General features: G+C 45.0%; 51 protein-coding genes and 1 pseudogene (1 of these 52 cut by a window edge). 9 read left to right on the plus strand and 43 right to left on the minus strand.

The window, feature by feature from the left end; all coding sequences use genetic code 11:
- Positions 1-155: 155 nt before the first annotated feature.
- Together R8N46_RS15585 and R8N46_RS15590 are read right to left on the minus strand one after the other, a co-directional pair.
- Complete coding sequence (locus R8N46_RS15585; protein ID WP_054575082.1) at positions 156-1,424, minus strand: O-acetylhomoserine aminocarboxypropyltransferase/cysteine synthase family protein; 1,269 nt, start codon at positions 1,422-1,424, stop codon at positions 156-158.
- 117 nt (positions 1,425-1,541) lie between these two features.
- Complete coding sequence (locus R8N46_RS15590) at positions 1,542-2,453, minus strand: LysR substrate-binding domain-containing protein (RefSeq protein WP_104978830.1); 912 nt, start codon at positions 2,451-2,453, stop codon at positions 1,542-1,544.
- 106 nt (positions 2,454-2,559) lie between these two features.
- Between R8N46_RS15590 and R8N46_RS15595 the strand changes: the two genes are divergently transcribed.
- Both R8N46_RS15595 and R8N46_RS15600 read left to right on the plus strand, forming a co-directional pair.
- Positions 2,560-3,816: a D-amino acid dehydrogenase gene (locus R8N46_RS15595; RefSeq protein ID WP_115385753.1), complete on the plus strand. Its 1,257-nt coding sequence runs from the start codon at positions 2,560-2,562 to the stop codon at positions 3,814-3,816.
- A 307-nt stretch (positions 3,817-4,123) separates the two neighbouring features.
- Positions 4,124-5,671, plus strand: a complete 1,548-nt coding sequence (locus R8N46_RS15600) for an alanine/glycine:cation symporter family protein (protein ID WP_005381681.1) — start codon at positions 4,124-4,126, stop codon at positions 5,669-5,671.
- Between the two features lie 100 nt (positions 5,672-5,771).
- Here R8N46_RS15600 and R8N46_RS15605 read toward each other — a convergent pair whose 3' ends face one another.
- The 5 genes from R8N46_RS15605 to guaB all read right to left on the minus strand — a co-directional run bounded on the left by R8N46_RS15605 (position 5,772) and on the right by guaB (position 13,275).
- Positions 5,772-6,362, minus strand: a complete 591-nt coding sequence (locus tag R8N46_RS15605; RefSeq protein ID WP_005381682.1) for an acetate uptake transporter — start codon at positions 6,360-6,362, stop codon at positions 5,772-5,774.
- 182 nt (positions 6,363-6,544) lie between these two features.
- Entirely contained in the window at positions 6,545-8,248 is a 1,704-nt protein-coding gene (locus tag R8N46_RS15610; protein WP_213972472.1) for a chitinase, read from the minus strand.
- A gap of 212 nt (positions 8,249-8,460) precedes the next feature.
- On the minus strand, positions 8,461-9,990 hold the full coding sequence (locus R8N46_RS15615; RefSeq protein WP_318098476.1) for a Na+/H+ antiporter NhaC family protein: 1,530 nt from the start codon (positions 9,988-9,990) through the stop codon (positions 8,461-8,463).
- 165 nt (positions 9,991-10,155) lie between these two features.
- Positions 10,156-11,709, minus strand: coding sequence for a glutamine-hydrolyzing GMP synthase (guaA, locus tag R8N46_RS15620; protein ID WP_005381685.1), 1,554 nt, complete (start codon positions 11,707-11,709; stop codon positions 10,156-10,158).
- 99 nt (positions 11,710-11,808) lie between these two features.
- Positions 11,809-13,275 carry an IMP dehydrogenase gene (gene guaB / locus R8N46_RS15625; RefSeq protein ID WP_017633908.1) on the minus strand — a complete coding sequence of 489 codons (1,467 nt, stop codon included), beginning with the start codon at positions 13,273-13,275 and terminating at the stop codon, positions 11,809-11,811.
- A 231-nt stretch (positions 13,276-13,506) separates the two neighbouring features.
- Here guaB and xseA point away from each other — a divergent pair, with 231 nt between their 5' ends.
- Positions 13,507-14,838 (plus strand): exodeoxyribonuclease VII large subunit, encoded by a 1,332-nt coding sequence (xseA, locus tag R8N46_RS15630; RefSeq protein ID WP_042521180.1) that lies wholly within the window; start codon positions 13,507-13,509, stop codon positions 14,836-14,838.
- A gap of 13 nt (positions 14,839-14,851) precedes the next feature.
- Here xseA and R8N46_RS15635 read toward each other — a convergent pair whose 3' ends face one another.
- The 20 genes from R8N46_RS15635 to trmJ form a co-directional block, all read right to left on the minus strand.
- A complete protein-coding gene (locus R8N46_RS15635) occupies positions 14,852-15,076 on the minus strand; it encodes a zinc ribbon domain-containing protein (protein ID WP_012842112.1) in 225 nt (74 codons plus the stop codon).
- A gap of 309 nt (positions 15,077-15,385) precedes the next feature.
- A complete protein-coding gene (locus R8N46_RS15640) occupies positions 15,386-16,261 on the minus strand; it encodes a metal-dependent hydrolase (RefSeq protein WP_065275049.1) in 876 nt (291 codons plus the stop codon).
- 59 nt (positions 16,262-16,320) lie between these two features.
- A complete protein-coding gene (gene der, locus R8N46_RS15645; RefSeq protein ID WP_017820569.1) occupies positions 16,321-17,817 on the minus strand; it encodes a ribosome biogenesis GTPase Der in 1,497 nt (498 codons plus the stop codon).
- A 167-nt stretch (positions 17,818-17,984) separates the two neighbouring features.
- A complete protein-coding gene (gene bamB, locus R8N46_RS15650) occupies positions 17,985-19,145 on the minus strand; it encodes an outer membrane protein assembly factor BamB (RefSeq protein ID WP_213972471.1) in 1,161 nt (386 codons plus the stop codon).
- A gap of 12 nt (positions 19,146-19,157) precedes the next feature.
- On the minus strand, positions 19,158-19,772 hold the full coding sequence (locus R8N46_RS15655; protein WP_005381697.1) for a YfgM family protein: 615 nt from the start codon (positions 19,770-19,772) through the stop codon (positions 19,158-19,160).
- 126 nt (positions 19,773-19,898) lie between these two features.
- Positions 19,899-21,167 carry a histidine--tRNA ligase gene (gene hisS / locus R8N46_RS15660; protein WP_213972470.1) on the minus strand — a complete coding sequence of 423 codons (1,269 nt, stop codon included), beginning with the start codon at positions 21,165-21,167 and terminating at the stop codon, positions 19,899-19,901.
- A 26-nt stretch (positions 21,168-21,193) separates the two neighbouring features.
- A complete protein-coding gene (gene ispG, locus R8N46_RS15665) occupies positions 21,194-22,312 on the minus strand; it encodes a flavodoxin-dependent (E)-4-hydroxy-3-methylbut-2-enyl-diphosphate synthase (RefSeq protein WP_213972469.1) in 1,119 nt (372 codons plus the stop codon).
- A 6-nt stretch (positions 22,313-22,318) separates the two neighbouring features.
- Complete coding sequence (rodZ, locus tag R8N46_RS15670; RefSeq protein WP_136976155.1) at positions 22,319-23,269, minus strand: cytoskeleton protein RodZ; 951 nt, start codon at positions 23,267-23,269, stop codon at positions 22,319-22,321.
- A gap of 436 nt (positions 23,270-23,705) precedes the next feature.
- The gene (locus tag R8N46_RS15675) at positions 23,706-24,833 is read right to left on the minus strand and encodes a bifunctional tRNA (adenosine(37)-C2)-methyltransferase TrmG/ribosomal RNA large subunit methyltransferase RlmN (RefSeq protein WP_017633913.1); all 1,128 of its coding nucleotides are present in this window, start codon (positions 24,831-24,833) and stop codon (positions 23,706-23,708) included.
- A gap of 372 nt (positions 24,834-25,205) precedes the next feature.
- Positions 25,206-25,631, minus strand: a complete 426-nt coding sequence (ndk, locus tag R8N46_RS15680; RefSeq protein WP_005381702.1) for a nucleoside-diphosphate kinase — start codon at positions 25,629-25,631, stop codon at positions 25,206-25,208.
- Positions 25,632-25,726: 95 nt separating this feature from the next.
- Positions 25,727-27,025, minus strand: coding sequence for an aminopeptidase PepB (pepB, locus tag R8N46_RS15685; RefSeq protein ID WP_005381709.1), 1,299 nt, complete (start codon positions 27,023-27,025; stop codon positions 25,727-25,729).
- Positions 27,026-27,186: 161 nt separating this feature from the next.
- Complete coding sequence (gene iscX / locus R8N46_RS15690; RefSeq protein ID WP_005381711.1) at positions 27,187-27,381, minus strand: Fe-S cluster assembly protein IscX; 195 nt, start codon at positions 27,379-27,381, stop codon at positions 27,187-27,189.
- 44 nt (positions 27,382-27,425) lie between these two features.
- Positions 27,426-27,764: an ISC system 2Fe-2S type ferredoxin gene (gene fdx, locus R8N46_RS15695; RefSeq protein WP_005381713.1), complete on the minus strand. Its 339-nt coding sequence runs from the start codon at positions 27,762-27,764 to the stop codon at positions 27,426-27,428.
- Between the two features lie 13 nt (positions 27,765-27,777).
- On the minus strand, positions 27,778-29,631 hold the full coding sequence (gene hscA, locus R8N46_RS15700) for a Fe-S protein assembly chaperone HscA (RefSeq protein WP_017820567.1): 1,854 nt from the start codon (positions 29,629-29,631) through the stop codon (positions 27,778-27,780).
- A gap of 21 nt (positions 29,632-29,652) precedes the next feature.
- Complete coding sequence (gene hscB, locus R8N46_RS15705; protein ID WP_033905803.1) at positions 29,653-30,168, minus strand: co-chaperone HscB; 516 nt, start codon at positions 30,166-30,168, stop codon at positions 29,653-29,655.
- Positions 30,169-30,223: 55 nt separating this feature from the next.
- The gene (gene iscA, locus R8N46_RS15710; RefSeq protein ID WP_005381717.1) at positions 30,224-30,547 is read right to left on the minus strand and encodes an iron-sulfur cluster assembly protein IscA; all 324 of its coding nucleotides are present in this window, start codon (positions 30,545-30,547) and stop codon (positions 30,224-30,226) included.
- Between the two features lie 70 nt (positions 30,548-30,617).
- Complete coding sequence (gene iscU, locus R8N46_RS15715; RefSeq protein ID WP_005381718.1) at positions 30,618-31,001, minus strand: Fe-S cluster assembly scaffold IscU; 384 nt, start codon at positions 30,999-31,001, stop codon at positions 30,618-30,620.
- A 38-nt stretch (positions 31,002-31,039) separates the two neighbouring features.
- Positions 31,040-32,254, minus strand: coding sequence for an IscS subfamily cysteine desulfurase (locus R8N46_RS15720; RefSeq protein ID WP_005381719.1), 1,215 nt, complete (start codon positions 32,252-32,254; stop codon positions 31,040-31,042).
- Positions 32,255-32,282: 28 nt separating this feature from the next.
- Positions 32,283-32,789 carry a Fe-S cluster assembly transcriptional regulator IscR gene (gene iscR / locus R8N46_RS15725; RefSeq protein WP_005381720.1) on the minus strand — a complete coding sequence of 169 codons (507 nt, stop codon included), beginning with the start codon at positions 32,787-32,789 and terminating at the stop codon, positions 32,283-32,285.
- 125 nt (positions 32,790-32,914) lie between these two features.
- Positions 32,915-33,634 carry a tRNA (cytosine(32)/uridine(32)-2'-O)-methyltransferase TrmJ gene (trmJ, locus tag R8N46_RS15730; protein ID WP_017633919.1) on the minus strand — a complete coding sequence of 240 codons (720 nt, stop codon included), beginning with the start codon at positions 33,632-33,634 and terminating at the stop codon, positions 32,915-32,917.
- Positions 33,635-33,865: 231 nt separating this feature from the next.
- Here trmJ and suhB point away from each other — a divergent pair, with 231 nt between their 5' ends.
- Positions 33,866-34,669 (plus strand): inositol-1-monophosphatase, encoded by an 804-nt coding sequence (gene suhB, locus R8N46_RS15735; RefSeq protein WP_005381722.1) that lies wholly within the window; start codon positions 33,866-33,868, stop codon positions 34,667-34,669.
- 70 nt (positions 34,670-34,739) lie between these two features.
- Here the strand turns inward: suhB and R8N46_RS15740 are convergent, their stop codons facing one another.
- From R8N46_RS15740 to R8N46_RS15775, 8 genes are all read right to left on the minus strand, one after another.
- The gene (locus R8N46_RS15740) at positions 34,740-35,051 is read right to left on the minus strand and encodes a hypothetical protein (RefSeq protein ID WP_017633920.1); all 312 of its coding nucleotides are present in this window, start codon (positions 35,049-35,051) and stop codon (positions 34,740-34,742) included.
- A gap of 141 nt (positions 35,052-35,192) precedes the next feature.
- On the minus strand, positions 35,193-35,609 hold the full coding sequence (locus R8N46_RS15745; protein WP_017633921.1) for a hypothetical protein: 417 nt from the start codon (positions 35,607-35,609) through the stop codon (positions 35,193-35,195).
- A 164-nt stretch (positions 35,610-35,773) separates the two neighbouring features.
- Entirely contained in the window at positions 35,774-36,721 is a 948-nt protein-coding gene (secF, locus tag R8N46_RS15750) for a protein translocase subunit SecF (protein WP_005383689.1), read from the minus strand.
- Between the two features lie 14 nt (positions 36,722-36,735).
- Positions 36,736-38,592 carry a protein translocase subunit SecD gene (gene secD / locus R8N46_RS15755; protein WP_005381724.1) on the minus strand — a complete coding sequence of 619 codons (1,857 nt, stop codon included), beginning with the start codon at positions 38,590-38,592 and terminating at the stop codon, positions 36,736-36,738.
- A 21-nt stretch (positions 38,593-38,613) separates the two neighbouring features.
- The gene (yajC, locus tag R8N46_RS15760) at positions 38,614-38,943 is read right to left on the minus strand and encodes a preprotein translocase subunit YajC (protein ID WP_005381725.1); all 330 of its coding nucleotides are present in this window, start codon (positions 38,941-38,943) and stop codon (positions 38,614-38,616) included.
- 177 nt (positions 38,944-39,120) lie between these two features.
- Entirely contained in the window at positions 39,121-40,257 is a 1,137-nt protein-coding gene (tgt, locus tag R8N46_RS15765; RefSeq protein ID WP_005381727.1) for a tRNA guanosine(34) transglycosylase Tgt, read from the minus strand.
- A gap of 147 nt (positions 40,258-40,404) precedes the next feature.
- Entirely contained in the window at positions 40,405-41,457 is a 1,053-nt protein-coding gene (gene queA, locus R8N46_RS15770) for a tRNA preQ1(34) S-adenosylmethionine ribosyltransferase-isomerase QueA (protein ID WP_005381728.1), read from the minus strand.
- Between the two features lie 268 nt (positions 41,458-41,725).
- Entirely contained in the window at positions 41,726-42,892 is a 1,167-nt protein-coding gene (locus R8N46_RS15775; protein WP_318098477.1) for a trypsin-like serine protease, read from the minus strand.
- Between the two features lie 312 nt (positions 42,893-43,204).
- On the opposite strand from R8N46_RS15775, the gene R8N46_RS15780 reads away from it, so the two are divergent.
- Positions 43,205-43,654: a CBS domain-containing protein gene (locus R8N46_RS15780; RefSeq protein WP_017820562.1), complete on the plus strand. Its 450-nt coding sequence runs from the start codon at positions 43,205-43,207 to the stop codon at positions 43,652-43,654.
- A 123-nt stretch (positions 43,655-43,777) separates the two neighbouring features.
- On the opposite strand, the gene aceA is transcribed toward R8N46_RS15780, so the two are convergent.
- The 3 genes from aceA to R8N46_RS15795 form a co-directional block, all read right to left on the minus strand.
- A complete protein-coding gene (aceA, locus tag R8N46_RS15785; RefSeq protein WP_005381733.1) occupies positions 43,778-45,091 on the minus strand; it encodes an isocitrate lyase in 1,314 nt (437 codons plus the stop codon).
- A 121-nt stretch (positions 45,092-45,212) separates the two neighbouring features.
- Positions 45,213-46,841: a malate synthase A gene (aceB, locus tag R8N46_RS15790; protein WP_017820561.1), complete on the minus strand. Its 1,629-nt coding sequence runs from the start codon at positions 46,839-46,841 to the stop codon at positions 45,213-45,215.
- 606 nt (positions 46,842-47,447) lie between these two features.
- Positions 47,448-48,353, minus strand: a complete 906-nt coding sequence (locus R8N46_RS15795; protein ID WP_005383681.1) for a hydrogen peroxide-inducible genes activator — start codon at positions 48,351-48,353, stop codon at positions 47,448-47,450.
- 200 nt (positions 48,354-48,553) lie between these two features.
- Here R8N46_RS15795 and R8N46_RS15800 point away from each other — a divergent pair, with 200 nt between their 5' ends.
- The 3 genes from R8N46_RS15800 (at position 48,554) to ppk2 (ending at position 51,039) form a co-directional block, all read left to right on the plus strand.
- Complete coding sequence (locus R8N46_RS15800) at positions 48,554-49,165, plus strand: peroxiredoxin C (protein ID WP_005381738.1); 612 nt, start codon at positions 48,554-48,556, stop codon at positions 49,163-49,165.
- A 283-nt stretch (positions 49,166-49,448) separates the two neighbouring features.
- Positions 49,449-50,192: a copper homeostasis protein CutC gene (locus R8N46_RS15805; RefSeq protein WP_412034985.1), complete on the plus strand. Its 744-nt coding sequence runs from the start codon at positions 49,449-49,451 to the stop codon at positions 50,190-50,192.
- A gap of 70 nt (positions 50,193-50,262) precedes the next feature.
- Complete coding sequence (gene ppk2, locus R8N46_RS15810) at positions 50,263-51,039, plus strand: polyphosphate kinase 2 (protein ID WP_005381743.1); 777 nt, start codon at positions 50,263-50,265, stop codon at positions 51,037-51,039.
- A 62-nt stretch (positions 51,040-51,101) separates the two neighbouring features.
- Here ppk2 and phoU read toward each other — a convergent pair whose 3' ends face one another.
- The 5 genes and pseudogenes from phoU to R8N46_RS15830 form a co-directional block, all read right to left on the minus strand.
- Positions 51,102-51,800, minus strand: coding sequence for a phosphate signaling complex protein PhoU (phoU, locus tag R8N46_RS15815; protein ID WP_005381744.1), 699 nt, complete (start codon positions 51,798-51,800; stop codon positions 51,102-51,104).
- A gap of 30 nt (positions 51,801-51,830) precedes the next feature.
- Complete coding sequence (gene pstB, locus R8N46_RS15820; RefSeq protein ID WP_017820558.1) at positions 51,831-52,649, minus strand: phosphate ABC transporter ATP-binding protein PstB; 819 nt, start codon at positions 52,647-52,649, stop codon at positions 51,831-51,833.
- A gap of 2 nt (positions 52,650-52,651) precedes the next feature.
- On the minus strand, positions 52,652-53,965 hold the full coding sequence (gene pstA / locus R8N46_RS15825) for a phosphate ABC transporter permease PstA (protein WP_372081520.1): 1,314 nt from the start codon (positions 53,963-53,965) through the stop codon (positions 52,652-52,654).
- Between the two features lie 128 nt (positions 53,966-54,093).
- Positions 54,094-54,325, minus strand: a pseudogene (locus R8N46_RS25755) (phosphate ABC transporter, permease protein PstA); the annotation flags it as partial.
- 30 nt (positions 54,326-54,355) lie between these two features.
- On the minus strand, positions 54,356-56,560 hold the full coding sequence (locus tag R8N46_RS15830; RefSeq protein ID WP_017820556.1) for an ABC transporter permease subunit: 2,205 nt from the start codon (positions 56,558-56,560) through the stop codon (positions 54,356-54,358).
- A 207-nt stretch (positions 56,561-56,767) separates the two neighbouring features.
- Here R8N46_RS15830 and ppk1 point away from each other — a divergent pair, with 207 nt between their 5' ends.
- Positions 56,768-57,671 carry the 5' end (the start) of a polyphosphate kinase 1 gene (gene ppk1 / locus R8N46_RS15835; protein ID WP_005381748.1) on the plus strand. It continues 1,187 nt past the right edge of the window, so only the first 904 of its 2,091 coding nucleotides appear in the window; the start codon lies at positions 56,768-56,770; its stop codon lies beyond the right edge, outside the window.

Below are 57,671 nucleotides of genomic sequence, written 5' to 3' on the forward strand. Positions count from 1 at the left end.
ACGTGACAAGAGAATAAATCTCACCCTCTATGAGCTTTTGGAATGCCACAAACCAAAAACACCAAAACCCTTGATATTTAAACAATAAAATAAAAATAGGCCAGCTTTTTTAAAGGCTGGCCTATGGGTAACCCAAAGCTAAAAACAGAATCGTTTTACGAGTTTAGTGCCTGTTCTAAATCGGCTAGAATATCGTCAATATGTTCAATACCCACCGATAAACGAATCATCTCTGGAGACACACCAGCTTGTTTTTGTTCTGCTTCGCTCAATTGACGATGAGTCGTCGATGCAGGATGGCAAGCCAATGATTTTGCATCGCCAATGTTCACCAAACGCTTAAAGATTTTCAAAGCATCATAAAAACGCACACCAGCGTCATAACCATCTTTTAAACCAAACGACAAAATCGCAGAAGGCTTACCTTTCATGTATTTTTCGGCGAGATGGAAGTGTTCAGAACTTGGCAATCCGGCATAATTTACCCAACTGACTTTGTCATTCTGTTCCAAGAATTCAGCCACTTTGAGTGTGTTCTCGGTATGGCGCTCCATACGCAGCGGTAACGTTTCTAACCCTTGCATAAGCATAAATGCATTCATCGGTGATAATGCTGCTCCGGTATTACGCAGTGGTACGGTACGCGCACGCCCGATAAATGCCGCCTCACCAAACGCTTCGGTATACACCACGCCGTGGTAAGAAGGTTCTGGTTGGTTGAAAACAGGAAAGCGGTCTTTGTGCTGTGCCCAAGGGAATTTACCGGAATCCACAATCACGCCACCTAATGTGGTGCCATGCCCACCAACGTATTTAGTGAGAGAGTGAACTACGATATCCGCACCAAATTCGATGGGTTTGCAAAGCACTGGCGTCGCAACGGTGTTATCCACAATCACAGGTACGCCTTGTGCATGAGCAAGCTCCGCCACACGTTCTAAATCGATGATATTGCCCGCAGGGTTCCCAATGCTCTCGCAGTACACCGCTTTGGTATTTTCATCAATTAATTCGGCCAAACTTTCTGGCTTGTCATCTTTAGCAAACTTCACCTGAATACCTTGATTTGGGAGCATGTGCGCAAACAAGGTATAAGTACCGCCATAAAGTTGCGGCGTAGAAACGATGTTATCGCCCGCTTGCGCTAACGTCAGAATCGCATAGTTAATCGCTGCACTCCCCGCACTCACGACCAATCCAGCAATGCCGCCTTCTAACGCTGCCATGCGTTTTTCCAGCACGTCATTAGTCGGATTCATGATGCGAGTGTAGATATTCCCCGGCACTTCCAAGTTAAACAGATCAGCACCATGCTGCGCGTTGTCAAACTCGTACGCGACTGTTTGATAAATCGGCGTCGCGACAGATTTAGTGGTAGGGTCAGTTTCGTAACCAAAATGGATGGATAGCGTTTCGTCTTTCATGTTCTTCCCTGTCTTTCATCACTCAAATAGCGGCAAGCAAAGCACTTACCTTGCTTAAAACTTATATTGCCCAATTTTTCAACAAATAACGTAGGGATGAATCACAGAGATAAAACGCTAATTCAACTGTCCAAGTAACCAGTGACGAAACGTTTCTGTCGCATTCGTACGTGTGTTCATGATCAAGTAATACCCTGCATTGGCAGGAATCGGTTTGAATGGAGAAACCAAACGCTCTGTCGTCAATTCATCCTCAATCAGTGCCATTCGTGCCATCGCAATCCCAACGCCTGCTTCGGCTGCAGACATCGCCATATCCGTTCGATTAAAAAAGTGTCCGATATCGGTTTTAAAATCCAACCCCATCGCTGACGCCCAATATAGCCACTCATAGTCACGCGTCGCTTTTTCCCATGGCATCGCATCGTGTAGTAGCGTCGCCTCTTGCCATTGCTTCACTGGCATTGAGGTTTTTTGTTCACCAAACAATGTTTTTAGCCAGCCATGATCCTCAAGGTATTTTGGACTCATCACCGGCAGCAGATGCTCATCCAAAATCAGCTCCGCGTTAGCATTTCTATAAGGATGAAGACCATAGTCAATTGCGACGTCATAGTCTTTTATCTCACTATTTACCAGCGCACCTTCCGCAAAGATTTGTACTTGGATATCCGGATTATCATGATGGAAGCTTTCGAGCTTTGGGACTAACCATTTGAAAGCAAAAGAAGGCGTCAACTTCAAACGAATTTCATTGGTTTGTTTTTCTACTTTGAGCTCATCAAGCAATTTGCTCAGTTCCGAAAAGTGAAACTGCGTCGCTTGGTGTAACTGAGTGCCTTTTACGGTTAAACGAGTACCGCGAGAGTGGCGTTCAAATAAAGTAAAACCTAATAACGCTTCCAAATGAATAATTTGTTGGCTTATGGCACCAGTGGTGAGGTGTAAATGTCTTGCAGCACCAGTAAAGCTGTTGTACTCCGCGACTTGGCTAAATAGACACAAGCCACTTATCAGATTACTTTTCATCCTTGAGCCTATAGTTTTTCTAAACGCTGTGTGTAATTTATATCGATTGTTAACAAAAGGTAAAGAAAAGAAACTGAGCACTCTGATAAATGTGTGGAGTGCATCAATGGAAGTCATCGTATTAGGCAGCGGCGTTATCGGCTTAACCTCTGCTTGGTATTTATCTCAAGCAGGCTATCAAGTTACCGTCATTGACCGCCAACCAAGCAGTGCCATGGAAACGAGCTTCGCCAATGCCGGGCAGATCTCATATGGCTATTCTTCGCCTTGGGCTGCGCCTGGTGTTCCTGTTAAAGCCATTAAGTGGTTAATGGAGGAGCATGCTCCACTTAAAATCAAACCCACTCTGAATGCCGACATGATCCGCTGGGCGAGTAAAATGGTCGCGAACTGCACCCTACCTCGCTATCAAGTTAACAAGGCTCGCATGCTTTCGATCGCTAACCACAGCCGTATTTGCTTAGAACAGTTACGCCAAGAACACGCCATTAAGTATCAAGGACGTCAGTTTGGGACCTTGCAAGTATTCCGAACACATCAACAGCTGCAAGCTATTGAAAAGGACATGCAGCTCCTTGAACAAAGCGGAACCCGATTTAAGCTAATGGACGTCGAACAATGTATTGAACAAGAGCCAGGGCTTGCACTTGTGAAAGACAAACTGGTTGGTGGCTTGCATCTACCTGATGACGAAACGGGCGATTGCCATCAATTTTGCCAACAACTAACGGAGCTTGCTAAGGCACACGGTGTCCGATTTGAGTTCGATACTGAAGTAAGCAATTGGGTTACAGTAGGTAAAAAGATCATAGGTGTCCAAACGAACCGAGGACAATTTAAAGCAGACCAATATGTGGTGGCCTCTGGCAGCTACTCTACAGCGCTACTCAAGCAACTCGATATTGATATTCCGGTCTACCCTGTCAAAGGCTATTCACTCACCATCCCGATGGAAGATGAACACTTCTCTCCTCGATCTACTGTGATGGATGAAACCTATAAAGTCGCTATGACTCGATTTGATGACCGAATTCGCGTAGCTGGCACCGCAGAATTAGCAGGGTTTGATGCTTCCCTTCCACAAAAGCGCAAAAACACCATCGAAATGGTCATCCGTGATCTTTTTCCTCGTTGTGGTGACTTCAGCCAAGCTGAGTTTTGGAGCGGCTTTAGGCCAATGACGCCTGATGGCACACCAATTATCGGCGCGACTAAATACGATAACCTTTTTACTAACACCGGACACGGAACTCTGGGTTGGACGATGGCTTGTGGTTCAGGTCAATTGCTAGCAAGCGTAATGAAAGGTGAAAAAACAAAAGTGATGGATAATGCGGAGCTTAACCTTTGTCGTTACGCCTGAGGACATGACTGAACAAAAAACAGGCAGACACTTGCTCCACAAAATGCATAACCACTGGCATTTTTAACTCATCAAAATCGCAGCACATTTAAATGACAATGTGCTGCATAATTAATCATCAAGCAAATCTTCTACCTAAAAGGAGCAAATAAGCAACAAGAACCAAATTTTAACAACTACTCTCCATTCTGTGTTCATCATCACGCTACAAAGGATTTGTAGCTAAAAAAGTTAACAATTGCATTACATAAAGGGTAATGTATTGTGTGAAAAACAACCACAAACACAACTAACAGGGAAAATACTCATGCAGTCATTAGTTGATTTTCTGAATGGAATTATTTGGAGCCCGGTACTGATCTATTTGTGCCTTGGCGCAGGTTTGTTCTATTCAATCATGACGCGTTTTGTACAAATTCGTCACTTCTTTGAGATGTGGCGCTTATTACTTTCAGGGAAGAGTTCAACAAAAGGGATATCATCATTTCAGGCACTTGCCGTTTCACTGTCTGGCCGTGTAGGTACAGGTAACATTGCTGGTGTTGCTGCTGCTATCGGTTTCGGTGGCCCAGGCGCCGTATTCTGGATGTGGGTCGTAGCCTTCTTTGGCGCTGCAACCGCATACGCAGAATCAACACTTGCACAAATTTATAAAGAAGAAGACGAAGGCGAGTTCCGTGGTGGCCCTGCTTACTATATTGAGAAAGCAATGGGACAAAAATGGTACGCTTGGATCTTTGCTATCGCGACCATCTTTGCTTGTGGTGTTCTACTTCCTGGCGTTCAATCGAACAGTATCGGTAACGCAGTAGAAGCCGCATTTGGCTCAGGTGACATGATTGAAACCGCTATTGGTACCTTCAGTTTTGCTAAAATTTTCACTGGTACGGTTGTTTGTGTCATTTTGGCTTTCATCATTTTTGGTGGCGTAAAGCGTATCGCGAACTTTACCCAAGTCGTTGTGCCATTTATGGCGTTAGCTTACATCATTACTGCGTTTGTCATCATCCTTCTAAACATTGGTGAGGTTCCACGCATTTTCGGCATGATCATTGGTGACGCATTCACACCAATGGCAGGCGTTGGTGCAGCAATCGGCTGGGGTGTAAAACGTGGTGTCTACTCCAACGAAGCAGGTCAAGGTACTGGTCCTCACGCAGCAGCAGCAGCGAGTGTTGATCACCCAGCTCAGCAAGGTCTTGTTCAATCTTTCTCTATTTACATCGATACACTACTTGTGTGTTCAGCAACCGCGTTCATGATTCTTATCACTGGCGCGTACAACGTAAATGGTGCGATTGAAGGTACATTCCTGGTTCAAAACCTACCAGCGGATATTGGTGCAAATGGCCCTGTGTTTACACAGATGGCGATCGAAAGCGCACTACCTGGCGTGGGTAAACCATTCATCGCAATCGCTCTATTCTTCTTCGCGTTTACGACCATTCTGGCTTACTACTACATTGCAGAAACGAACATTGCTTACATTCGTCGTACGTTCAAAGTAAATGGACTGATGTTTATTCTGAAAGTCATCATTATTTCATCCGTGTTCTACGGAACCGTGAAAACCGCCAACTTAGCATGGGCGATGGGTGATGTAGGTGTAGGACTGATGGCGTGGCTAAACATCATCGGTATTTTGATCATCTTCTTTATGTCGAAGCCTGCACTCAAAGCATTGAACGACTACGAAGAGCAACAAAAACGTGGTGTGACCGATTTTACATTTAACCCTGTTGCACTGGGCATTAAAGGCGCAGATTACTGGGAAGATAAGTACCGACGTAAAACAGGTAAAGCACCAACGGCAGACAGCAATAGCGCAGAAACTGTTGAGCAACCATCAACATAGCGTTATCACATAAATAAGAAAAAGCAGTGGTCCGATTAAGGACATAAAAAAGGGGGATTAACCAATGGTTAATCCCCCTTTCTTCTTTATGAGTAACAGCTTAGGCGATAACCGCTTCAACTTTACGAGCGATTTTTGCTTTACCCACAGGTAACACTTCACGACCAAATTCGTTGTTCAGTACTTGCGCCATTGCGAAGTAAATTGCACTTGCGCCACAGAAGATACCCTCGAAGCCAGCGATAGCACCGATCACTTCGCTACCAGTGAAATCACGAGCAGCAAGCAAGAAGAACAGGATAGTTAGAGAACCAAATACCACTTGCTTCGCTGTTGGGTAACATAGAGAACCAATAAACATGAAACCAGTGAAGATGCCCCAAAGCGCTAGGTACCAACCCATAAAGCTTGCAGGGCTTGCAGGAAGACCCATGTGAGGCATTACGATTAGACCAACCAATGTTAGCCAAAATAGACCGTAAGAAGTAAACGCAGTTGTGCCGAATGTATCACCGCGTTTAAAGCACATGATGCCAACGATTACTTGGCTAAGGCCACCGTAAAAGATGCCCATCGCTAGGATCATAGAGTCAATTGGGAAAAATCCTGCATTATGAATATTGAGCAGAATAGTGGTCATACCGAAACCCATTAGACCTAGCGGTGCTGGGTTAGCCAGTTTTGTCGACATGTACAAATACCTTTTTTCAAAAATGTTGATAAAAAATGCGCGCGAATTTTAATGGGCTCCAGAACAAAAGAGAAAAGCTGTTATTGAAAACTTAGATTCCATAAATAAACCACTACATATATAAAAAAAGACCCTGCAAAAAAGCAGAGTCTTTATAGATAGTTAGGTTGTTTTTCACTCAATCACTGACAAGAAATCTCGTCCCAGAACCAGTTGCTTTGCGTTGGGCTTTCCCATACTCCAGGGCCATTTTTTGCGACAAAACATTTGTTTTGGTACGTCACTTTATCGCCGTTAGCGACTTGCGTTACACCCGGCTCCCACTGAATAAAATTGCCTGTAACTGGTGGTTCTGGCTCGGTTACTGGCGGCTCAGGTTCTGTGACGGGCGGCTCTGGCTCAGTCACCGGTGGTTCAGGTTCCGTTGTAGGCGGCTCCGTAGGAGTGCCTGAAACCAGCTTCCAAGGGTCTCTTTTCGTTGGCTCATTACCTTGTGACCACCATTTCGCTTCGTAAACAGCACCTTGGTAAGAAACTTGATCACCCGTGTTATATACTTTGCCAGAATCCCAAGCTGCCACACCACCTACAGGCGGATCGACCGGATCCACTGGGTCTAACTTGTCAACTACACGAACTTCTGGCCAACCCGCATGAGATTGGTAGAAGTTAGTTACACATTTCTCATAGTCACCCGCAACTAGCGCAGAGTAAGCCGTTTGGAAACCAACAAGTTCACATTCAAAAGAGTGGCCTCCCGGACGATCTGAGTAGTATTTCCAGTTCCCATCCCAGTTGGTGTACAACACGTCTGTCGCACCATTCAGATTTAAGCTGCCGTAAGGCGTCTGCTGCCAACAGGTATTGGTCTCATCGGCTTCAATTGGAATTTGATAATGAGCGGCAAGTCCTTCCCAATAGCGAATACGGTTAACAGGTTGACCTTTATCTTTGTTTTGCTCTCCACACTCAATACCACCATTGATCACGTTGATGGTGGTACCAAAGCCGTAACCAATGCCAGCATCAAGCTCACGCTGTGAAGGCACCCAAGTACGGTCAATCACATGTAGCATTGCAGGTTTCGGTGCTTGTGGGGTTAGGAAGAACCAGATAGCCGATGCCAAGTTCAGCCATGAATCCGCAACCAAGCCTGGATTTTTCAGCAATACAGATGCATCGCCATCAAACATCACTTCAGAGAACGCGCCATAGTTAAAATGGTAAGAAAGCTGTTTAGCACCACGTCCAAAATAACCTTGTCCTGGTTCACATGGCCAACGCTTATTTTGCCAGTCATTTTGACCACAACCTGTTGTGTAACCTTCTTGCCCTTCAGACCATCCCATTTCTCGCACATGAACCAAAGCTTGCTGCCACTCTTCCAACCCTAGCGGATTATCCGATACGTTATCAATCGAAATATGGCCACCGGTTTCTTGTGCAAAGTGAGCAAACGCTGTCACGATCGATTTTTTACAAATTGCATCCGAATCACGACCGTCTGTGTACTCACCACAGAATGCAGGGAACTTACCAATTGCACGTAGGAAACGCGTGTAAGTGTATTCAGGTGCCGCCATTTGAGTCAGGAAGTCCCACTCACTTTCGGGGAATACACGCTCTACACGCTTCACGTTTTCTGGGTTGGTTGTCGCCCCTGGTACAATCGCTTCAACCACTGAGTTCGGGCGTGTCTCTAATGCTTGTGACCAAATGGCATACATAGGATCAGAAGTTTTGCTTTGCTCTACGGCTTGAACGTCACCACGAGCAATAACATAACCATTCGGATTTTGCGGATCGGGCTGAATATTCATACTCGCATTCACTTGTGCTGCTAAGACACAACTCAATGCAAGAGGAAGATGTTTGAGTGCAAACATGTCTAGTCTCCGGATTTCAACAATACAATATACGAGGAATAACTAGACATATAGTGGATCATATATACGAAACACCGAGCCAAGTACGTTGATTCTGCGAGACAAAATGAATAAATAAGTCCTCACACACATTTTGTCACAAGAAAAATGTTACCTTGACTCAAAAGAAAAGCGGAGACCCTGTGAGCCTCCGCTTTGTGATGTTTCTCTCTTTATTGTTCTGCCGAAACCACCTCTAGCTTCGCGGTTGAGGTTGACTTTTGTTTAGACAGCACAAAATAAACCACACACTGAGAAATAATTGCGGCAAGCACAATCACTGGTGAGGCGTTGATTCCAGCTAAAAGAAAACACCCCAATGCGATCATTCCATTGAGTAATGCGTAAGGCAATTGTGTACGGAAGTGCTCATACTGTTCACACCCCGCTCCTGTCGACGACAAAATCGTAGTTTCAGAGATGGGAGAACAGTGATCGCCAAACAAGCCACCAGATAATACCGCACCAATACAAACCAACAGTGGTGCATCAATCGCGACGGCAGTTGGGATCACTAATGGCATCATGATGGCAAACGTCCCCCAAGATGATCCCGTAGCGAACGAGATAATACCGGCCAGTAAAAACGCAACCGCTGGCAATAACCAGTAAGGGAAACCGGCTTGAGCTTGTTCAGCAATGTATGCAGCTGCACCTAATTCTTTCCCAACCGAGCTAAGCGCCCAAGCCAATACCAGAATCACCGCCACTGACATCATGTTTGACATCCCTTTCAGATAAACCTGAATACCATCCGAAAGCTTTCTTACGCCATAAAACGCCATCAGCGCAATTAAAGTGAAGGCCGCGAAGAAATATGCAGAAGAAAGTGCAGCCCTAAACGTTGATCCTGCCACTTTTTGAAATGGAAAACCGTGTGGCACGAGGATGGTACATAGAACCACCAGCATAACGAGCAAAGGCGCCCATACAAAACTGGATTTTGCATTTTTATGCGTAAACACATTCATAGACTCCTGCACTTTCCCAAAGTCGGAGCCCTGCTCTGCTAGTTGTTCAGCCTTCGCCATCGGTCCGAAATCTAATTTGAAGAAAGAGACAATCGGCACAATCGCGATCGCAAGAAAGGCGTAAAACTGATACGGGATCGCACCAATGAAAGCATCCCAATCACTCATACTGACATTCAGGGCAGTAAACTCTTTTTGAATCAATCCCATGATGTAAACGCCCCATCCGATAAAAGGGATCAAGATTGCGACGGGAGAGGAAGTAGAGTCGATAATAAAAGCTAATTTTTGGCGTGATACTTTTAACTTATCAAATAAAGGGCGAAAAACAGGGCCAACAATCAGTGGTGTACCAAGGTCTGAGAAGAAAATAACCACACCACCGAACCATGCGGACAGTTGAGCTTGGCATTTACTCGCAACCCATTGAGTAACCTTTTTAGCAAACGCCACACCACCGCCAGATTTCTCCATCAAGGCAACAAAGCCACCAATAAAGACCAAGAGCAAAATGACGCCCGCATTGTAGCTGTCAGTTAATTGCGGCAGTAGATAGCTTTTCATCAGTGCACTAAACGAGTCTAGTGGCCCTTTTTCGACAAATGTCCCTTCGAGCATAGCGACACCACTCACCACACCCGCGAATAAACCAACAACGACATTTCTTGTGGTCAGCGCGAGGAAAAGAGTAATAAGGATGGGAATGAGAGAGGTAACGTCAGCCTGTTCCATAGCAATACCATTTATGATAATTAAACAATTAAAATGAATATATATTTAATTTAACCGCATGTATATATCTCTCACAAAAAAGTTGAGCCACCTCTTCACAAACTTGAAGTACAAAAAAACCAGCCCGAAGGCTGGTTCTTATAAACTCAACTGTCTAGAGGAAAATTATTCCCACTCGATAGTCGCTGGTGGCTTACCTGAAATGTCGTAAACAACACGAGAAATGCCATCAACTTCGTTGATAATACGGTTAGATACCTTACCTAGGAAGTCGTATGGTAGGTGTGCCCAATGAGCAGTCATGAAGTCGATAGTTTCTACCGCACGTAGAGACACAACCCAATCGTACTTACGGCCATCGCCCATTACACCAACAGAACGTACTGGTAGGAATACCGTGAACGCTTGAGATACTTTGTTGTATAGATCAGCTGCGTGAAGCTCTTCAATAAAGATAGCATCAGCACGGCGTAGCAAGTCACAGTACTCTTTCTTGATTTCACCAAGAACACGAACACCTAGACCTGGACCCGGGAATGGGTGGCGGTAAAGCATGTTGTAAGGCAGGCCTAATTCTAGACCAATCTTACGAACTTCATCTTTGAACAACTCACGTAGTGGCTCAACAAGACCCATTTCCATGTCATCTGGAAGACCGCCCACGTTGTGGTGCGATTTGATCACGTGCGCTTTACCAGTCTTAGATGCAGCTGACTCGATTACATCAGGATAAATCGTACCTTGAGCTAGCCATTTCGCGTTTTTCAGCTTCTTAGACTCTTCATCGAATACATCTACGAATACGTGACCGATAGTCTTACGCTTCTCTTCTGGGTCAGACTTGCCTTCAAGTGCTTTTAGGAAGCGTTCTTCAGCGTCAACTTTGATGATGTTCAAACCAAATTGGTCGCCGAACATATCCATTACTTGTTGACCTTCGTTTAGACGAAGTAGACCGTTATCAACAAATACACACGTTAGCTTGTCGCCGATTGCGCGATGAACCAGCATCGCAACTACCGATGAATCAACACCACCAGATAGACCTAGGATAACTTCGTCGTCACCCACTTGCTCTTTAATGCGAGCAACCGCGTCTTCGATGATAGATTCCGAAGTCCATAGACGCTCACAGCCACATACGCCAAGAACAAAGTTCTCAAGCATTTGTAGGCCACCTTTTGTGTGTGTCACTTCTGGGTGGAACTGAACACCGTAGTATTTCTTCTCTTCGTTCGCCATCGCAGCGTAAGGACAAGTGTCTGTCTCACCAACTTTTACGAAATCGGCTGGGATCTCTACTACTTTGTCGCCATGGCTCATCCAAACGTCTTGAGTTGCTTCAAGGTCTTTAAATAGAGCACATTCACCAGAAACTTTAACCTGAGCGTAGCCAAACTCACGTTCGTTAGAGCCCGCTACTTTGCCTCCTAGTTGTTCCGCCATAGTTTGCATGCCGTAACATACGCCAAGTAGAGGAACGCCAGAGTCAAACACATATTGAGGCGCGCGTGGAGAGTTCTCTTCCGTTACGCTTTCTGGACCGCCAGATAGGATAATGCCATCTGGGTTGAATTCGCGAATATCCGCTTCTTCTACATCCCAGCTCCATAGTTCACAGTAAACGCCGATTTCACGTACGCGGCGTGCTACTAATTGAGTGTACTGAGAACCGAAGTCCAAGATCAGAATACGTTGGTCATGGATATTTTTAGTCATTTTGAGCAGTCTTTTTAAGGCTAAGTGATTAAAACCGAGGCGAGTGTACTCGCCTCTTCTTAATGCTTCAAGGAAAAAGCAAACGTTTCCGTTGGGTAATTAGTTCCCTAGACGGTAGTTCGGCGCTTCCTTAGTAATTTGAACATCGTGTACATGAGACTCTTGCATACCTGCACCAGAGATACGTACAAATTCAGCTTTCGTACGCATATCTTCGATAGTTGCAGAACCAGTTAGACCCATGCTTGAACGTAGACCACCCATTTGTTGGTGTACGATCTCTTTTAGACGGCCTTTGTATGCGATACGACCTTCGATACCTTCTGGTACTAGCTTGTCCGCTGCGTTGTCAGACTGGAAGTAACGGTCAGAAGAACCTTGAGACATAGCACCAAGAGAACCCATGCCGCGGTAAGATTTGTAAGAACGGCCATTGTATAGAATCACTTCACCCGGCGCTTCTTCAGTACCAGCAAACATAGAACCAACCATCACACATGATGCGCCTGCTACGATTGCTTTACAGATATCACCTGAGAAACGGATACCACCGTCAGCAATAACCGGAATACCATAATCATTAGCCACTTCTGCCGCATCTGCGATTGCAGTGATTTGTGGAACTCCCACACCCGTTACAATACGAGTTGTACAGATAGAACCAGGTCCGATACCCACTTTCACTGCGCTTACGCCAGCTTCGATTAGTGCTTTAGCACCAGCACCAGTTGCTACGTTACCACCGATGATGTCTAGATCTGGGTAAGCAGCGCGAGTTTCGCGGATGCGGTTTAGTACACCTTCAGAATGTCCGTGTGAAGAGTCGATAAGTAGAATGTCAACGCCTGCTTCAACTAGAGCAGCAACACGCTCTTCGTTACCAGCGCCAGCACCAACGGCTGCGCCAACACGTAGGCGACCACGCTCATCTTTACATGCGTTTGGTTTACGTTCTGCTTTGTGGAAGTCTTTCGCAGTAATCATACCGGTTAGTTGGAACTCATCATTCACAACCAATACTTTCTCTACACGAGCTTCGTGCATTTTCTCTTGCACTTCTTCTCGTGTTGCACCTTCTTTAACTGCTGCCAACTTCTCTTTTGGCGTCATTACTGAAGATACTTTCTTAGAAAGGTCCGTCACAAAACGAACGTCACGACCAGTGATAATACCAACAAGCTCATTGCTCTCAGTGACAACAGGGAAACCTGCAAAACCATGCTTTTCAGTGAGTGCAACAACATCAGCGATGGTCGCGTCAGGGTTTACAGTAACCGCGTCAGTTACCATACCAGCTTCGAACTTCTTAACTTTACGAACTTCGGCTGCCTGCTGCTCAATAGACATGTTCTTGTGGATAAAGCCAATGCCACCCTCTTGCGCTAGCGCAATCGCTAGACGAGCTTCAGTAACAGTGTCCATAGACGCTGAAATCATTGGGATGTTTAGGGTGATGTTCTTAGTTAGCTGAGTGCGAAGATCAGCTGTGTTTGGGAGAACGGTGGAGTGTGCTGGCACAAGTAGTACGTCATCGAATGTCAGCGCTTCTTTGGCAATTCTTAGCATTTGCAATATCTCACAATTAGAGGAGTAAAAAGAACAATCCAATCTCATCGTTTCGCATAATGAGGGTAACCTGTGTTAGCAACAAGCTACATTTGGATTAGATATTGCGGAGGGATTATACGGTTAACGCAATCGCTTGACCACAAATTTTTTAATTTTTTTCTTGCAATTACCCCCTTGCTATGTATTATATTGCCGCTAATTTCCATACTCACGTCTAAGAGATTAGCTGTGCTCTCCAAGACCAATCAAAACATCTTTACTGTTTCTCGTCTCAACGCAGAAGTTCGTTTACTCCTTGAAAACGAAATGGGGATCGTTTGGCTCGTCGGAGAGATATCCAACTTTTCAGCTCCTGTCTCTGGTCACTGGTACCTCACTCTTAAAGACTCTCGCGCTCAAGTTAAATGTGCCATGTTTCGTGGTAACAATCGCCGCGTTACTTTCAAACCCGCTAACGGTAATCAAGTCCTAGTAAAAGCTCGTCTGTCTCTTTATGAGCCTCGCGGTGACTACCAATTGATCATCGAAAGCATGCAACCGGAAGGTGATGGCCGTCTTCAACAAGAGTTTGAAGAGCTGAAAATGAAGCTTGCAGCAGAAGGGTTGTTCGCGCAAATCAATAAGCAATCTTTGCCTGAGCACCCTAAACGTGTTGGCGTCATCACATCGAAAACTGGTGCCGCGCTTTACGATATCTTAGACGTATTGAAACGTCGTGATCCTTCCCTACCTGTTGTGATTTATCCGACAGTGGTACAAGGTGAGGACGCAGCCATTCAAATTGCACAAGCCATTGGTCGCGCTAACAGCCGTGATGAATGTGATGTACTAATTGTGGGCCGAGGTGGTGGTTCATTAGAAGACTTATGGTGCTTTAACAACGAGATATTAGCTCGCACGATTGCAGCAAGCCAAATTCCTATTATTAGCGCCGTTGGACATGAAGTTGACGTGACAATAGCTGATTTTGTCGCCGACGTACGCGCGCCTACTCCATCAGCAGCCGCTGAGCTAGTAAGCCGTGATAACAGCCACAAAGATCAAGCTTTAGTTACCCGCCAGCATAAGTTAGCGAGTGCGATGCGTTACTACCTAGCACAACAAAAGCAGCAATCTGCTCAATTAGTGCACCGTCTAGAGAGACAGCACCCAAGCTATCGCTTGCAACGTCAGACGCAACAGTTAGATGAGTTGGACATGCGCTTACAGCGAGCGATGAGTCGTTTTATTGCCTTGCGTCAACAGCGAATCGAGCGTCAACATTATCGGCTGCAATTAAATTCTCCTGTAACACGCCTTGCCGAGCAGAAGTCGAAGCTAGAACGTGTTGAGCAAAAGCTCATGGATGCAATGGATCGCAAATTACTGACTATGCGCCATCAACTCGCGATTGCTGCAGAGAAGTTAGACACCGTCAGCCCACTAGCGACATTGAAACGAGGTTACTCAATTACTCAAACTGAGCAAGGTAAAGTGATTACTCAATCTTCAGATGTAAAATCGGGAGATATATTGATTACTCGATTAGCCGAAGGCGACGTTCGCTCTACCGTTAACTGAATACAAACTCTGGTTAACTGATTTTCTGGAACTCAAATCGGACACGTGATTTTGATTTGAGTTCATTACACACATTACAAAAGTAACTCGCAGCACCGCATGCTTGCAGCTTCTCCAGCTCCGCCTCACAATCAGGGCAAAAACCTACTTTTTTAAAATCCGATTCACACTGTGCACAATGGTATTGTCCTGTCCATTCCAGTTCGACATTGCAAGTCGGGCAAATGTTCTGCTGCATATCCCGTTCCTCTCTCTAAACTAAGCAATTTCGAGTAACGCATGCTACTCAAAATAGCGAACAAGTATGTTGATCTTCATCACCGCCCCAACAAGTTTCACGAGGCGTTAACCATACTTGATACGTAGGATCTTATACTGATCGTCTGATATTTACTCCTTGATCAGCGATCACCCCTTAAAAGAATATTTATATAACCACACACCGAAAGCATAAGTTACATATTCTGCATTCCAATTTAAGGCAGAATAAAAAACCTTAAAAAGATTTAATTAAACGAAAAATCAGAATTTAATAAAAAGATCTTATTCAAAAAGCAGTGTTTACATTGGTGTGCATTTCGATAGTTTGAGCGTCGAGCTTAACGAGTTTAACTTGGATAAAAGCAAACTCATTTAAATGGCTCGCATGCGTTCCACCACAAGGGATTACCGCTAATTGACCTTCCCCTAAATCGCACTTCCAATAGCGAGAATCCGTTAATCTGTCACCGTGGCATTCCATGGTGATCATCGCATCTCGTCGAAGCCATTCCACAAGTTGGCTATTCACTTTTTTTGCAATCGCCTGGAGGTCATTCAGCATATCTGCACTGTTTAATCCTCTTTTACGGAGTGTTTTGCCTAAACGGTACGTATCGAGGCACTTGTCTGGAGTAACATAACTCGTAACTTGTGCATAGCTATTAAAGTCATAATAACCATGTGGGTCTTTGCGGTCTGCGTCTTTTCGCCAATAGTCTTCCGCTAGTACTTTATTCAACGCCAAATACGCTAAGTGTCCTGCAGTGTGGCCTCGACTCAAAGCGCGTTGGTAATCCTTATCTACCGCCAATGTCACCAAATCATCAGTAACAAGTGATTCCGTACGTGATAAAACATGCACAACGACAAACACCCAACCTTCAGCATCACGCTTTACAGGGATGTCACTACCCACATACAAAGCACCACTCTCCTGCTCCACTGCTCCAACTTGGCAATCTACTACGTCATGCTCAGACCCATTCACCTTCAACGTTCCTTTATCTGCAGGGTGATCCGGCCACATGTGACTAACGGGATGGAACGGCGTGACATCTGTAATAACGTAAGTCACTTCTTCCGTAGATTGAACGAGCTGTATTTGTGCTTCTAATTGCCATGTTTGATGACAAAAACGAGTCTTTGTTGCTGTGATAGTCATTTTTACGATTACTTTTGATAAAAAAATACCCAAGTAGAAACTTGGGTATTCGAATTTCATTATTTATTGCGGTTTTTCACCATCGACATCATACGTTTGCGTTTACGCTCTTGTGATAGCGTAAGCTTATTCGTACGGTTCTCGTATGGGTTATCACTGTTGTGGAAGTTAATGCGAATCGGTGTTCCCATAATTTCCAGAGACTTACGGAAGTAGTTCATCAGATAACGTTTATACGAATCTGGCAATTCACGAACCATGTTACCGTGGATAACAACGATCGGTGGGTTGTAACCACCTGCGTGTGCGTATTTGAGTTTGATACGACGACCACGAACCATTGGCGGTTGGTGATCATCCACAGCCATCTTCATGATACGCGTCAGTACTGACGTACCCACACGCGTTGTCGCCGAGTTATATGCTTCTTGAATAGATTCAAACAAGTGACCAACGCCAGTACCGTGCAGCGCAGAGATAAAGTGGATACGCGCGAAGTCGACGAATCCTAGACGGCGGTCCAGTTCTTTCTTCACGCTTTCTTTCACGTCACTGTCTAGACCATCCCACTTGTTAACGGCGATGACAATTGAGCGGCCAGCATTCAGTGCAAAACCAAGCAAGCTTAGGTCTTGGTCTGAAATATTTTCACGTGCATCAATCACCAGTAGAACGACGTTTGCATCTTCTACCGCTTTCAGCGTCTTAACAACAGAGAACTTTTCAACCGTTTCATTGATACGACCACGACGACGAACACCTGCGGTGTCAATTAGTACGTATTCGCGTCCATCACGTTCCATCGGGATGTAGATAGAATCGCGCGTTGTACCTGGCATATCGTATACAACTACACGTTCTTCACCCAGAATACGGTTAGTCAGTGTCGATTTACCTACATTCGGACGACCGATGATCGCCAACTTAATCGGCTGCTCTTGAAGGCGCTTGAATTCAGCTTCTGCGTCTTCTTCAGTGTAATCTTCAACAAGAGGCTCTTCGTCTTCGAATCCAGTCAGGTCTTCAATCTCACCTTCTTCAGATTCACTTGTTAATAGATCATCAAAGAATGGAGATAAAGCACGCTCAAGCAAAGCGGTCACACCACGGCCATGAGCAGCCGCAATCTGGTACATATCATCCACTCCGAGCTGCCAAAAATCAGCACACGCCGCATCGGCATCAATACCATCGATTTTGTTTACTACCAGCATCGCTGGCTTTTCAATTTTACGCAGATGCGCAGCAATTGCTTCATCTGAAGGTGTCAGACCAGCACGACCGTCAACAAGGAACAACACAACATCAGCCTCATCAATCGCGGCTAATGACTGTTCTGCCATCTTTGTTTCCACGCCTTCTTCTGTGCCATCGATACCACCGGTATCAATCACAATGAATTCGTGCTCTTCACCAAGTCTCGCCTGGCCATATTTACGGTCTCGCGTTAGGCCTGGAAAGTCCGCAACCAACGCGTCACGAGTGCGAGTCAATCGGTTAAATAGTGTAGATTTACCTACGTTCGGACGCCCTACTAGAGCTACAACAGGTACCATAACAACCTCTACAATAATCTTTCTTCTGTAGTTATAGGTAACGACTTGCTCGATGCCAAATCAAACCAGATTTTTACCTATAACCACGTCAGGGTTAATAAATTCAAACAACAAAACGGCTCCTAGCTGTCACCAGCCAGGAGCCGAATGTGAATTATATCACGATATTATTCGTTAATGGTTAGTTTCTTTACATCGCCGTTGCGAGTTGTAATCACATAACCATCCGACAATAACGTCGGGCCAACTGCCAAGCCACTATCATCGACAAACTGCTGCGCAACAAATTCGCCCGTTGAACGATCCATCCAGTGAAGGTAACCAAGCGTGTCACCGACAACGAGATAATTGCCAACAATAACTGGCGCTGTAAGTTGTCGGTGCTCAAGCAAGCTGTTTTCCCACAACTCAGTTCCGCTTCGTGAATCAACGGCAACAACATGATCTTTTTCCGTTATCACAAAGATGCGACTACCATCTGTAGAAATGTCTGTCGCAGATGAGTAATTACGCTTCCAAATCGGGTTCGCTGAACGCAAGTCAATAGCGATAAGTTGGCCATTGTATCCAATGGTGAAAAGAGTACCGCCTAGCACAATTGGCGATGAATCAACGTCAACCAAACGATCAATTTCTGTCGCGCCTTTTGGCGTACCAACAGGCTGTTGCCAAATCAACTGACCACGCTCAACGATAGCAGCTGCGAGTCGGCCATTTGCCGTTCCCCAAAATACACCGCCACCAATTGCAGTCGGAGTACTGTCGCCACGTAAAGTTAAGTTCGGCACTTCTGTACTCAATGCCCAGCGTTGCTCACCTGTACTCTCATTAAGGGCAATCAACATGCCTCGGCTAGTATTGATGATAATAAGGCCTGAATCTGCAACTGGCTTCGCCAGTACCTCACCACCAACTTGTACACGCCAAACAATTTCACCTGTTTCTTGGTCAAGAGAGATGACTTCACCATTCTCAGAGCCAATGTAAAGGTTTCCGTATGCCGCTGTGATACCACCAGAGAGACGGGCAATGACATCTTCTTCTAGGTCCGTTTGCCAACGTTGTTTACCATTCTCAGGATCCAGCGCTTTTACTAAGCCATCACGACTTGCCACGAACAATGTATCATTCGCAAATACAGGGGATAGTTTTGAAAAGTAATGACCAACACCATCGCCAACCGATGTGCTCCACTCACTACTGGTTGTAAACTGACTGTCTACCTGAGGTAGTGGCGCCATTACAATGGTGTCTTTCTCACCTGCACAACCGGCAAGTACTCCCATTGTTAACGCCCCTAGCAAGGCTTTCTTAAAGACTCTTTTCATCCAATGCGGTCCTTATTTCGCCAGATCGTCCAATTTCATTTGTAGTGTCGGGCTTGCATCTGCCGCTTGCTGAGCTTCAGTATACGCAGCGTACGCAGCATCTTTGTCACCTTGGCGAATCGCAATATCGCCACGAAGTTCAGCAATACGACCTGTCCATGCTGTATCAGTGACGTTACTTAGCTCTGCCGTTGCAGCGTCGAAGTTACCCATTTCCGTCTCAATACGCGCAATGCGGTAACTAATCAATGGTAACAACGCAGCATCTTGAGTGTTGCTTTGCGCCCACTTCAGTTGCTCCAATGCAGCAGAAAGGTCTTGAGCTTCAACTTGTGCTTTAGCAAGTTGTAGCGCAGCCAATACTGAGTATTCTTTTACTTCATTTGACTCAATGAAAGCTTTCACGTCAGCTTGAGCATCAGTGCCTTTGTCTTGCAAAGCATTCATTGCTGTCGTGTAGCTTTGAGAAGCTGCTTCACTCGCCTGAATCACAGAATCCTGGTAGTAACGCCAGCCAAATAGACCACCTAAACCAACAACCGCACCGATGATGACGGCTTTGCCGTTTTCCTTCCACCAGTCTTTAATGGCTTCAACTTGTTGTTCTTCAGTATCGTAAAGTTCCACTTCCTGTCCTCTTAAAACATGTAAATGGCAGCTTAGCTGCCATTGTTCCTATTTCGTTTAAAGGCTCCACATTTGGGAGCCTTAGCTTACGAACTAGGATGTAATTTTGTTAGATTACTAAAAGACTTAAATCAGTGCTGCGATCTTTTCTGCAACTTCTACTTGGTTGTAAGTCTCTTGCTCACCACCAGCTAAGTCTTTCAGTACTACGGTATTATCCGCAACTTCGTTTTCGCCCAGAACCAATGCTACAACAGCACCAACTTTGTCTGCGCGTTTAAACTGTTTCTTGAAGTTACCGCCACCGAAGTGATTCATCACACGAACGCCTGGAACAGACTCGCGAAGCTGTTCTGCTAGCTTCATTCCTGCCATCATGGTGCCTTCACCCGCAGTGACTACGTACACGTCAACACTGCGACGAACGTCTGTCAGTTCCAACGTTTCTAGCATCAGTACTAGACGCTCTAGGCCCATTGCAAAGCCAACCGCTGGTGTTGGTTTACCACCTAATTGCTCTACAAGGCCATCGTAACGACCACCGCCACATACAGTGCCTTGAGCACCTAGGCTCTCAGTGATCCACTCAAATACCGTGCGATTGTAGTAATCCAGACCACGAACTAGACGTTCGTTAACTGTGTATTTGATACCTGCGGCGTCTAAAAGTTCACATAGACCTGCGAAGTGTGCTTTAGATTCTTCACCCAAGTAATCTGAAAGGCGAGGCGCATCACCTAAAATAGCTTGAACGTCTGGGTTCTTCGTATCCAGAACACGCAGTGGGTTCGTGTGCATGCGACGCTTACAATCTTCATCTAGCACATCAATATGTTGCTCAAGGAATGCAACCAGTGCAGTACGGTAGTCTGCGCGGTCTTCTTGAGAACCGATAGAGTTCAGCTCAAGACGGACATGTTCATTGATACCTAGCTCACGCCATAAACGCGCCGTCATCATGATAAGCTCTGCATCAACATCTGGACCATTTAGACCAAACACCTCAACACCACACTGGTGGAATTGACGGTAACGACCTTTCTGCGGACGTTCATGGCGGAACATAGGTCCCATGTACCACAGACGCTGTTCATCACGGTTGATCAGGCTGTTTTGGATACATGAACGTACACAACCCGCCGTACCTTCTGGGCGAAGTGTTAGGCTGTCGCCGTTACGGTCATCAAAAGTGTACATTTCTTTTGAAACGACGTCTGTTTCTTCACCAACAGCGCGGCTGAATAGGTTTGTTTCTTCAACGATTGGCATGCGCACTTCGTTATAACCGTATGCGCTAATTACATTTTTCACTGTGTTTTCTAATTTTTGCCACAGTGGCGACTGAGTTGGGAGGCAATCGTTCATGCCTCGAATTGCTTGAATTGTTTTTGCCACAATACTTACCGTAATTCTCGTTGAGATTAATCTTGTACTTTAACTTCGATGCGGTTTTCGCCATTCATCATAGCTGCTTTCGCACGGATCTTAGCTTCTAGCTTATTCACAAGGTCATCGTTATCAAAGCGCTCTTTCTGGCGTTTACCATCTTCGTAGAATGCGCTCTTCTTGTTACTACCTGCTAGACCTAAGTGAGAAACTTCTGCTTCACCAGGGCCGTTTACCACACAACCGATGATAGACACATCCATTGGCGTGATGATGTCTTCTAAACGTTGCTCCAGTGCATTCACCGTACCAATCACATCGAATTCTTGGCGTGAGCAGCTGGGGCACGCAATAAAGTTGATGCCTCGAGAGCGAATGCGCAGAGATTTAAGGATGTCGAAACCGACTTTGATTTCTTCAACTGGATCGGCAGCCAAAGAGATACGCAGCGTATCGCCTATCCCTTCAGATAACAGCATACCTAAACCAACAGATGACTTAACAGCGCCAGCTCGAGCACCACCCGCCTCTGTTATACCTAAATGAAGAGGCTGATCGATTTTCTTCGCCAGCAGACGATATGAATCCACCGCAAGAAAAACGTCTGAAGCTTTCACGCTAACTTTAAATTGGTCAAAGTTAAGACGATCGAGATGATCTACGTGACGCATCGCCGATTCAACCAAGGCTTCTGGCGTAGGCTCACCGTATTTCATCTGTAGGTCTTTTTCCAAAGATCCACCATTGACACCAATACGGATCGGGATATTTTTATCGCGAGCGCAATCAACAACAGCGCGAATGCGCTCTTCATTGCCGATGTTACCTGGGTTGATACGTAAACAGTCAACTCCGTACTCCGCAACTTTCAGCGCGATACGATAGTCGAAATGAATATCAGCCACTAATGGTATAGAAACTTGCTGTTTAATCAGTTTGAAAGCTTCTGCTGCGTCCATCGTAGGTACAGAAACTCGAACGATATCTGCGCCGACTTTTTCTAGTGCTCGGATTTGAGCGACTGTCGCTTCTACGTCAGTCGTGCGAGTGTTAGTCATTGACTGTACTGCAATTGGCGCACCATCACCAATTGGTACATCACCCACATAAATACGCGTCGATTTACGACGAATAATTGGAGATTCGTGTTGCATAATTTTTTATAACGGTAGAGTGAATCTAGCTACTTTGCCTGAAGTATACCCAGAAAGGTCGACAGGTTCACTTGCAAATGTCATTGTAACCCCTTCCGGTGCGCCTAATATCACTTTAAATGGCGCTTTTCCGGTAAGTTCTACATCTTGTCCTGGCTTATGAGTACCACTTACCAGCGTTTTACCATTGGTGTCTTTTACTTGAATCCAACAGTCCGCTTTAAACTTCATAGTAAGAAGTGTCATGCCTTCAGGTACTACTGGCGCAGGCTGTTCCTCTTCCGCCGCTTCAATCACGGCAACAGGTTCTTCAGAATCTACGCTTGTTGTATTTTCAGTTTCAGTCAGCAAAGGATCCGCCCCTTGCTCAACGGGTGCTTCAGTCGATTCAGCAACGCCTTCATTAGTTGAAGCAACTTCTTCAGGAGTGCTTGCGATTAACTCTTCAGCCGTCATCAAATCGATATCAGCTAATTCTTGAGCAGTGGGCTGCGGCGCTTCAACACTTGAATCCGTTACTTCCTTAGTTAGGCTATTCTCTTGTTGGTTTTGCCACCACCATGCCGCTGAAATGCCAATAATGACCAGCCCGATAACCCAAGTAAGGAGCATAATACGGCTATTGTGCTTCTCGTCTTTTGTTTTACGAGAGAAGCTTTGCATTTCAATTTCTTGCTCTTGAGGCTGAGCATCGGCAGTCTGCTCTAACGCCGTCAAAACCACCTTCTCATCAAGACCTACGAATTTAGCGTAAGAGCGTAAGTAACCACGCGTAAATGTCGCGACTTGTTGAGATTCAAATCGGTTATTTTCAATATCTTCAATCACAGAAATGCGAAGCCTCAGGCGATCGGCAACTTGCTTTTGGCTCATTCCCAAGGATTCACGTTTGTTTTTCAGTAATGTGCCGGCTTCAATAGAGAGTGGCACTTCATTCGTATTTTCGTGTTCTGTCATAATGGCGGTATTTAATCTGTTTTAGTGGCTAACGTGGTCATGTATTTTCGTTATTGTTCTTAAGCCTCTTTAAAAGATAGCTAGCCTAAACGCGTTAACCAAAAATAATAATTTTAAGAAACTCTCAGCGATCTGAGTGCGAATACCCGTTTTGCAAAAATCAGCAAAACGTATGTGAGAAAGTGCTGAGAATTATCGGTGTCATCGTTAGTGTTACATATCATGATAAGCGAATGCGCAACGAAGACAAAAACTCTTTACACTCAAACTAACAGATAGCTCAAGCTTTTGTCCAAACTTTGACAAAGGAATTCGAAATTATACCCAAATAACCTTAGGTTGAAGAGTGATAGTCCCAAATCTTGGCGAAAATGTCCTAAACAATAAACAAAATAGCCAGAGCGAATGGCTCTGGCTATTTTTGAATTCCGGTCGTTTATACAGCTTTCACTTCAATGGTATCGGCACCGCGTGACGCTTTCAGCATTGCCGTACGTTTAGTTCGGTCAATTACATCACCGACCAACTGACCACATGCGGCATCAATGTCATCACCACGTGTTTTACGAACCGTAACTGTGTGCTCGTATTGCATCAATGTTTTTTGGAAGCGATCAATACGTGAGTTACTTGGTTTCTTGTAAGGTGAACCTGGGTACGGGTTAAACGGAATCAAGTTAATCTTACATGGTGTGTCTTTCATCAATTCAGCCAGTTCACGAGCATGGTCCATGTCATCGTTCACATGATCAAGCAACACGTACTCGACTGTTACCTTGCCACGGTTTGCATTCGATGAAGCAATGTAACGACGAACGGATGCTAGGAAATCTTGAATATCCCAACGATCGTTAATTGGCATGATTTCACTACGCAGCTTATCGTTTGGCGCATGAAGAGAGATCGCCAACGCAACGTCGATTTTGCCCGTCATCTGATCAAGACCAGAAACCACACCTGATGTTGATACGGTTACGCGACGCTTCGACAAACCAAAGCCAAGGTCATCCAACATTAACTCCAATGCAGGAATCAAGTTCTTCATATTAAGAAGCGGCTCACCCATGCCCATCATCACGACGTTCGTAATTGGGCGACGGCCTGTTTCTTTCTCAAGACCAATTTCACGTGCAGCACGCCACACCTGACCGATGATCTCTGAAACTTTCAAGTTACGGTTAAAGCCCTGCTGTGCTGTTGAGCAGAACTTACATTCCAATGCACAACCTACTTGAGAAGATACACAAAGCGTTGCGCGATCATCTTCTGGAATGTAAACCGTTTCTACATCCTGATCACCAACCTTCATTGCCCACTTGATCGTGCCGTCTGAAGAATGCTGAGCTTCTGCTACAGTTGGTGCTTTAATTTCACACTTGTGTAAAAGCTTTTCGCGCAGCTTCTTGTTGATGTTTGTCATTTTTTCGAAGTCATCTACACCGAAATGGTAGATCCACTTCATAACCTGATCGGCACGAAACGCTTTCTCGCCAAGTTCTTCCGCGAAAAACTGACGCATGCCTTTGCGATCAAAGTCGAGTAGATTGATTTTTTCAGTGGTCATGTTGCCTCTCAATGACTGAAACAAGAATAAGGGCGCGAATTGTACAGCCTTTATTCAGCTACAACAAGGGGTGTAAGACCCTGAGTTTGCTAAGGCATTAAAATAAAAACGTTTAAATTTTAATCAGACTTTACGGTGAGAATAATGATTAGACAACCGACAGCAAAAGCGTAGAAGTGATACAGAGAAAACAGTGAGAACAAACACACTTAACTAAGCTTTCCCCCTGTAAGATGCTCAAATTAGCCAACGTCTTCGCGAATAATTACGAATGAACTCGCCGGGGAAATGGAGAACGCGGAATAAAAAACCTCGGACAAATCCGAGGTTATTACGAACTAGATCATCACGCAAAAGTGATGCATGAACGAGTTAGCGAGAGAAAACTTCTGATTCAGGGAAGAAAAACTCAATTTCACGAGCGGCAGACTCAGGGCTATCTGAACCATGAACTGAATTGTGACGCATGCTGAGTGCGTAATCAGCACGCAAAGTGCCACATGCCGCGTCCTCTGGGTTGGTTTTACCCATTAGCTCGCGGTAACGTGCAATCGCATTTTCGCCTTCCAATACCTGAACCATAATAGGACCAGATGTCATGAACTCTTTTAGAGGAGGGAAAAACTCTTTACCTTCATGCTCTGCATAAAAGCCGCTTGCCTGATCTTCTGTCAGGTGAACCATTTTGGCAGCGATGATACGTAGGCCAGCCTTTTCAATACGATTGTAGATTTCACCAATTAGGTTTCGCTCTACAGCATCAGGCTTAATGATTGAAAATGTTCTTTCTAGAGCCATAAAATTTCCTTTCTGTACTTGTAATAATAGTTGTGCTTTTAAAGTGACTTACTGGGTAAGAGCAGCACTCAAACAAGAGAGTGCTGCAATCAATCTTATTTTCCAGCTTGCTCATTGAGGAAACGAGCAAGTGTACGAACACCCATCCCCGTTGCTCCCGCAGCCCATTTATCAGAAGCGGCTTTACGATACGTACCCGCACAGTCGAAATGTAACCAGCCTTTCTTGTAGTCCTCAACGAAGTAAGACAAGAATGCAGCAGCAGTACTTGCACCTGGAGAATAATCACCAGAGCTGATATTCGATAAATCGGCAAAATTAGATGGCAACATTTCTCGATGGAAATCAGCAAGTGGTAGCGGCCACAAGCCTTCTTTTTCCTGGTTTGCCGCCGTGAGGGCTTGATGCGATAGCTCATCATCAAAGCTCATTAGCGCATGGTAATCGTTACCTAACGCATTCTTCGCTGCGCCTGTTAGCGTCGCGCAGTCAATAATTAACTCAGGCTTTTGCTCACTGGCGTAGATAAGACCGTCTGCAAGCACCAAGCGACCTTCCGCGTCGGTATTCATAATCTCAACGGTTTTGCCGTTTTTGTAAGTGATGATGTCGCCAAGCTTAAGGGCACGGCCAGAAACCATGTTCTCAGCACAACACAAGATCAGTTTTACGCGCTTGTTTAAACCGCGCAAGATAGCTAATCCTAGGCCACCAGTGATAGTACCCGAGCCACCCATATCTGCTTTCATTGCACTCATGAAGGTAGAAGGCTTCAAGCTGTAACCACCGGAATCAAAGGTGATGCCTTTACCCACAAGACATGCGAATACAGGTGCGTTTTCGTCACCAGTTGGGTTGTAGTCTAACTGAAGCATCGCAGAAGTACGCTCAGAACCACGGCCTACTGCGTAAATACCTTCCCAACCTTCTGCCAACAAGTCTTTGTCTTTGACGATACGTGCTGTCACAGTGCCTTTCGGCGCAACAGATTTAATGAATTCAGCAGCCATTGTCGCTAGCTGACGAGGAGCAACTTCTTCTGCCGTTTTGTTGATAATATCGCGGGTAAAATCAGTCGAAGTAATACGAGCTTGAAGCTCTGCTTGATCTTCATCAGACAATGCTGCCCACTCAACTGAGCCATGTTTTTTAGGGTTACGGAACCCTTGGTGGAAAGCCCATACGCTCTCTAGATCCCAGTTATCACCAGAAAGAAAAATAGAACGAATTCCTTGGCCATCTAGCTGACGAGCTGCACGTTGAATTGCGCCGAGATCATGACCTTCACCTAAGTGAATAGTTGCGCCGTTTTCAGCGAATGAAAGCAGTGCTTTTTCACCCCAATGTGGTGCTGCCGACTCTTGACTTAAAAATACAGACATCTGTGTAGACATGGTTTCTCCTTGTCTTATAGCAGCGTTGCCTACGCTGCTTCTTTTTAATAACTCACGGATGTTAGCATTATGTAGGGCAAAAATGTCAATTGGATAAAAAAACGGACCTAAAGGTCCGCTTTTTTTAGTAAGAATTGTTAACTAGGCTGTGTTTTACAGACTTAGTCCGCTTCGTCCATCCAGCACATGATAACGGCTTCTAGAATCTTTTCATTAGAACGGTTTGGCTCATCGTCAAACTCATCTAACTCCATGATCCATTGATGAAGATCGGTAAAACGCACTGTTTTTGGATCGACATCTGGAAACTTGTCACAAAGTTCAATCGCGATATCGCGAGAATCTGTCCATTTCATTGCTCATCTTCCTTTTGCTTCTTCCCTATATTGGGAAGATAGTTTTAGTGATCTTCTGAAGCGTGGTTTAGTGTGTATTTAGGAATTTCTACCACCAAGTCTTCATCAGCAATTCTCGCCTGACACCCTAGGCGTGACTCAGGCTCTAGACCCCACGCTTTATCTAGCATGTCGTCTTCTAGTTCTTCACTTTCTTCTAGTGAATCAAAACCTTCACGGATGATTACGTGGCAGGTAGTACACGCACATGACTTCTCACACGCATGTTCAATACCGATACCGTTTTTTAGCGCTACGTCTAGAACGGTGTCACCAGAGTTTGCTTCCAACACTGCACCTTCTGGGCACAAATCGTCGTGTGGTAATACAATAATCTTAGGCATAACTACTTATCTCTTATATATCGTCTACTGATTGACCTGACAACGCAGCTCGAATCGATTTATCCATACGGCGTGATGCGAAATCTTGGCTCGCTTTATCGGTATCTTTAATGCCTTGCTCTATCGCATCTGCATCATCACCATTACGCAGCTCAATCAAGGCTTCGATGGCTTTAATCAAGTTTTGTTTCTCTTGTTCTGATAGTAAGTCATCACCATCAGCTTGCATCGCTGCAATCAAACCTTCTATCACTCGGTCGGCTTCAACACGCTGCTCAGCTAAGGCACGAGCTTGCATGTCTTCTTTTGCGTGCGTCATTGAATCACGCAACATATCCGCCACTTCATTGTCACTTAAGCCGTAAGAAGGTTTTACTTGAATCTCTGATTGAACACCAGTGCTCTTCTCCATTGCCGTAACAGAAAGAAGGCCATCAGCGTCAACTTGGTAAGTCACGCGAATATGTGCCGCACCCGCTGCCATCGGAGGAATACCTTTTAACGAGAAGCGAGCAAGTGAACGACAGTCATCAACCATTTCACGTTCACCTTGTACCACATGAACACTCATCGCCGTTTGGCCATCTTTGAATGTGGTAAATTCTTGCGCACGCGCAACGGGAATCGTAGTGTTGCGGGGGATGATCTTCTCGACCAAACCACCCATGGTTTCAATACCGAGCGACAGTGGAATCACATCAAGAAGCAACATTTCAGAGTCAGGCTTGTTACCCGCGAGAATGTCTGCTTGGATACCCGCGCCGATTGCAACAACTTCATCAGGGTTAATGCTTGTCAGGGGTGTGCGACCAAAAAACTCGCCTACCATTTCACGAACCAGCAATGTACGGGTTGAGCCACCAACCATGACGACCTCGAGTACTTCATCTGCGTCGACATCCGCATCTTTTAATGCGCGACGACAAGACATCAGTGTTTTCTTCACTAGCGGACGAATCAGATCTTCGAACTGCTCGCGAGTCACGGTGCCTTTCCAACCAAAAACGTCAACGTCAACACTGTCTTGCTCAGAGAAAGCAATCTTAGCTTCAGTAGCAATGTTCAACAGTGTACGGTTCTTTTCTGCAGAAAGCGGCGCTTCTAGACCCGCTTGCTCCATTAAATAATCGGCAAATAAATGGTCGAAGTCGTCACCGCCTAATGCAGAGTCGCCACCTGTTGCTAATACTTCAAATACGCCTTTCGATAAACGTAGGATAGAGATATCAAAAGTACCGCCACCTAGATCGTAAACCGCAATCACACCTTCTTGACCTGAGTCTAGGCCATAAGCAATTGCCGCAGCGGTTGGTTCGTTAAGTAGACGGAGAACATGAAGACCAGCTAATTTCGCCGCATCTTTTGTACCTGCACGTTGCGCGTCATCAAAGTAAGCAGGAACGGTAATAACGACACCTGCTAACTCACCACCTAACGTATCTTCAGCTCGCTTACCCAATACTTTTAGGATGTCCGCAGATACTTCAATCGGGTTTTTGTCACCTTGAGGTGTTTGCAAAATTGGCAGGCCGTTTTCACTCTCTTTAAAACGATAAGGAAGTGAAGAGTAACGGGACTGAATGTCCTTTAATGAACGACCGATCAAACGTTTTACAGAGATAATCGTGTTCTCTGGTTCAAACTCTGCTTTGGCTTTGGCTTCGTGGCCGACCGTTAACGTTTCCTCAGCGTAATTAACGACTGAAGGTAAAATAGTACGGCCCTGCTCGTCCGCAAGTGGAGTTGCATCGCCGCTACGTACAGAAGCAACCAAAGAGTTGGTAGTACCTAAGTCGATACCCGCTGCTAACTTATGCTCATGAGGTGCCGAGCTTTGGCCCGGTTCTGCGATTTGAAGTAGTGCCATGATAGGTCCTTGTCACGCTTACTAGCCGAGGAGTTTGTCTTCGACTAGCTCAATTTCGTTCTTTAGTTTGGCAATGAATTTTAGCTTACGAACTCGGTCTGCGGCTTCAGCCCATAGACCATCATCAAGCTCTTGCTCGACGCTTGCCAGATGCTGTTTGTACATTTTGCTGACCTTAGAGTCGAAGTCAAAAAGCGCCGATTCAGGATCGGACTTGTCAGCAATCTCTTCCAGTTCTTCGCGCAGTTCCATTTGCTCCATTAAGAACATCGGATCTTGCATTGTTTGCTGTTCACCTCGGATCTCAACACCTTGCTCTGCGAGGATATACTCGGCGCGAGAAATAGGATTTTTCAGAACTTGATAGGCATCGTTGATTTGCGCCGCCTTTTGCACCGCCATCAAACGGTCACGTTCTGAGCCCGTTGCAAAGTTATCCGGGTGGAAGCGTTTTTGTAGTTCTCGGAACTGAGAAGAAAGAAGGCTACCATCCAGCTTAAACTGACTTGGTAGCCCAAATAATTCAAAGTGATTCATTAAGTTCGGGTCCTAGTAAAGCCTTCCGGACTCGTTTGCCCAGAAGGACAATCAATTAGACGTTGAAGCTTTCACCACAACCACATTCACTTTTCGCGTTAGGGTTGTTGAATTCAAAACCTTCATTCAACCCTTCTTTCACGTAATCCAATTCAGTACCATCTAGGTACACTAAGCTCTTTTGATCGATGATAATTTTCACTCCAGAGAGTTCAAATACTTCGTCTTCTTCATTGAGCTCATCAACAAACTCAAGTACGTATGCCATGCCGGAACAGCCAGTCGTCTTCACTCCAAGACGTAAACCGATACCTTTGCCTCGGTTATCTAGGAATGCTCTTACGCGACTTGCCGCTGATTCTGTCATTGTGATGGCCATACTGCACCTTAGTCTGTCTAAATTTCGATTGGAATGGGAGCGTCAAAGCTCCCATTATATTACGGAATAATTATTCTTGGTGTTTTTTCTTGTAGTCAGCAACCGCTGCTTTGATTGCATCTTCAGCAAGAATAGAACAGTGAACTTTCACTGGTGGAAGCTCTAGCTCTTCAGCAATCTCAGAGTTTTTAATTGCTGCCGCTTCATCAACTGACTTACCTTTTACCCACTCAGTTACTAGTGAGCTTGATGCGATTGCACTACCACAACCGTATGTTTTGAACTTCGCATCTTCGATGATACCTTCAGGTGTCACTTTGATTTGAAGCTTCATTACGTCACCACACGCAGGAGCGCCAACCATGCCGCTACCTACTGATGGATCTTCTTTATCGAATGAACCAACGTTACGTGGGTTCTCGTAGTGATCAATTACTTTTTCGCTGTATGCCATGATAAATTACCTCGAATCCTCTATTTCAATCCCTGAGATTAATGGTGAGCCCATTCAACAGTGCTCAAATCAATCCCTTCTTTGTACATATCCCATAGAGGAGACATGTCGCGTAGCTTAGTCACTGCAACGCGGATTTGTTCAATTGCGTAATCAATTTCTTCTTCAGTCGTGAAACGACCAAACGAGAAACGAACCGAGCTGTGAGCCAATTCGTCATCCATGCCTAGGGCACGAAGAACGTAAGAAGGCTCAAGGCTTGCAGACGTACAAGCACTACCAGAAGATACCGCTAGATCTTTAAGCGACATTAGTAGTGATTCACCTTCTACGAATGCGAAACTGATGTTTAGGTTGTGTGGTACACGCTGCTCAAAGTCACCGTTTACCGTCACTGCTTCTAAGTCTTTCACGCCATCAAAAAGACGGTTACGAAGCGCTAAAGCATGATCGTAATCTTTTTGCATGTCTTCTTTTGCAATGCGGAATGCTTCACCCATGCCTACGATTTGGTGAGTAGGTAGTGTACCAGAGCGGAAACCACGCTCATGACCGCCACCGTGCATTTGCGCTTCAAGACGAATACGAGGCTTACGACGTACGTAAAGTGCACCGATACCTTTAGGACCGTAAACTTTGTGAGCAGAAAGTGAAATTAGATCAACTTTCATCTCTTGAACGTCGATTGGTAATTTACCTGCAGATTGCGCAGCGTCCACGTGGAAAACAATTTTACGCTCACGGCACAGTTCGCCGATCGCTGTAATGTCTTGAACCACACCAATCTCGTTGTTTACATGCATAATAGACACAAGCACGGTGTCATCACGCATGGCTGCTCTAAGCTTCTCTAGATCGATCAAGCCATTTGATTCTGGCTCAAGGTAAGTCACTTCAAAGCCTTCACGCTCAAGTTGACGACATGGGTCAAGAACGGCTTTGTGCTCTGTTTTACAAGTGATTACGTGCTTGCCTTTCTTCGAGTAAAAGTGCGCTGCACCTTTAATCGCAAGGTTGTCTGATTCTGTCGCACCAGATGTAAATACGATTTCGCGAGGATCTGCATTTAGAAGGTCAGCAATTTGCTCACGAGCAGTATCGACCGCTTCTTCTGCCTGCCAGCCGTAACGGTGCGAACGTGACGCTGGGTTGCCAAATGTGCCATCCATTGTCATGTACTGAACCATTTTTTCAGCAACACGTGGATCAACTGGACATGTAGCGGAATAATCAAGATAAATCGGCAGTTTCATTCTCTACTCCAATGTAAAAAGCTGACCGCTAAGAGCGGACGTTTACACCGATGGGCGCGGCGGTTGTATTTTTGTTTGATAGCCCATGGGTTACCGCCAGATCAATGTCCTGACGATCAGAAATTTCGAGTACTTCATTGTCTGTCATCAACTCACCAAGAGTGATGTTATTCAAAAAGTCACTAATGCGAGAGCTTAGGTCACGCCACAGCGTGTGAGTAAGGCAACGTGTTCCACCTTGGCAATCTCCTTTACCTTGGCATTTGGTTGCATCTACTGACTCATCAACGGCAGCAATCACGGTACCAATAGCGATACTGTGAGCGTCGGCACCAAGTCGGTAACCACCACCAGGGCCACGAACGCTGGCAACGAGACCTGCTTTACGCAATTTTGAAAATAGCTGCTCTAAGTAAGAGAGCGAGATCCCTTGACGCTCTGAAATATCAGCCAGAGGTACAGGGTTTTGTTGCGAATGCAGTGCCACATCCAGCATGGCTGTCACCGCATATCTTCCTTTAGATGTAAGTTTCATACCACACCGTATCCACATGGTTTGTAATGGTTAAGATTTTTCCATACCTGAGTAATTTGGTCAAGTATTTATTTGACCATTTTACTCAGGTATTCATCCTCACATCTAAAGTGGTTATTATTCACTCAGAACTTCTTTTCTATCGAAGTCAAAACGCCTCGTAGAATATTAAGTTCTTGGGTTTCTGGTCGAGCACGAGAGAACAAACGGCGCAACTTATTCATCACCTGTCCAGGTTGCTCTTTGTTAATAAACTGGGTCTCAACCATCACCTTTTCAAGATGCTCGAAGAACAATTCGAGTTCTCGATGACGCGGGTATTCTTCCGATTCATTTGGGGAAAACTGGCTTTGCTCTAAGTTCAAGTGTGCAACTCGCACTTCGTAACTGAGAGTTTGTACAGCCATCGCTAGGTTAAGCGAGCTGTACTCAGGATTAGCGGGAATACAAACATGGTAGTGGCACTTTTGTAGCTCTTCGTTTGTCAAACCAGTTCTTTCTCGGCCAAACACGAGCGCAACCGGATGCTTTCGGCCTTCAACTGCAAATTTCTCACCGCATTCACGTGGCTCGAGCATTGGCCATTCTAATGTACGAGAGCGGGCGCTAGAACCCACAACAAGGCCACAATCTTCAACCGCTTCTTCTAATGTGCCGACAATCTTTGCATTTTGAGCAATATCACCAGCACCCGCAGCTAAAGCAAGAGTTTGTTCATCCACTTCACATTGTGGATCGACTAATACTAGTTGGTTTAAACCCATCACTTTCATTGCTCGAGCTGCTGAGCCAATATTGCCTGAATGAGAGGTACCTACGAGTACAATTTTTACTTGATCCAACATCTGTGTTTGCTACCTAAATTAAAACCGCAGAATGTTATCATAGTTTTTTAAGACACCCTAGAGGCAAGCAGACCTCTCTTCTCATTCTTGGTTATTGTTCTCGTCCGCAGTATGATCTGTACACTCAGTCGGCCGCAATTAGAGTAAAAAATAACCACTTCCCTTTTTGATTATCTCTGGTATACTCGCCGCCGCTTTCATTTGTTCTTTAACATCCGTTGGGAAATTCGTATGCATCCAATGCTAAACATTGCTATTCGCGCTGCGCGAAAGGCAGGCAATCATATTGCTAAATCATTAGAAAACACTGATAAAGTAGAATCTACTCTTAAAGGCACTAATGACTTTGTCACTAACGTAGACAAAGAAGCAGAATACATCATCATCGATACTATCAAGCAGTCTTACCCTGAGCACTGTATCGTTGCTGAAGAACAAGGTCTTATCGAAGGTAAAGATAAAGACGTACAATGGATCATCGACCCACTGGATGGCACCACTAACTTTGTAAAAGGTTACCCAACTTTCGCGGTTTCTATCGCTGTTCGTATTAAGGGCAAAACTGAAGTTGCTTGTGTTTACGATCCAATGCAAAACGAGCTATTCACTGCACAACGCGGTGCCGGCGCTCAACTAAACAGTGCACGTATTCGTGTTGCTCAACTAAAAGACCTTCAAGGTACTGTTCTAGCAACAGGCTTCCCATTCAAGCAGAAACAACACGCTGAGTCTTACATCAAGATCGTTGGTGCGCTATTCACTGAATGTGCTGATTTCCGTCGTAGCGGCTCTGCTGCTCTTGACCTTTGTTACGTGGCTGCTGGCCGTGTTGATGGTTACTTCGAGCTAGGCCTAAAACCTTGGGATATGGCAGCAGGTGAGCTTATTGCTCGTGAAGCTGGCGCAATCCTAACAGACTTTGCTGGCGGCACTGACTACATGAAGTCTGGTAACATCGTTGCTTCAAGCGCTCGTGGCGTAAAATCTATCCTTAAGCACATCCGCGAAAACGGTAACAGCGCGATCCTTAAGTAAGATTTGAAAGTCATATATAGCCCGTCACGCTGATGACTTTAGAAAGCCCCGCTCATTGAGCGGGGCTTTTTTATTTCGAACAATCAGCCTGTTTGTAGAAACGGTCGTAGTCAGATAAGTGGTCTATTTTTACGTGCTTAACCTTCCATATTTGTTCCTTCATTAAAAACTGCAGCGAAACCGTGACTGGCTGGTATACATCACCAAAGCCGTTTACAGAAAGACATCCAACTCCTCCATCCTCACTGTACTCTTCAAAGTAAGACAGCTCTGTAACCAAACTTGATGGGATAGATGATAAAAATGGAAATTGATGACCAAATTTTATTGGGTGAGACTTAATACTGTTCAGCTCTTCAATCGATAGATTTGGTCCTGCCATAGCTTCTACCACCTCTATATACTGCATCTTGTATAAATTATTACGTATATCAAGGTAAGTATCGTGGAGTGGACTTGCGATGCAGGGCGTTGAAACACTTAGTAAAACCGGAATAGGTAGAATTCTATTTAGCATAACCAACTAAACCCCAGCTTCACGGAGCGCTTGATCAATTTTACTCGGCTTAAATCTGTACTTACAAAGCCCCCACTCGCACTGCTCTAAAAGCTCACGGACATTTACCTGCCCAGTAACTCCAAAGGAAACAACACCAAAAAGAGAAACACTCCCACTGTATGTCAAAACACCATCACGAGTAGTTTTAAAAGTAACAGAAACGGCTTTTAATTTTATGCCCAGCTCTTCAACCATTTCTTTTGAAACTTCAAACTTAGTAAATCCAAGCTCACCAGATAAAGTTACTTTACCTGACTCATCAACTGCTAACTTGAACCTTTTCCCTCCAGTAACTAGCTTGGTGGTAACACCTTTATTGTGCTTGTAAGAAATCTCTACAAACTTCAGTAACTGTACTTTTATTTCAGCTTGCCTTGACATTATTTCCTCCCGAAATTGTTGAACATACTTCCGATATTCAACTCAATCAAAAAACTACAATTCAAGCTGGAAGTACCTCAAAAAAAAATGAAACTTTCAAATCTATCAGGCATAAAAAAACCGCTGATTGTTCAGCGGTTTTTGTTTTCGGTTCTCAATCTGCCTTATGGCATTTCGTCGAACTCTGCACCCTCTTTTTCTACTTGAGGTGGCATCAAGTGCTCTTTCTGGATACCCAGTTTTAGAGCCAGTGCTGATGCTACGTAGATAGAAGAGTAAGTACCTACAGTGATACCGAGTAAAAGTGCGGTTGCAAAGCCGTGAATCATAGCACCACCCTGCATGAACAGTGCAATTACCACGAACAACGTCGTACCAGATGTAATCAATGTACGGCTCAACGTTTGAGTGATTGAGGCGTCCATAATGTCTGAAGGTTCACCCTTACGCATCTTACGGAAGTTTTCACGAATCCGGTCAAATACAACGATGGTATCGTTGAGTGAGTAGCCCACAACCGTCAGTAGCGCAGCTACGATAGTCAGGTCAACTTCAATTTGTAGAAACGAGAAGACACCTAGCGTGATAATTATATCGTGAGCCAATGCCATTACCGCACCAGCCGCTAGACGCCATTCAAATCGCATCGATACATAAAGCAGAATACAGATCAGCGATACCAAGATCGCTAGACCACCAGCTTCTGTTAGCTCATCACCAACGTTGGGACCTACGAACTCTATACGACGCATTTCTACGCTTTCGCCAGTACCATCTTTGATAGCACCAATGATTTGGTTACCTAGCGTTTCACCAGAAACGTCATCACGTGGACGAAGACGAACCATGACTTCACGAGCACTACCGAAGTTTTGTACTGTCGCATCGCCAAAGCCTTTTGAATCTAGTGCTGCACGAATCTCTTCAAGGTTTGCTGGCTGTTCAAAACCGACCTCGATAAGAGTACCGCCAGTGAAATCTAGACCCCAATTAAGCCACTTGGTTGACAAAGTGAAGATAGAAGCAGCAATCATTATAATTGAAAAAACGAATGCTACTTTCGACCAACGCATAAAGCCGATCGTCTTCTCTGCTTTTAGAATTTGAAACATATTAATTCCCAGCCTTAGATCGACAATTTATCAACGCGTTTGCCACCGTAGATCAGGTTCACGATACAACGTGTACCAATAATGGCGGTGAACATTGAAGTTAAGATACCGATAGATAGAGTAACTGCGAAACCTTTCACCGCACCTGTACCGACCGCAAATAGAATGATTGCAGTAATTAGTGTTGTGATGTTCGCATCAGCAATCGTGCTGAATGCATTCGCGTAACCTTGGTGAATCGCTTGTTGTGGACTACGTCCATCACGAATTTCTTCACGGATACGCTCGAAGATCAGTACGTTCGCATCAACTGCCATACCGACTGTTAACACGATACCGGCTATCCCCGGAAGCGTCATGGTAGCGCCTGGAATCATCGACATAACACCAATGATAAGCACTAAGTTTGCCATTAGAGCAATGTTTGCAATCAAACCAAAGCCGCGGTAGTAAAGCAGCGTAAATAGCATTACGGCAACCATACCCCAGATACATGCTTGGATACCCATATCGATGTTTTGCTGGCCCATTGATGGACCAATGGTACGTTCTTCAACGATAGAGATAGGTGCAATCAGTGCACCAGCACGTAGTAAAAGTGCTAGGTTGTGTGCTTCTGCAGCAGAGTCGATACCTGTGATACGGAAGTTACGACCAAGAGCCGATTGAATCGTTGCTTGGTTGATGACTTCTTCATGCTTATCCAGAATAACTTTGCCTTCAGGCGTACGACGGCCACTGTCTTTGTATTCTGCAAACACGGTAGCCATTAGCTTACCAATGTTCTTCTTAGAGAACGCAGACATCTTATTACCACCTTCGCTGTCTAGCGAGATGTTAACTTGTGGACGACCATATTCATCAACACTTGAGCTTGCATCTGTGATGCTTTGACCGCCAAGAATAACGCGCTTCTTAAGCACAACTGGGCGACCATCACGGTCCATCTTGATTTCACTACCTGCTGGCGCACGACCATTTGCCGCTGCCGATAGGTCAGCTTTATCATCAACTTCACGGAATTCAAGCGTTGCCGTAGCTCCGAGAATTTCTTTTGCACGAGCAGTGTCTTGAACACCAGGCAGTTCAACTACAATGCGACTAGCACCTTGACGTTGAACCAATGGTTCCGCAACACCTAGTTCGTTGACACGATTACGTAAAATCGTAATGTTTTGCTCAACAGCATAGTTACGGATCTCTTGTAAACGTTGCTCAGTAAAGGTTGCAGTAAGAGCGTAACGGCCATTTGAATCAGAATCGACAAAAATCATGTCCGGGTGATTCTTTTCTAGCGTTGCTTTCGCTTCTGCTAATTGCTCTTCGTTACGCAACAACACTTCTACCGCTTCTTTTCCAGAAGGGCGGATTGCACGGTAACGAATCTTGGCGTCACGAAGTTCGCTACGGAAAGCTTCTTCTTGTTGACCAACAAGCTTTTCCATCGCTGCATCCATATCCACTTCCATTAAGAAGTGAACACCACCGCGAAGGTCAAGACCTAGCTTCAATGGTGACGCGCCAATCGCTTCTAGCCAATCGGGTGTAGAAGGTGCAAGGTTAAGTGCAACAATTGTGTCTTTGCCTAGCGCTTCGCTGATGACATCACGAGCACTGATTTGTGTGTCAGTGTCGTTAAAACGAACAAGAATTGATCCATCTTCGAGAGCAATGGATTTATGAGAAAGTTGCTCTTTGTTAAGAGCAGTAGTGACAGCATCCAGCGTTGACATATCTACAGAGGCGCCACGCGCCCCTGTAACTTGAATAGCCGGATCTTCACCGTAGATATTTGGAAGTGCGTATAACGCAGCGGTGATGATGGCAAAAAGCACCATCAAGTACTTCCATAATGGATAACGGTTTAGCACAGCGAGGATCCTTTAGCTGTTTTATAGAGACTTAAGCGTACCTTTTGGTAGCACTGCAGTGATGAAGTCTTTCTTGATTACTACTTCATTGTTCGCGTTAAGCTCAATTGAAATGTAGTCATTGTCTTCAGCAATCTTAGTGATTTTACCCACTAGGCCACCGCTAGTTAAAACTTCGTCGCCTTTGCCCATAGAAGCCATTAGGTTTTTGTGTTCTTTTACGCGTTTCGCTTGTGGGCGATAAATCATGAAGTAAAAGATCACTGCGAACATGCCAAGCATGATTAGCATTTCAAAACCACCGCCTGCTGGCGCGCCTTCTGCTGCTGCGTGAGCCTGAGAAATAAACATTAAAACATCCTCATTATATTTTATTGATAATCAAACAAATTGGGCTTTCGCATTTTAGATTCAAGTCTGAGAGTAACTAATAGAGATCGCTCTCTCAAAAATAACGTGCGTTAGCCTACTTTATTAGCAAAAGCCTCTGGCGACATGCCAAAGGCTTTAATTCTTTTAGTTTTTCAATTACTGCTCTTTTGCTAGTGGTGGCACTTCACGGCCACGACGCTCATAGAACTCAGTAACAAATTCATCGAAGCGATCTTCATCAATTGCTTTACGAATGCTTTCCATCAGACGTTGGTAGTAACGCAGGTTATGGATTGTATTCAAGCGAGCGCCTAAGATTTCATTACAACGCTCTAAATGGTGAAGGTACGACTTGCTGTAGTTTTGACAAGTGTAACAGTCACAATGCGGATCCAATGGTGTTGTATCCGTTTTATGTTTCGCATTACGGATCTTGATCACACCACCAGTCACAAATAAGTGACCATTACGTGCGTTACGCGTTGGCATTACACAGTCAAACATGTCGATACCACGACGAACACCTTCAACCAAGTCTTCTGGCTTACCTACGCCCATCAAGTAGCGAGGTTTGTCTTCAGGAAGTTGAGGACAAGTATGCTCAAGAATACGGTGCATGTCTTCTTTAGGCTCACCTACTGCCAAACCACCAACCGCGTAACCGTCAAAACCGATTTCCGTTAGACCTTTTACCGACACATCACGTAAATCTTCGTAAACACCACCTTGGACAATACCAAATAGGTTGTTCGGGTTTTCTAGCTTCTCGAAGTGGTCACGTGAACGCTGTGCCCAGCGTAATGACATTTCCATCGATTTCTTCGCTTCATCGTGTGTCGCTGGGTAAGGCGTACACTCGTCAAAAATCATAACGATGTCAGAGCCCAGGTCTTTTTGAATTTCCATCGACTTTTCTGCGTCCATGAAAATCTTGTCACCGTTTACTGGGTTACGAAAGTGAACACCCTCTTCAGTGATCGTACGCATCTTACCAAGGCTGAATACTTGGAAGCCGCCTGAATCAGTAAGAATAGGACCGTGCCAGTTCATAAAATCGTGCAGGTCACCGTGCATTTTCATCACTTCTTGACCAGGACGTAGCCACAGGTGGAACGTATTACCTAGCAGAATTTCTGCACCAGTACCTTTTACTTCTTCTGGTGTCATACCTTTAACGGTACCGTAAGTACCTACTGGCATGAACGCAGGAGTTTGAACAGTGCCGCGTTCGAAAGTCAGTTGACCACGACGTGCATTGCCGTTTTTCTTCTTAAGATCGAATTTTAATTTCACGATGCCTCCGGGTGTCAGAGAAACAGTCTGACTGAGTGTTTAGGGCTCTACCCTACTTTAAGGAGCGGTCGCTTTTCCTTGCGAGAGACAAAGCAATGGATGCTTTATTTCCTAGCTTACTGCTAGCACTCGTAAATCTATTTTTAACTACGCCGTTTTCTTCTTGATGAACATTGAATCGCCATACGAGAAGAAACGGTATTTGTTTTCCACCGCATGTTTGTAAGCATTCATGGTGTTCTCGTATCCAGCAAATGCACTCACCAACATGATCAATGTTGATTCAGGCAAGTGGAAGTTGGTGATCAAGCAATCCACCAGCTGATATTCGTAACCAGGGAAAATAAAGATTTCTGTATCGCCAAAGAATGGGGCCAGCTCAGTCCCTTTTTGCAATGCGTCTTGCGCTGCACTTTCAAGTGAGCGCACAGATGTTGTACCAACAGCAATAATTCGTCCGCCACGCGCTTTCGTCGCTTTAATTGCTTCGACGACTTCTTGTGGTACTTCTACGTACTCGGCATGCATGTGGTGATCGTTGATATTTTCCACTTTTACTGGCTGGAATGTACCCGCCCCAACGTGCAAAGTAACGTAAGCAAACTCTGCACCTTTCGCTTTGATTTTCTCCAAGAGAACATCATCAAAGTGAAGGCCCGCTGTCGGTGCCGCAACCGCACCTGGCTTTTGATTATATACCGTTTGGTAACGCTCTTTATCTGCATCTTCGTCTGGACGGTCGATGTAAGGAGGAAGCGGCATATGGCCGATTTCTTCCAGAATTTCTAGTACCGTCTTATCAGAACTAAATTTCAGTTCAAATAAAGCATCATGGCGTGCAACCATTTCTGCTGAATATTCATCATTCTCGCCAACAATAATGGTTGTACCTGGTTTTGGTGATTTAGAGCAACGAACGTGCGCTAGGATGCTTTTCTCATCCAACATGCGCTCCACCAGCACTTCTAATTTACCGCCCGATTCCTTGCGGCCAAAAAGACGAGCAGGAATAACACGAGTATTATTAAACACCACTAAGTCACCGGGTTGAACTTGGCCCAATACATCAGTAAATGTGCCATCAATGAGCTCTCCGGTATTGCCGTCCATTTGCAGCAGTCGGCTAGCGGTACGCTCTGGTTGAGGGTAGCGAGCGATGAGTTCATCTGGAAGGTCGAAATGGAAATCTGATACTTGCATGTTACTTGTCTTATCTATTGGTCAAATCACGTCTAGGCGACGATAAAATTGCGACGAGTTTTTCGCAGCAGACTAGTATATGTTTACATGCTGCAATAGCAAGCAAATCACCAGAATATAGCAGTAAAAGCCATGGTGAAGAGTGTAATAAAACGTGAAAAGCCTCGATGACTTGGCACTATTTTTAATTTGAGCCCAAAAGAGAGAACATGAAAAAAGCAAAGCAGCGTATACCGCTGCTTATTAGTTTGGCATTCCAATCGCCCTATCAAACCTCACGCTTTCGCCACAAGAATAACGGCACGAATAAACCCAATAACCAAAACCCTAGACTGCCACCTTCATCATCTGAGCCTTTGAAATCACAGTTATTGGTCGCAATGCCATCGTGACACTCTTTATTGTCACCACTTTCATTGTTAGCACTTTTGATAAAATTCGGCGCAATGATGTAACGACTTGGTGGCGCATCGGCAGTGATGTAAGACTGTACCCAGTCGTAATAGTGGCTCACCTTGGTGTAGAAACTTGGGATCGTCAAAGAGCCACACGTTGGTAGAATAAGGGGGCCGCCACTAACAATACCAATTTGTTTGCCGGTCGCCACATCGACCAACGGGCCACCACTGTCACCTTTACATGCAGAGTTGCCATATTGAGTATGGCTATCTGGCTCCAATACATGGTTTTGTGTTGGTAGCGTACAAATTTTGGTTTGGTTGTCTCTTGAATCAATGATCCCCGGAAAACTGCTGCCAATTTCTAAACGCTCATAACATTTGTCGATGGGTAAAAATGTGCTAATGGTGGTTTTGAGCGTATTAGAAGGTTCAGAAGCATCCGGCTGAGTAGCCCCCCATCCAAACACTTGCACATTTTCGACACGTTGATTGGTCAGGTAATTATCGTTCCAATCCGCCACCAAACGTGCTTCGATACTCTCCATGTCAACTTTACTCGCTAGGTCAGCAAAGTTCGCGTTTGCCACTGGGCGCGTGAGATACAGCAACGCGATGTCTGAATCTAAACCGGTTTGGATAGGTTTCACGTTGCCATTACTGTCGGTCTCAGCTTTTGAAATCCGGGTGTAATCCGGATGAACCACAACGTGAGACACCGGATAAAAGTTATCAAGCCCTGCAGAATTAAGTTCATACGCATTCGCATTCACCGACAGCTCACCCGGCGGGGTCACATAGTAGGTTGCTTCATTGGTTCCTTGTCCCATCACCACACAGTGCGCCGCAGTCAGTACCCATTGCTCTGTCAGCATCGTTCCACCACACAGCGGAAACTCTGCCATGTTACTTGCTCGCAAAGTAACGCGGTCAACAGGATCGGTTTGTTCATCTCCTAACACAATCGCCTGTGTTGATGGCACACTGAATGCCGCCACTGCCAGCGCAATAAGTTTGTTACACTTTGTTCGTTTCATCTAGGTTGCTGTCTTCAATTTGGTAAGCCTGGACGTATCTTCTTCGAGAGAAGAATCTTGGAAAATCCAGCGAATAAAAATGTGCGATTCAATTCATTGGATTACCTTGGGAACACATTCAATATCAACTAAAAATGCCAACTGACTCGCACACAAACCGACTTATTCAAATTAATAAAAACATCAATAAAACACAGATTACGCAGCCCATCAGCATTGTGCTATTTAATTGATGAAAAACGAGTTAGCTCCCAGATATACAGAAAAATATTCTCTATATTTAAGAGAAGGACAATGCCGCTGGAGGTCTCTATGATCAAGGTTGAAGACATGATGACTCGTAATCCTCATACCTTACTGCGCACGCACACCTTGCGTGATGCAAAAAGCATGATGGATGCGCTTGATATTCGACACATTCCGGTTGTTGATGCCAATAACCACTTACAAGGCTTGGTGACTCAACGCGACATTCTTGCTGCTCAAGAATCGAGCTTGCACCCAGATGAGGCTGAACAATCTTTTACTTTAGACACACCGCTCTACGAAATGATGCACACCAATATCATGACGGCAGAGCCTATCGCGGGGCTCAAAGAGAGCGCTATCTATATGCAAAAGCATAAAGTTGGCTGTCTACCTGTTGTCACCAAAGGTCGATTGGTCGGCATCATTACTGACAGTGACTTTGTGACCATTGCGATTAACTTATTGGAACTGCAAGAAGAAGTGGAACCTGAAGAAATCGAGCAGGAAGAGTAGTACGCAAGCGTATTCTCTTTGTTGTAAGTTTCGTTTTTACACCGGTTAAACGAAAAAAGAGCGGCAGGGTTGCCGCTCAAAATGCCATTACTGACGCTGATTAAGGAAGTGTTTCTCTGCCAATTAGAATTGGTCTTCTTCGGTCGAACCTGTCAATGCTGTCACTGAAGAGTTACCACCTTGGATAGTATTGGTCATTCTATCGAAGTAACCTGTACCTACTTCTTGTTGGTGCGCAACAAACGTATAGCCTTTTTCAGCTGCTTGGAATTCAGGACGCTGAACTTTCTCAACATAATGACGCATACCTTCACCTTGAGCGTAAGCGTGCGCCAGTTCAAACATGTTGAACCACATGTTGTGAATGCCTGCTAGCGTGATGAATTGGTACTTGTAGCCCATGTCTGCAAGCTCTTGTTGGAACTTAGCAATAGTTTCTGCATCTAGGTTTTTCTCCCAGTTGAAGGACGGCGAACAGTTGTACGCCAACAATTGATCTGGGTATTCAGCGTGAATTGCTTCTGCAAACTTACGTGCTTCTTCCAAACATGGCGTAGCCGTTTCACACCAAATCAAGTCTGCATATGGTGCGTAAGCCAGGCCGCGAGAAATCGCTTGGTCGATACCCGCGCGAACGCGGTAGAAACCTTCTTGAGTACGCTCACCTTCGATGAAGTCTTTATCATATGGGTCACAATCTGAAGTAATGAGATCCGCCGCATTCGCATCAGTACGAGCAATAACTAATGTTGTTGTACCCGCTACGTCAGCAGCCAAACGAGCTGCAACGAGCTTTTGTACCGCTTCTTGCGTAGGAACTAATACCTTACCACCCATATGGCCACACTTTTTCACCGATGCTAACTGGTCTTCAAAGTGAACGCCCGCGGCACCGGCTTCGATCATCGATTTCATTAGTTCGTAAGCGTTAAGCACACCACCAAAGCCCGCTTCAGCATCCGCTACGATAGGTAGGAAGTAATCAATACCACCTTCATCTTCAGGCGTCTTACCAGCAGCCCACTGAATTTGGTCTGCACGACGGAATGAGTTGTTGATACGCTTTACTACTGACGGTACAGAATCTACTGGGTAAAGAGATTGGTCTGGATACATCGTCGAAGCGGTGTTGTTATCCGCCGCTACCTGCCAGCCTGACAGATAAATCGCTTCAATACCTGCCTTAGCTTGTTGAACGGCTTGACCACCCGTTAGCGCACCAAGACAGTTTACGTAACCTTTTTTCGCACTACCGTTGACCAGTGACCAAAGTTTGTCTGCACCACGTTGTGCAATTGTGTTTGCAGGCACCATAGAGCCACGCAGTTCCACCACTTCCTCGGCAGTGTAAGTACGCTTCACATTTTTCCAGCGTGGGTTAGTTGCCCAGTCTTTTTCCAGAGCTTCAATTTGTTGGCGGCGAGTTAAGTTAGTCATTGGTCTATCCCTCTTTATAATTTGCACTTTATGCGTGTGCGTTGAGTTTCCGTTCTCAGGCAGTACTTCCCTATCTGCCTTTGAAAATCCTTCACGTTATTGGTGTTACAGTTATTCTTTATTAATCCAGGTAGTCATAACCAGGAACTGTCAAAAAGTTGGTCAGTTCATCGCTCGTCGTGAGCCTTGCCATTAAGTCTGCTGCTTCTTCAAATCGACCTGCATGGTAGCGCTGCTCGCCAATTTCTTGCTTCACGACTTCAATCTCCTCTTTGAGATAGAGCTCGAACAGCTCTTTAGTGACCTTTAATCCGTTGTCTAGCGACTTGCCGTGTTGAATCCATTGCCAGATAGAGGCGCGTGAGATTTCTGCCGTTGCAGCGTCTTCCATCAGTCCGTAAATCGGCACACAACCATTGCCAGAAATCCAAGCTTCGATGTATTGCAGCGCAACGCGAATATTGTGGCGCATTCCGCCTTCAGTGCGCTCGCCTTCACAAGGCTCAAGCAGTTCGGCTGCAGTAATAGGCGCATCCTCTGCACGGCTCACATCCAACTGGTTGGTGCGCTCACCCAGCACAGCACTAAAGACTTCCATAGCAGTGTCAGCCAAACCTGGATGAGCCACCCAAGTACCGTCGTGGCCGTTGTTAGCTTCTAACGATTTGTCAGTCTGGATCTTGTCTAATACTTTTTGATTCTCTTTCGGGTCTTTAGCTGGGATAAATGCGGCCATTCCTCCCATCGCGAAAGCACCTCGTTTATGGCAAGTACGTACCAATAATCGCGAGTAAGCGTTTAAGAATGGCTTGTCCATCGTTACCACTTGGCGATCTGGCAGTACTCGGTCTGAGTGTTTTTTCAATGTTTTGATATAGCTAAAGATGTAATCCCAGCGACCACAGTTCAAACCAACGATGTGTTCTTTAAGCGAGAACAGAATCTCGTCCATTTCGAATACCGCTGGTAAGGTTTCAATCAGCACAGTCGCTTTGATGGTGCCTGTATCCAAACCGAAATAGTCTTCCGTGAAATGGAACACTTCGCTCCACCACTTCGCTTCGTGATGCGATTGCAGTTTTGGAAGGTAGAAATAAGGGCCGCTGCCTTTTTGAAGTAACGCTTTGTAGTTGTTATAGAAATACAGAGCGAAATCGAATAGCGCACCTGGAATGATCTGACCGTGCCACGTAACGTGTTTTTCTTTTAAATGAAGGCCGCGAACACGGCAGATCAACACCGCTGGGTCATCTTCCAGCTGATAATGTTTGCCATTGCCAGGATTGGTGTAACTGATGGTGCCATTAACAGCATCGCGCAAGTTAATTTGACCATCCAGCACTTTACTCCATGCAGGAGACATTGAATCTTCGAAGTCTGCCATGAACACTTTTACATTCGCATTCAGTGCGTTAATCACCATCTTGCGGTCAGTTGGTCCGGTAATCTCCACACGGCGATCTTGCAGATCTTGTGGGATTCCTAGGATCTTCCAACTTCCTTCACGGATGTCTTGTGTCTCTGGTAGAAAATCTGGTAGCTCACCAGCATCAATACGTGCTTGCTTCTCTTCTCTTGCTTCCAGCAACTGTTCAACACGTCCGGCAAATTTTTCACACAGTAGAGATAAAAAGGTTTGGGCTTCAACAGGGAAAATTGCTTGATGTTCTGGAGCAACGACTCCATTCACCTCAAGCATGCCTTGGGTTTGCTTTAGTTGTTGTGTTTTTTGTTCTGTCTGAGCAAGCATAATCATTCATCCTTAACGTGCTTTATCAATCTTGGGCAGTCAGCGTAAAGCTACATTTGTAAGTTATGAACAACAAATTACATCCTTTAACTTTGTGTTCAACTCGTCTAGCCATGCCGATAGATTGCGTAATGCTACGTGTATTTTCAATCTAGACATAAGTCGTATCGGCCTTTAAATAAGCTATATCAACAAGGGGTTTAGTGAAACCCCCAATATAAACAAAACAGAAAATTCAAAGTTTTATTCCGCAAGGTAAAAACCATCTATCAAGCGCCTTATTTTGTAAGTTATTACGTAATAAAATTACATTAAATTTAAAGTCGTTTTATCATTTCAAACAAGCGTATGAATATAGACTGGTAAACAAACACCTTGTATTCACAAGGGCTGAAGAGATGTATTTAAACAGGGGTCAAACAAGGTATGCAGGGCTTTGTGTAAAATTAACATTGTGAAATTTCACTATTTTATGAAAGCTTCATCAAAGAAGAGCTGTAAAATTTTACAAGTCAAAGTTTACCAACAGAATAAAATACTAGAAAGCGCACTGTTTCCAGTGCGCTTTTAGATAAATAATGGAGAAGTAAGGGCTAATACTAATAGCTAAAGCAGCTCTGAAACGACTTCTGCAAGTTGATTAAATGTTTTCGTTCTTGACGAGCTCGGACGCCAAACTAAGCCTATTTCGCGATAAGCTTGTTTACCGGGAGGATCGATCACGACTAAATTCTGGTTATGCAGCAAGCCATGGTCGATAGCCATTTGAGGAATGAACGTTGTTCCCAAACCATTCGCAACCATTTGCACCAGTGTATGGAGGCTGGTTGCCGTAAACGGATTGATTTTTTCTTTGTCTGTTAATTTACACGCTGATACCGCATGTTCCGTTAAGCAATGTTCTTTCTCTAGTAGAAAGACGGATTCGTCAGGTAAATCCGCGTAACGAATCGGCACAGGGACCGATTGGGCTTGATTAGCGCTTATAACCATTCGAAACGGATCCTTACCCACTACTCGGCTTTCCATCCCATCAATTTCGACTGGTAACGCTAAAATAAGCACATCCAGCTCACCATGTCTGAGCGCTTGAAGTAAGTTTGTCGTCGTGTCTTCTCTTAATAAAAGATTCAGTTGTGGAAAACGGTAGTTCACCTCTTGTACCAAATCACACAGTAAAAACGGAGCAATTGTTGGTATACATCCTACTTTTAGCTGGCCTTGCATATCGTCGCCTTGGCACATACGTCCAAGCTCGACCAAATCTTGCCCTTTTGCTAACAGCTCTCGCCCCTGCTTTACTACCATTTCTCCTGTTTGGGTAAAAACCAGTGGACTTTTTTTATCTTTCTTTTCATATAAGGGACAACCAATCAATTCCTCTAAGTTTTGAATACCCTTACTTAAAGTCGACTGACTGACAAAACAACGCTCTGCAGCGTCACTAAAATGTCTTGTTTCATGCAGTGTGACTAAATAGTGTAACTGCTTCAAACTGGGCCATTTATTCATAATTGTATTTGTATCTACCGCCGTTCCAGTGATCGAGTTAAGAGTTTTGTTATTATCGTTTTTTTCGATTAACTCAATCTATTTATTTCGCTTTTTTCAATACTACAATCTGTACTATAGTTTGTCTCGTACAAACACGAACCAAACCGACACAACTGAATTCGGTTTGGAGCTAACCATACTTTTTAGGAGCAAAAAAAATGGTACTAGTAGGTCGTCAAGCCCCTGATTTTACTGCAGCAGCTGTTCTAGGTAACGGTGAAATCGTTGAAAACTTCAACTTTGCAGAGTTCACTAAAGGTAAGAAAGCAGTAGTATTCTTCTACCCACTAGATTTCACTTTCGTTTGCCCATCTGAGCTAATCGCATTCGACAACCGTCTAGCTGACTTCCAAGCTAAAGGTGTTGAAGTAATCGGTGTTTCTATCGATTCTCAGTTCTCTCACAACGCATGGCGTAACACTGCTATCGAAGATGGCGGTATCGGTCAAGTTAAGTACCCACTAGTTGCTGACGTTAAGCACGAAATCTGTAAAGCTTACGACGTTGAGCACCCAGAAGCAGGCGTTGCTTTCCGTGGTTCTTTCCTAATCGACGAAGAAGGCGTTGTACGTCACCAAGTAGTTAACGACCTACCACTAGGCCGTAACATCGACGAAATGCTACGCATGGTTGACGCTCTTAACTTCCACCAGAAGCACGGCGAAGTATGTCCTGCACAATGGGAAGAAGGTAAAGCAGGTATGGACGCATCTCCAAAAGGTGTTGCAGCGTTCCTATCTGAGCACGCAGCTGACCTAGGCAAAAAATAATAGACCTTCACCCTAGCTCAACGGGTGTGATGGTTGGATGTATATAAAGCAAAAAGCTAATGCGGAAAACCGCAAACGCCAATCAGTCTAAGTAAAGTCCTATCAAAGCCCAGAGCCTCTGCTCTGGGCTTTCTTTTTCCTTCAGATAAACCGCCAAAATGAGGTAACGCTTTAGCGTAAACTTTACCTATATTTATCATCCCCTCCATACAGATTCTGCTTACTTGCCCTGTTAATATCTTAGCCACAACACCTATTTGTAACGTTAGCAGGATAAATGAACGTGGTTACTCACCTAGAAGTCTGTATCGATAATATTGAATCTCTGCACTACGCCATTGCTGGCGGCGCCACTCGGATTGAACTTTGCTCCTCTTTGGCTTTAGGCGGACTAACACCCAGTTATGGTTTTATGCAGCAAGCGGCTAAGCTTTCGAGTGTTCCAGTTTATGCCATGATCCGCCCACGCCAAGGTGACTTCTTCTACAATGAAGAAGAGATCGAAATGATGCGTTGGGATATTGAAGCGGCTCACCAATCAGGCTTGAGCGGTGTCGTGTTCGGCGTGCTCACTCAAGACGGTGATATTCATATGCCTTACGCGGCTGCGCTGTGTGAATTTGCTCAAGCGCTTGGCTTAGGCGTGACCTTCCATCGTGCCTTTGACCAGTGTCGTGACGCTGAAAAAACTTTGGAAGAACTGATCAGCTTAGGTTGTGAACGTATTTTAACCTCCGGTCTTGCGCCTTCAGCACCACAAGGGATCGATGTGCTTAGAGCTTTGGTTAAGCAAGCCCAAGGACGCATAGCAATCATGGCGGGGGCTGGCGTTAATGCGAGTAACGTACGTGCGTTAGTAGAAGACACTCAAGTTCCTGAAATCCATCTGTCAGGCAAAACCACACGCCCTAGCCTAATGACCTTTGTTGCTGAACAAAGCAAAATGGGCGCATCCGATGTCGATGATTTTTTAATCCCCATCACAAGTACACAAGCCATAACCGATGTCGTAGCAACTCTCAAATAGACCACCGTAACCTCACGCGCATAGCTTTTGAGTGCTAACATATTGTTTATCAAGGAGTGAGGAAAGGTGTATGTCTAAATTGAAGAAAAAGGAATACGAAAAGGAGCTCAAAAACCTTCAAGTTGAGCTCGTAAAACTTCAAGAGTGGGTCAAACACAAAGGGTTAAAAGTGGTGGTTCTGTTTGAAGGCCGTGATGCTGCGGGCAAAGGCGGAGTGATAAAGCGAATTACAGAAAAGCTAAACCCGCGTGTTTGTCGCGTAGTGGCTCTGCCTGCACCGACCGAAAAAGAAAAAACGCAATGGTACTTCCAACGTTACGTCGCTCATTTACCATCTGCTGGTGAAATCGTTTTATTTGACCGAAGTTGGTATAACCGAGCAGGTGTCGAAAAAGTCATGGGGTTCTGTACTCCAGACGAATACGAGGAGTTTTTACGCTCTTGCCCTGAATTCGAGAGAATGTTGCAACGATCTGGGATTATTCTGATCAAGTATTGGTTTTCGGTTTCAGACGAAGAGCAGGAAAAACGTTTTCTAGGTCGAATTAATACGCCGATCAAACGTTGGAAATTCAGCCCAATGGATTTAGAGTCACGTCATCGCTGGGCGGAGTATTCGGAAGCAAAAGATAAGATGTTTGCCTATACAGACACGAAAAACTGCCCTTGGTGGGTCGTCCCTTCTGATGACAAAAAAAAAGCGCGCTTGAACTGTATCAGTCATTTACTAAGCCAGATTGATTACAAAGCACTTGAGTACTCACCCATCGAATTACCTGAACTCAATAAAGAAGGTTACGTCAGAGCGCCCATTGATGATCAGACCTTCGTTCCTGATAAATATTAACGTGCTTTCCTTCTCTCTAATAAATAGGCCAGCCTAAAAGCTGGTCTATTTGTTGAAGTCAGTTACTTCAGTACGTCATCAATACTTTGATCACCTAGGTGGCGTACATCTTTCCCTTTCACAAAGTAAATAATGTATTCACAGATGTTCTGGCAGCGGTCCCCCACGCGTTCAATCGCGCGTGCAGACCACATCACTTGCAGAATATTAGGGATATTTTTTGGATCTTCCATCATGTAAGTCATCAACTGACGAATCACCGCTTCATACTCGGCGTCTAGTTTGTCATCTTGTTTGTGCACCTCTGCTGCCGCTTCTACATCCATACGGGCAAACGCGTCTAAAACCTGATGCAGCATATTAATTGCCTGACGGCAGAGAGGCTCTAACGACACTTGGAATTGTCGTTCTTTTGATGATGGGCTTTCAATGGCAACGTAAGCAATACGTGTCGCCACGTCACCGATACGTTCTAAATCAGTGATCGTTTTGATGATAGCCATGATTAAGCGCAAGTCTTTTGCCGTTGGCTGACGCTTAGCAATAATGCGTGTACAAGCGTCATCGATCGAGACTTCCATCGCATTCACTTTATGATCGTCACGCACAACCTTACGCGCCAGTTCGATGTCTTCTTTATGCAAGGCTTGAATAGCATACGAAAGCTGCTGTTCTACCAAGCCTCCCATGGTTAATACATGAGTACGAATCGATTCTAGCTCTACGTTAAATTGTCCTGAAATATGACGTCCAAAGTGCATGATGTTCCTTATTCCGTATAGAGTCGCGACTTAACCGTAGCGACCCGTAATGTAATCTTCGGTCTGCTTCTTCATTGGCGAGGTGAAGATCGAGTCCGCGTCAGAGTATTCAATTAACTTCCCCATATGAATGAATGCAGTATGATCACTCACTCGCGCCGCTTGTTGCATGTTATGGGTAACGATAACGACAGTATATTGAGTCTTCAGCTCATTGATAAGCTCTTCAATAGTTAAAGTTGAGATTGGATCCAACGCTGATGTTGGCTCGTCCAATAACAGGACTTCCGGCTCAATCGCCACCGCGCGCGCAATGACCAAGCGCTGTTGCTGACCACCAGATAAGCCAAATGCGTTCTCATGCAAGCGGTCTTTTACCTCATCCCACAACGCCGCCGAGCGCAAGGATCGCTCCACTGCGTCATCTAAACTGCGGCTGTTTTTTACACCTTGTAAGCGTAAGCCATAAACTACATTTTCATAAATAGACTTAGGAAATGGATTGGGTCTTTGAAACACCATCCCCACTCGGCGTCGAAGTGTCGCAACATCGACATTGGGATGATAAACATTCTTGCCATGTAGACGTACTTTGCCTGTGACTCGACACCCTTCCACTAAGTCGTTCATGCGATTGATGCAACGTAATAACGTCGACTTTCCACACCCTGAAGGACCGATAAAAGCGGTGACTCGCCCTTTGGGAATTTGCATCGAAATATCATGCAGCGCCTGAGTTTGACCATAGAACAGATTAAGGTTCTCGATTGAGATTGCTGTTTGTTCATCCGTTAAATTATGAACGTCCAATGGTGGCTCATAACCTAATGTACTATCAAAATTAAACATACTTAATCTTGTCCTAACGTTCTGTATTTTTCTCGTAAATTATTGCGAATACTGATTGCTGTTAAGTTTAGCCCGACAATCACTGTCACGAGTAAGAAAGAGGTGGCATAAACTAATGGTCGCGCCGCTTCGATGTTGGAGGTTTGAAAGCCAACATCGTAAATGTGAAAACCTAAATGCATGAACTTTCTATCCAAATGCACATAAGGGAATTGTCCGTCAACCGGTAAACTGGATGCCAATTTCACGACCCCCACCAGCATCAGTGGCGCTACTTCGCCAGCTGCACGCGCAATCGCAAGGATCAAACCTGTGATAATAGCTGGCGTCGCCATAGGCAAAACCACGCGCCATAGCGTTTCGAACTGAGTTGCACCAAGTGCCAGAGAGCCATGTCGTACGGAGCTCGGAATTCGAGTTAAACCTTCTTCTGTCGTCACAATCACAACTGGAAGCGTCAGCACGGCAAGAGTTAGTGCTGACCATAACAAACCCGGCGTACCAAAGGTTGGTGCCGGTAACTTCTCCGCATAGAATACGTTGTCGATAGAGGCACCAATCGTATAAACGAAGAAACCTAAACCAAACACGCCATAAACAATCGATGGAACACCCGCTAGGTTTATAACCGCAATACGAATAACTCTGGTTAGAGCATTATTCTTAGCGTATTCATGTAGATAGATAGCGGCGATCACCCCGAGTGGCATCACAATGATCGACATGATGAGTACTAAGAAAACCGTACCAAATATCGCAGGGAACACGCCTCCTTCGGAGTTAGACTCTCTTGGATCTTCAGATAAAAACTTCCAAACCTGTTTTCCCCAATGCATGACTTTATCAGGCAGTGACATTTGGTTTGGATACCAGTAGTCCAAAATGTCTTCGAGCGGAATCGATACTTGTGACCCCGTCATATCCTCGGCAATCAAGGCATAGTCAGAGAGCTGAAGTCGTAAACCATCAAGTTGCAAATCTAACGTCGCAAGCGCTTTTTCTATCTGCTCTTTTTTCGTCTGATTTTCCTTTAAGAAGCTTTCTGTCAGCGTGTCATTCAATTCATGCTTGCGCTTTTCTAATCGCAACTGCTCTAGCTTCCAACCAAGCTCTTTAAGCTGATCGACCACCAAAGAATCAATCTCATGGCGCAGAGTTTCTGCATCATCAAGCTTTTTATTTAGTATCGATTGAATATCACTGGTGTATATATTATCGCCATCTTGAAACGCCACCAGCTTACCAAAGAAATAACCACCGCTACTGCGCTCTATCACCGCCCACTCTTCTGGCGTCGTGGGCTCATCCAACTGCATTTGCAATACGGAGATAAAATCGGCGGGATACAACTCTCGGTTGGCGATTTTGATACTGAGTCGCGTGGCAAAATCTTCATCGTCTTCTAACTGTTGTGCTGCGCTTTCAGGCAAATAACTCTTCGGTACAAAGCTGCGCTCATACACTTGACCAATCAGAATAGTATTTTCATGTAGCACTTCGCCTTGTACAGGTGTCAGCGCTGCAACATTCCACTGATACAAGGGCGCTGGCCAAAAGTAAGTCAGGCCTTTCCAGCCGATAAGGAGTAACAACCCTAATACCGACAACAAACTGATGCTGACTGCACCGCCTGTTAGCCATATCCACGGTGCGCCAGAACGAATCCAATTTAACACGTTATTACTCGCTCTTTATTCAAACCATTATTACAACGCACGGTACTTATCTCTCAGTCTCTGACGAACCCACTCCGCAAGCGCGTTTACTGCAAACGTAAACACAAATAAAATCAATGCAGCTAGGAACAGCAGGCGATAATGCGAACTTCCAACTTCCGACTCTGGCAACTCAACGGCGATGGTCGCCGACAGGCTGCGCAATCCTTCCAAAATATTCCAATCCATTAATGGCGTATTGCCCGTTGCCATTAATACAATCATGGTTTCGCCAACAGCGCGTCCCAGGCCCATCATAATGGCAGAAAAAATACCTGGGCTTGCAGTAAGCAAGACAACATAGATTAAAGTTTGCCAAGGCGTGGCCCCTAATGCCAAAGAGCCATCCGATAAATGCTTCGGTACAGAGAAAATGGCATCTTCGGCAATGGTAAAAATCGTCGGGATAACAGCAAACCCCATCGCTAACCCCACCACCAATGCATTGCGTTGATCGTAACCAATACCATGCTCGGTTAAGAATAAGCGCATATCGCCACCAAAGAACGTCTGCTCAATCGTAGGCGAAATCCACACTCCAAGCCCAATCAGTACCAATATGACAGGCATGAGCACTAAAGCATGCCAACCATTAGGCAGACGATTCCGCAAAGGTTGCGGTATTAATGCCCATAGCCCGCCCATAATCATGGTGCTCAAGGGCAAAACAAACAGCATAACGACGATCGTAATCAAATGATCTTCGACAATAGGCGCGAACCACAATCCCGCGAGGAAACCTATGATCACCGTCGGCAGTGCTTCCATTAGCTCAATCGACGGTTTTACTACACGACGCATGCGTGGCGACATAAAGTAAGCCGTATAAATAGCACCTAGCACTGCGAGCGGTACTGAAAACAGCATCGCAAACATCGCCGCTTTTATCGTTCCAAACGCAATAGGTACTAGGCTGAACTTAGCCTCAAAGTTATCGCTCGCCGAAGTCGATTGCCACACAAATTCAGGCTCAGGATACCCTTCGTACCACACTTCTTGCCATAATGAAGACAATGAAACTTCCGGATAGGCATTGTCCACTTCCGCAACATTTAACGCATTATTTTGCCAAGTGATTAAGTAGCGTTCATTGTTAGACATTGCTGCGATTGCGGGCGCTTGATTGTACGCACGCTTAAACAACACCAGTTTTTCACTGGTTGTATAATGGCTTTGCAACGTGCCGTTGGTGTAAAAGCTATAAAATCCTTTTCGATGAGAATCCGGCAACAAATACTTAAGCTCTGATGCCAATTTAAAATCACGAATATGCGTTAACGTGCGTTTTTCTTCTTGCAGCGTATCAAACCATTGCGACACCCGACCATCGTTGTGCGTCACCAAAAGCGAGTAAGCACCAGCCAATAAGTCTATCGTACGAACGGAATGCTTCTTATCACCTTGAGTGAGATCGACCACCTCTCGCACAGCAAATTTACGTGCGGTTTTCTTTAACACGATCAACTCAGAGCCATCGCGCAAATAAAGCGTTTCACCGTCAGGTGTCAACAACATTTGCTGAGGCGTATTAAAGCCTGAAGAGAACGTAAAATCGATCGTTGTAGGAGACGTACCCAAAGACGAAGCCACTTGCCAGCGAGCTTTCACTTCACCACTTTGCGTCTGCCAAACAACCGTTGGTAAGGGCGTCGAAGCTGCAAATACAAACTGAGTCACAGGATCTTGAGGCGTACTTAGTGTCAGATCCATGCTGGTGTCTAGCTCAATCACTTCCGGAGGACGTGTATTTTCTCTCAATGTAGCATTAAATTCTGGCTTGAAAAGGTTCGCTTTACCCTGCCCATCAACAAATCCATACCAACCTAGCCCAGGAGCAGATTGAGAGAAAGCGACGGGTTTCTGGGCGATTTGCTGTGTATACACCGCAGGTTTCGTAGGATCGTCCATCGACAAATATTGAATCTCACCACTTTGGGTTAGAACGAACGCGAGCTGAGCGTAATCATCCACTGAAATCGCAAGTGGTGTTTCAATATGAGTGGCTCGAATGGCTTGGTTGGTTTTGATCTCCGCATCAGAAAAAAGCGGAATGATCACCATGGCGAGGTAGACAAAGATCAAAATAAGCGCCGCGAGTACGCCGACACCACCGGATGTCACTGCAAGTCGAACTAAACGATCTTTTATCAGTCGTTTCTTATCTTTTTCCTGCAATGAAAACTCGGCTTGTGCCATTTATATCTCTACCTTTTTTGACTTAGTACTAGAATATGTCGTTAAGATGACAATTATATTACAGATCACATTAAACACCTGAAAAGAATACAACTCTTATGCAATGCGTGGTATGAAATAAATCTGTAATGAAAATCTCATAATGTTCTCACTCATCCATTTTTCCAAGATGAGTACGTAATACTTCACTTTTGGCTAGGTAAGGTTATGAGCGCAGAAAAACTATATATAGAAAAAGAGCTGAGTTGGTTGTCTTTCAACGAACGAGTATTACAAGAAGCTGCCGATAAAACCGTCCCTTTGATCGAACGTATTCGCTTTCTTGGGATCTTTTCCAACAATTTAGATGAATTTTACAAAGTACGCTTTGCGGACGTGAAGCGCAGAATCCTAATCAGCCAAGAGCGCGGTGGCAGTGATAGCCCTAAACGACTGTTAACCAAAATGCAGTCGAAAGCACTAAAGCTTAACGAACAATTTGATGAGCTTTACAGCGAGTTGATTCGAGAAATGGCGCGACGTCGCATTTTCTTGGTCAACGAGCAACAACTGGATGAATCGCAACAAAAGTGGATCGCGAAATACTTCCGTAGAGAGGTAATGCCGCATATCACTCCCCTCCTAATGAAAGACGAGATCGATGTTCTGCAATTTCTCAAAGACGAGTACGCTTACATCGCCGTAGAACTGCGTAAAGAAGAACATTACCAGTACGCTCTGATCGAAATTCCGACCGATCACCTTCCCCGCTTTGTGATGGTACCAGAACAGAAAGGAAAGCGTCGAAAAACCATCATCTTACTTGATAATATTATCCGCCACTGTTTGGACGAGCTGTTCAAAGGCTTTTTTGATTATGATGAGCTTAGCGGCTATGCGATGAAAATGACGCGTGACGCTGAATACGATTTACGCAATGAAATCGAGTACAGCTTGCTTGAACAAATGTCAGAGGGTGTCAATCAGCGACTGACAGCAAAGCCCGTTCGCTTCGTCTACGAACGCGATATGCCGCCTCAAATGTTAGAGTTTCTGTGTAACAAACTTAATATCTCTAACTACGATAATCTTATCCCCGGCGGACGCTATCACAACTTTAAAGACTTCATCG

This window comes from Vibrio sp. 1874 (genome assembly GCF_033344395.1).
Taxonomy (GTDB): Bacteria; Pseudomonadota; Gammaproteobacteria; order Enterobacterales; family Vibrionaceae; genus Vibrio; species Vibrio alginolyticus.

What these genes read in the sequence shown, in the direction of transcription:
- pstB (WP_017820558.1), bottom strand. Translation starts at nt 52,649, where the DNA reads ATGTTTAATTTTGATAGTACATTAGGTTATGAGCCACCATTGGACGTT.
- R8N46_RS15590 (WP_104978830.1), bottom strand. Translation starts at nt 2,453, where the DNA reads ATGAAAAGTAATCTGATAAGTGGCTTGTGTCTATTTAGCCAAGTCGCG.
- iscU (WP_005381718.1), bottom strand. Translation starts at nt 31,001, where the DNA reads ATGGCATACAGCGAAAAAGTAATTGATCACTACGAGAACCCACGTAAC.
- iscA (WP_005381717.1), bottom strand. Translation starts at nt 30,547, where the DNA reads ATGGCCATCACAATGACAGAATCAGCGGCAAGTCGCGTAAGAGCATTC.
- R8N46_RS15585 (WP_054575082.1), bottom strand. Translation starts at nt 1,424, where the DNA reads ATGAAAGACGAAACGCTATCCATCCATTTTGGTTACGAAACTGACCCT.
- R8N46_RS15775 (WP_318098477.1), bottom strand. Translation starts at nt 42,892, where the DNA reads ATGAAACGAACAAAGTGTAACAAACTTATTGCGCTGGCAGTGGCGGCA.
- R8N46_RS15675 (WP_017633913.1), bottom strand. Translation starts at nt 24,833, where the DNA reads ATGACCACTGAAAAAATCAATCTACTCGACTTTGATCGCAAAGGCATG.
- R8N46_RS15720 (WP_005381719.1), bottom strand. Translation starts at nt 32,254, where the DNA reads ATGAAACTGCCGATTTATCTTGATTATTCCGCTACATGTCCAGTTGAT.
- R8N46_RS15615 (WP_318098476.1), bottom strand. Translation starts at nt 9,990, where the DNA reads ATGGAACAGGCTGACGTTACCTCTCTCATTCCCATCCTTATTACTCTT.
- R8N46_RS15635 (WP_012842112.1), bottom strand. Translation starts at nt 15,076, where the DNA reads ATGCAGCAGAACATTTGCCCGACTTGCAATGTCGAACTGGAATGGACA.
- iscR (WP_005381720.1), bottom strand. Translation starts at nt 32,789, where the DNA reads ATGAAACTTACATCTAAAGGAAGATATGCGGTGACAGCCATGCTGGAT.
- ndk (WP_005381702.1), bottom strand. Translation starts at nt 25,631, where the DNA reads ATGGCTCTAGAAAGAACATTTTCAATCATTAAGCCTGATGCTGTAGAG.
- guaA (WP_005381685.1), bottom strand. Translation starts at nt 11,709, where the DNA reads ATGACTAAAAATATCCATGACCAACGTATTCTGATCTTGGACTTCGGT.
- guaB (WP_017633908.1), bottom strand. Translation starts at nt 13,275, where the DNA reads ATGCTAAGAATTGCCAAAGAAGCGCTGACATTCGATGACGTACTACTT.
- R8N46_RS15600 (WP_005381681.1), top strand. Translation starts at nt 4,124, where the DNA reads ATGCAGTCATTAGTTGATTTTCTGAATGGAATTATTTGGAGCCCGGTA.
- aceA (WP_005381733.1), bottom strand. Translation starts at nt 45,091, where the DNA reads ATGACTAACTTAACTCGCCGCCAACAAATTGAAGCTCTGGAAAAAGAC.
- ppk2 (WP_005381743.1), top strand. Translation starts at nt 50,263, where the DNA reads ATGTCTAAATTGAAGAAAAAGGAATACGAAAAGGAGCTCAAAAACCTT.
- fdx (WP_005381713.1), bottom strand. Translation starts at nt 27,764, where the DNA reads ATGCCTAAGATTATTGTATTACCACACGACGATTTGTGCCCAGAAGGT.
- R8N46_RS15640 (WP_065275049.1), bottom strand. Translation starts at nt 16,261, where the DNA reads ATGACTATCACAGCAACAAAGACTCGTTTTTGTCATCAAACATGGCAA.
- ispG (WP_213972469.1), bottom strand. Translation starts at nt 22,312, where the DNA reads ATGCAACACGAATCTCCAATTATTCGTCGTAAATCGACGCGTATTTAT.
- iscX (WP_005381711.1), bottom strand. Translation starts at nt 27,381, where the DNA reads ATGAAATGGACAGATTCTCGCGATATCGCGATTGAACTTTGTGACAAG.
- yajC (WP_005381725.1), bottom strand. Translation starts at nt 38,943, where the DNA reads ATGTTTATTTCTCAGGCTCACGCAGCAGCAGAAGGCGCGCCAGCAGGC.
- phoU (WP_005381744.1), bottom strand. Translation starts at nt 51,800, where the DNA reads ATGCACTTTGGACGTCATATTTCAGGACAATTTAACGTAGAGCTAGAA.
- pstA (WP_372081520.1), bottom strand. Translation starts at nt 53,965, where the DNA reads ATGCAGTTGGATGAGCCCACGACGCCAGAAGAGTGGGCGGTGATAGAG.
- R8N46_RS15745 (WP_017633921.1), bottom strand. Translation starts at nt 35,609, where the DNA reads ATGTCAAGGCAAGCTGAAATAAAAGTACAGTTACTGAAGTTTGTAGAG.
- R8N46_RS15605 (WP_005381682.1), bottom strand. Translation starts at nt 6,362, where the DNA reads ATGTCGACAAAACTGGCTAACCCAGCACCGCTAGGTCTAATGGGTTTC.
- R8N46_RS15610 (WP_213972472.1), bottom strand. Translation starts at nt 8,248, where the DNA reads ATGTTTGCACTCAAACATCTTCCTCTTGCATTGAGTTGTGTCTTAGCA.
- aceB (WP_017820561.1), bottom strand. Translation starts at nt 46,841, where the DNA reads ATGCTTGCTCAGACAGAACAAAAAACACAACAACTAAAGCAAACCCAA.
- secF (WP_005383689.1), bottom strand. Translation starts at nt 36,721, where the DNA reads ATGTTTCAAATTCTAAAAGCAGAGAAGACGATCGGCTTTATGCGTTGG.
- R8N46_RS15830 (WP_017820556.1), bottom strand. Translation starts at nt 56,560, where the DNA reads ATGGCACAAGCCGAGTTTTCATTGCAGGAAAAAGATAAGAAACGACTG.
- hscA (WP_017820567.1), bottom strand. Translation starts at nt 29,631, where the DNA reads ATGGCACTACTTCAAATCGCAGAACCGGGCCAAAGCTCGGCACCTCAT.
- R8N46_RS15795 (WP_005383681.1), bottom strand. Translation starts at nt 48,353, where the DNA reads ATGAATAAATGGCCCAGTTTGAAGCAGTTACACTATTTAGTCACACTG.
- bamB (WP_213972471.1), bottom strand. Translation starts at nt 19,145, where the DNA reads ATGAAAAGAGTCTTTAAGAAAGCCTTGCTAGGGGCGTTAACAATGGGA.
- hscB (WP_033905803.1), bottom strand. Translation starts at nt 30,168, where the DNA reads ATGAATCACTTTGAATTATTTGGGCTACCAAGTCAGTTTAAGCTGGAT.
- rodZ (WP_136976155.1), bottom strand. Translation starts at nt 23,269, where the DNA reads ATGACAGAACACGAAAATACGAATGAAGTGCCACTCTCTATTGAAGCC.
- trmJ (WP_017633919.1), bottom strand. Translation starts at nt 33,634, where the DNA reads ATGTTGGATCAAGTAAAAATTGTACTCGTAGGTACCTCTCATTCAGGC.
- der (WP_017820569.1), bottom strand. Translation starts at nt 17,817, where the DNA reads ATGGTACCTGTTGTAGCTCTAGTAGGGCGTCCGAACGTAGGTAAATCT.
- pepB (WP_005381709.1), bottom strand. Translation starts at nt 27,025, where the DNA reads ATGTCTACACAGATGTCTGTATTTTTAAGTCAAGAGTCGGCAGCACCA.
- R8N46_RS15780 (WP_017820562.1), top strand. Translation starts at nt 43,205, where the DNA reads ATGATCAAGGTTGAAGACATGATGACTCGTAATCCTCATACCTTACTG.
- suhB (WP_005381722.1), top strand. Translation starts at nt 33,866, where the DNA reads ATGCATCCAATGCTAAACATTGCTATTCGCGCTGCGCGAAAGGCAGGC.
- R8N46_RS15595 (WP_115385753.1), top strand. Translation starts at nt 2,560, where the DNA reads ATGGAAGTCATCGTATTAGGCAGCGGCGTTATCGGCTTAACCTCTGCT.
- R8N46_RS15740 (WP_017633920.1), bottom strand. Translation starts at nt 35,051, where the DNA reads ATGGCAGGACCAAATCTATCGATTGAAGAGCTGAACAGTATTAAGTCT.
- R8N46_RS15800 (WP_005381738.1), top strand. Translation starts at nt 48,554, where the DNA reads ATGGTACTAGTAGGTCGTCAAGCCCCTGATTTTACTGCAGCAGCTGTT.
- queA (WP_005381728.1), bottom strand. Translation starts at nt 41,457, where the DNA reads ATGCAAGTATCAGATTTCCATTTCGACCTTCCAGATGAACTCATCGCT.